General features: G+C 50.7%; 43 protein-coding genes. 29 read left to right on the top strand and 14 right to left on the bottom strand.

The genetic code is table 11. The annotated features are described in order from the left end of the window. Positions 1-308: 308 nt before the first annotated feature. Positions 309-1,973, top strand: coding sequence for a methyl-accepting chemotaxis protein (locus H0248_RS17170; RefSeq protein WP_180786835.1), 1,665 nt, complete (start codon positions 309-311; stop codon positions 1,971-1,973). Between the two features lie 109 nt (positions 1,974-2,082). Here the strand turns inward: H0248_RS17170 and H0248_RS17165 are convergent, their stop codons facing one another. Continuing rightward, positions 2,083-3,603, bottom strand: coding sequence for a PepSY-associated TM helix domain-containing protein (locus H0248_RS17165; RefSeq protein ID WP_180786834.1), 1,521 nt, complete (start codon positions 3,601-3,603; stop codon positions 2,083-2,085). Positions 3,604-3,704: 101 nt separating this feature from the next. Then, on the bottom strand, positions 3,705-4,205 hold the full coding sequence (locus tag H0248_RS17160) for a DUF2946 domain-containing protein (RefSeq protein WP_110164172.1): 501 nt from the start codon (positions 4,203-4,205) through the stop codon (positions 3,705-3,707). A gap of 443 nt (positions 4,206-4,648) precedes the next feature. On the opposite strand from H0248_RS17160, the gene H0248_RS17155 reads away from it, so the two are divergent. Together H0248_RS17155 and mdoH are read left to right on the top strand one after the other, a co-directional pair. Beyond that, the gene (locus tag H0248_RS17155; RefSeq protein ID WP_219609257.1) at positions 4,649-6,151 is read left to right on the top strand and encodes a glucan biosynthesis protein G; all 1,503 of its coding nucleotides are present in this window, start codon (positions 4,649-4,651) and stop codon (positions 6,149-6,151) included. Beyond that, entirely contained in the window at positions 6,144-8,708 is a 2,565-nt protein-coding gene (mdoH, locus tag H0248_RS17150; RefSeq protein ID WP_180786832.1) for a glucans biosynthesis glucosyltransferase MdoH, read from the top strand. Before H0248_RS17155 ends, mdoH begins: the two co-directional genes overlap by 8 nt. 117 nt (positions 8,709-8,825) lie before the next feature. Here mdoH and H0248_RS17145 read toward each other — a convergent pair whose 3' ends face one another. Further along, complete coding sequence (locus H0248_RS17145; protein ID WP_180786831.1) at positions 8,826-9,746, bottom strand: Kdo(2)-lipid IV(A) acyltransferase; 921 nt, start codon at positions 9,744-9,746, stop codon at positions 8,826-8,828. Positions 9,747-10,003: 257 nt separating this feature from the next. Beyond that, entirely contained in the window at positions 10,004-11,098 is a 1,095-nt protein-coding gene (locus tag H0248_RS17140; RefSeq protein ID WP_180786830.1) for an NADH:flavin oxidoreductase/NADH oxidase, read from the bottom strand. Positions 11,099-11,314: 216 nt separating this feature from the next. Here H0248_RS17140 and trhO point away from each other — a divergent pair, with 216 nt between their 5' ends. Then, entirely contained in the window at positions 11,315-12,382 is a 1,068-nt protein-coding gene (gene trhO / locus H0248_RS17135; RefSeq protein ID WP_180786829.1) for an oxygen-dependent tRNA uridine(34) hydroxylase TrhO, read from the top strand. Between the two features lie 73 nt (positions 12,383-12,455). On the opposite strand, the gene H0248_RS17130 is transcribed toward trhO, so the two are convergent. The 6 genes from H0248_RS17130 to pyrC form a co-directional block, all read right to left on the bottom strand. After that, entirely contained in the window at positions 12,456-13,031 is a 576-nt protein-coding gene (locus H0248_RS17130) for a YceI family protein (RefSeq protein WP_180786837.1), read from the bottom strand. Between the two features lie 29 nt (positions 13,032-13,060). Then, entirely contained in the window at positions 13,061-13,615 is a 555-nt protein-coding gene (locus H0248_RS17125) for a cytochrome b (protein ID WP_180786828.1), read from the bottom strand. Between the two features lie 460 nt (positions 13,616-14,075). Further along, the gene (bssS, locus tag H0248_RS17120) at positions 14,076-14,330 is read right to left on the bottom strand and encodes a biofilm formation regulator BssS (RefSeq protein WP_010276127.1); all 255 of its coding nucleotides are present in this window, start codon (positions 14,328-14,330) and stop codon (positions 14,076-14,078) included. Between the two features lie 233 nt (positions 14,331-14,563). Continuing rightward, positions 14,564-14,821, bottom strand: a complete 258-nt coding sequence (locus H0248_RS17115) for a hypothetical protein (RefSeq protein WP_180786827.1) — start codon at positions 14,819-14,821, stop codon at positions 14,564-14,566. 88 nt (positions 14,822-14,909) lie between these two features. Continuing rightward, positions 14,910-15,149, bottom strand: coding sequence for a DNA damage-inducible protein I (gene dinI, locus H0248_RS17110; RefSeq protein ID WP_010276133.1), 240 nt, complete (start codon positions 15,147-15,149; stop codon positions 14,910-14,912). Between the two features lie 106 nt (positions 15,150-15,255). After that, positions 15,256-16,299, bottom strand: coding sequence for a dihydroorotase (gene pyrC / locus H0248_RS17105; protein ID WP_180786826.1), 1,044 nt, complete (start codon positions 16,297-16,299; stop codon positions 15,256-15,258). A gap of 184 nt (positions 16,300-16,483) precedes the next feature. On the opposite strand from pyrC, the gene H0248_RS17100 reads away from it, so the two are divergent. Further along, positions 16,484-16,771 (top strand): putative quinol monooxygenase, encoded by a 288-nt coding sequence (locus tag H0248_RS17100; protein WP_180786825.1) that lies wholly within the window; start codon positions 16,484-16,486, stop codon positions 16,769-16,771. A 59-nt stretch (positions 16,772-16,830) separates the two neighbouring features. Here the strand turns inward: H0248_RS17100 and rne are convergent, their stop codons facing one another. After that, positions 16,831-20,166, bottom strand: coding sequence for a ribonuclease E (gene rne / locus H0248_RS17095; protein WP_180786824.1), 3,336 nt, complete (start codon positions 20,164-20,166; stop codon positions 16,831-16,833). A gap of 594 nt (positions 20,167-20,760) precedes the next feature. Between rne and rluC the strand changes: the two genes are divergently transcribed. Further along, on the top strand, positions 20,761-21,717 hold the full coding sequence (gene rluC, locus H0248_RS17090; protein ID WP_180786823.1) for a 23S rRNA pseudouridine(955/2504/2580) synthase RluC: 957 nt from the start codon (positions 20,761-20,763) through the stop codon (positions 21,715-21,717). Positions 21,718-21,781: 64 nt separating this feature from the next. On the opposite strand, the gene H0248_RS17085 is transcribed toward rluC, so the two are convergent. Beyond that, positions 21,782-22,366 (bottom strand): Maf family protein, encoded by a 585-nt coding sequence (locus H0248_RS17085; RefSeq protein WP_180786822.1) that lies wholly within the window; start codon positions 22,364-22,366, stop codon positions 21,782-21,784. A 140-nt stretch (positions 22,367-22,506) separates the two neighbouring features. On the opposite strand from H0248_RS17085, the gene yceD reads away from it, so the two are divergent. The 14 genes from yceD (at position 22,507) to ptsG (ending at position 34,852) form a co-directional block, all read left to right on the top strand. Beyond that, the gene (yceD, locus tag H0248_RS17080; RefSeq protein ID WP_039275632.1) at positions 22,507-23,028 is read left to right on the top strand and encodes a 23S rRNA accumulation protein YceD; all 522 of its coding nucleotides are present in this window, start codon (positions 22,507-22,509) and stop codon (positions 23,026-23,028) included. A gap of 16 nt (positions 23,029-23,044) precedes the next feature. After that, positions 23,045-23,215 carry a 50S ribosomal protein L32 gene (gene rpmF, locus H0248_RS17075; RefSeq protein ID WP_005970518.1) on the top strand — a complete coding sequence of 57 codons (171 nt, stop codon included), beginning with the start codon at positions 23,045-23,047 and terminating at the stop codon, positions 23,213-23,215. A gap of 29 nt (positions 23,216-23,244) precedes the next feature. Further along, entirely contained in the window at positions 23,245-24,291 is a 1,047-nt protein-coding gene (plsX, locus tag H0248_RS17070) for a phosphate acyltransferase PlsX (RefSeq protein ID WP_110164032.1), read from the top strand. Between the two features lie 6 nt (positions 24,292-24,297). Next, a complete protein-coding gene (locus tag H0248_RS17065) occupies positions 24,298-25,251 on the top strand; it encodes a beta-ketoacyl-ACP synthase III (protein WP_180786821.1) in 954 nt (317 codons plus the stop codon). A 17-nt stretch (positions 25,252-25,268) separates the two neighbouring features. Then, positions 25,269-26,198 (top strand): ACP S-malonyltransferase, encoded by a 930-nt coding sequence (fabD, locus tag H0248_RS17060; RefSeq protein ID WP_180786820.1) that lies wholly within the window; start codon positions 25,269-25,271, stop codon positions 26,196-26,198. A gap of 14 nt (positions 26,199-26,212) precedes the next feature. After that, positions 26,213-26,947 carry a 3-oxoacyl-ACP reductase FabG gene (gene fabG, locus H0248_RS17055; RefSeq protein ID WP_010276180.1) on the top strand — a complete coding sequence of 245 codons (735 nt, stop codon included), beginning with the start codon at positions 26,213-26,215 and terminating at the stop codon, positions 26,945-26,947. 154 nt (positions 26,948-27,101) lie between these two features. After that, positions 27,102-27,338, top strand: a complete 237-nt coding sequence (acpP, locus tag H0248_RS17050; RefSeq protein WP_005970506.1) for an acyl carrier protein — start codon at positions 27,102-27,104, stop codon at positions 27,336-27,338. 84 nt (positions 27,339-27,422) lie between these two features. Continuing rightward, complete coding sequence (gene fabF, locus H0248_RS17045; RefSeq protein WP_110164030.1) at positions 27,423-28,664, top strand: beta-ketoacyl-ACP synthase II; 1,242 nt, start codon at positions 27,423-27,425, stop codon at positions 28,662-28,664. A 133-nt stretch (positions 28,665-28,797) separates the two neighbouring features. Beyond that, complete coding sequence (gene pabC / locus H0248_RS17040) at positions 28,798-29,595, top strand: aminodeoxychorismate lyase (RefSeq protein WP_180786819.1); 798 nt, start codon at positions 28,798-28,800, stop codon at positions 29,593-29,595. Between the two features lie 14 nt (positions 29,596-29,609). Continuing rightward, on the top strand, positions 29,610-30,629 hold the full coding sequence (mltG, locus tag H0248_RS17035) for an endolytic transglycosylase MltG (RefSeq protein WP_180786818.1): 1,020 nt from the start codon (positions 29,610-29,612) through the stop codon (positions 30,627-30,629). Beyond that, a complete protein-coding gene (gene tmk / locus H0248_RS17030; protein WP_180786817.1) occupies positions 30,619-31,278 on the top strand; it encodes a dTMP kinase in 660 nt (219 codons plus the stop codon). Before mltG ends, tmk begins: the two co-directional genes overlap by 11 nt. After that, complete coding sequence (gene holB / locus H0248_RS17025) at positions 31,278-32,288, top strand: DNA polymerase III subunit delta' (protein WP_180786816.1); 1,011 nt, start codon at positions 31,278-31,280, stop codon at positions 32,286-32,288. The genes tmk and holB overlap by 1 nt, the downstream gene beginning before the upstream one ends. Positions 32,289-32,307: 19 nt before the next feature. Continuing rightward, positions 32,308-33,105, top strand: coding sequence for a metal-dependent hydrolase (locus H0248_RS17020; RefSeq protein ID WP_180786815.1), 798 nt, complete (start codon positions 32,308-32,310; stop codon positions 33,103-33,105). Between the two features lie 313 nt (positions 33,106-33,418). After that, positions 33,419-34,852 (top strand): PTS glucose transporter subunit IIBC, encoded by a 1,434-nt coding sequence (gene ptsG / locus H0248_RS17015; RefSeq protein WP_180786814.1) that lies wholly within the window; start codon positions 33,419-33,421, stop codon positions 34,850-34,852. A 49-nt stretch (positions 34,853-34,901) separates the two neighbouring features. On the opposite strand, the gene H0248_RS22510 is transcribed toward ptsG, so the two are convergent. After that, complete coding sequence (locus H0248_RS22510) at positions 34,902-35,006, bottom strand: hypothetical protein (protein ID WP_374705279.1); 105 nt, start codon at positions 35,004-35,006, stop codon at positions 34,902-34,904. Positions 35,007-35,036: 30 nt separating this feature from the next. On the opposite strand from H0248_RS22510, the gene H0248_RS17010 reads away from it, so the two are divergent. The 9 genes from H0248_RS17010 to H0248_RS16970 all read left to right on the top strand — a co-directional run bounded on the left by H0248_RS17010 (position 35,037) and on the right by H0248_RS16970 (position 42,259). After that, entirely contained in the window at positions 35,037-35,267 is a 231-nt protein-coding gene (locus H0248_RS17010) for an MFS transporter (protein WP_180786808.1), read from the top strand. Positions 35,268-35,499: 232 nt separating this feature from the next. Next, positions 35,500-35,850 (top strand): purine nucleoside phosphoramidase, encoded by a 351-nt coding sequence (hinT, locus tag H0248_RS17005; RefSeq protein WP_010276226.1) that lies wholly within the window; start codon positions 35,500-35,502, stop codon positions 35,848-35,850. 84 nt (positions 35,851-35,934) lie between these two features. Continuing rightward, positions 35,935-36,315, top strand: coding sequence for a YcfL family protein (locus tag H0248_RS17000; RefSeq protein WP_180786813.1), 381 nt, complete (start codon positions 35,935-35,937; stop codon positions 36,313-36,315). Positions 36,316-36,336: 21 nt separating this feature from the next. Continuing rightward, entirely contained in the window at positions 36,337-36,909 is a 573-nt protein-coding gene (lpoB, locus tag H0248_RS16995; protein WP_180786812.1) for a penicillin-binding protein activator LpoB, read from the top strand. Continuing rightward, positions 36,890-37,774: a thiamine kinase gene (gene thiK / locus H0248_RS16990; protein WP_180786811.1), complete on the top strand. Its 885-nt coding sequence runs from the start codon at positions 36,890-36,892 to the stop codon at positions 37,772-37,774. The genes lpoB and thiK overlap by 20 nt, the downstream gene beginning before the upstream one ends. Before the next feature lie 90 nt (positions 37,775-37,864). Further along, positions 37,865-38,884: a beta-N-acetylhexosaminidase gene (gene nagZ / locus H0248_RS16985; protein ID WP_180786810.1), complete on the top strand. Its 1,020-nt coding sequence runs from the start codon at positions 37,865-37,867 to the stop codon at positions 38,882-38,884. A 162-nt stretch (positions 38,885-39,046) separates the two neighbouring features. Next, positions 39,047-39,589, top strand: a complete 543-nt coding sequence (gene ycfP, locus H0248_RS16980) for an alpha/beta hydrolase YcfP (RefSeq protein WP_180786809.1) — start codon at positions 39,047-39,049, stop codon at positions 39,587-39,589. A 366-nt stretch (positions 39,590-39,955) separates the two neighbouring features. Further along, complete coding sequence (locus H0248_RS16975) at positions 39,956-41,260, top strand: NAD(P)/FAD-dependent oxidoreductase (protein WP_039499002.1); 1,305 nt, start codon at positions 39,956-39,958, stop codon at positions 41,258-41,260. A gap of 459 nt (positions 41,261-41,719) precedes the next feature. After that, entirely contained in the window at positions 41,720-42,259 is a 540-nt protein-coding gene (locus tag H0248_RS16970) for a glycine zipper 2TM domain-containing protein (protein WP_039505960.1), read from the top strand. A gap of 176 nt (positions 42,260-42,435) precedes the next feature. Here the strand turns inward: H0248_RS16970 and yegD are convergent, their stop codons facing one another. Continuing rightward, the gene (yegD, locus tag H0248_RS16965; RefSeq protein WP_180786836.1) at positions 42,436-43,788 is read right to left on the bottom strand and encodes a molecular chaperone; all 1,353 of its coding nucleotides are present in this window, start codon (positions 43,786-43,788) and stop codon (positions 42,436-42,438) included. Positions 43,789-44,035: the final 247 nt, after the last annotated feature.

Below are 44,035 nucleotides of genomic sequence, written 5' to 3'. Positions count from 1 at the left end.
AGCAAAGTGGAATCCCGCCCTGGGGTAAAGGATGACGTTTTTTCTACTGCCAGTATGTGCAGATGTCTTATACCGACCGCCGTATCTGGCTAGACCCATTCACCACGTTGTGATGGATGTGGTTTGATGAGCATGTCTATCTACATATTGTTTATGTTTCTCAGCAGGGTATATAAATAATCTGTCCAGAGATGTGTATTTTTTGTTACGAATAAAAGTAGTGGAGTTATCTGTATTTATTAAATAAATATTAATTTTTTTAATTATATATTTTATGCAGATAGAGAAAATTAATTAAGGAGATGTTAATGAATTTGTCCAACTGGCGTATAGGATATCGATTAGGGGCGGGATTTTCTTTTCTGGTATTAATGCTTTTGGTAATTGGTAGTGTTGCAATTTCAAAGCTAAGTGACTTTCACGAAAAAATGGATGAGATTGTTTCGCAAAACTACCCACTTACTGTTAAAAGTAACAAGCTCATTGATGAGCTGAATAATTACCTCAATAATCAGCAACTGCTGCTACTTCTTAAATCAGAAAGTGAAATTAACAAACAGTTGGCACTGAACAAAGAGCGTTCAGGAACGATATCTGAACTCATGGAGTACTTGAACCAATCGGTAAGCGACAATAAATCCGTTACGATACTGCGTGATATTGGCGATATTCGCCGCGACTTCCTTGGTTCAGCAAACAAACTCTCTGCACTGGTCTCAGCAGGTAACACCGAGGCGGCTGCTGAAGAGTACTTCAACGTCACGCGCGTTACTCAGGCAAAATATACCAGTAAAGTTAATGAATTCATCGATATACAGGATGATAAAATGGCATCCTCAGCACAAGAAGTAGGGGACAGCTATAAAAATGCGCTGATGGTACTCGCTACGATCATTATCATCAGTGCGCTGACTGGATTAATTATTGCTTCATTGATTACCCGTAGCGTAACTCAGCCGATACAGGAAGCACTGGGCGTTGCCGAAAATGTCGCGAAAGGCGATCTGACCTCTGAAATTTATACCGAGCGTAAAGATGAAACGGGTCAGTTGTTATCCGCCTTGAATAATATGAATGGTAGCTTAAGGCAGATTGTCAGCCAGGTGCGCGATGGGGCAGAAACGATCTCCAGTGCCGCATCGCAAATTGCTGCGGGGAACCAGGATTTATCTGCCCGGACGGAAGAACAGGCGAGCTCGCTGGAAGAAACCGCATCATCAATGGAACAATTGACGTCGACAATAAGAAATACCGCCGATAACACGACGCAGGCGACAGATCTTGCGGCCAGCGCATCGGCAACGGTGAAGAAAAGCGGTGCGATGATGGAAACGGTAACGCAGGAAATGCGCGGTATCCGTGATTCATCACAGCGTATGGCAGAAATTATCGGTGTGATTGATGGCATTGCATTCCAAACGAACATTCTGGCGCTGAATGCGGCCGTTGAAGCGGCACGTGCCGGTGAACAGGGTAGGGGCTTTGCCGTTGTTGCCAGTGAGGTACGCGCGCTGGCTCAGCGAAGCGCTACTGCGGCAAAAGAAATCAAAGAACTTATCGATGACTCGTTTAGGAAAGTGCAGGACGGCATGGGGCTGGTAGAAGAAACCGGCATCACGATGAACTCATTGGTGGCGAATGTGCAGGGTGTCACGGGAATCATCAGCGAAATTGCGCAGGCCAGCCGTGAGCAAAGTGATGGAATCAACCAGATCAACCTGGCCGTTGGGCAGATTGATACGACAACCCAGCAAAATGCCGCACTGGTTGAAGAATCTGCCGCCGCTGCGCTCTCTTTGCAAGATCAAGCCAATAGCCTCGCGCGTACGGTCAGCGTATTCAATCTTGGTGCATCGTACAAAAGTGCGACATTAAATAGAAACGCAGAAACACCCGCGCTGGCTGCCCCTAAAACTGGTCGTACAGAAAAAACCGCAGCCAAAGGTGAGTTAGCGGATTGGACCACGTTCTAACGTTTTTTCGTTAAACGGTATTGCTGATTGACCGCCATTGTGTGCACGAGTTGTGTACCACAATGGCGGTTTTTTATTGCCGTGTCGGGCAATGATGACAGGACGGAAATCAGCTTTTAGCGATAGTTTGCTTAGGATGATTCATATACCACCGAACAACATCAATGAGCAGGAAGATGAGCAGGCTGATCCCCATGACGGGCAAGCTCACTGCCAGTAGCAGCGTAATAAGCGCGATCAACACACGTTGAAAGAGCGGAACCCTTAACAATGCCGCCGTCAGCGTGTTGACCGGATTAGCGTCATGGCGAGATTTTGGCCGACGTATCCACCACATCCGATAACCCCACACAATCATCGTACAGAGCCCAAGACCAAATGCCGCGAGGATAAGTTGGTTTGGTAAACCGAATAACACGCCCATATGTGCATCCACTCCCCAGCGGGTGAGCTTGGCGGCAAGTGGGAAGGTGTTGAAATCAGTTTTGTCGATAATCTCCAGCGTATCTGGGTTAACCGACACGGCATCAACCTGCGTTGGCCAGGAACGATCGATCTCACTGACGGTCCAAGCACGGTGCGGCTTGGTGGCAGGGCGGATTTCGATTTTATTGGCATCAATCCCAGCATTGCGCGCGGCAGCCAGCACTTCATCAAATAACGCGGGTGAAGCGGCTTCGACATTCTCCATTGGCATCGACGCATGGTGCTCTGCATGTTCATCCGTAGTCATCGCCATATCGTGACCGTGCATCATGTCGTGATGAGACATCGGTGTGGGCAACTGTGTGTTCACCGATGGGGTCTGCCACCCTAGTGCGGTACGCGCGACAGAAATATTGCTTCCCGCCCATTGCGACCAGGTTAACCCCGTTACGGAGAAAAAGAGCAAACCAAGCACAAGAGTCAGCCCCATTGTGGCGTGCCAGTGGCGCAGACGCTGCGTCTTGGCTGTTGTCGTCTGGCTATTCTTCAATCTCCGCCGTTTGGTCGCTGAAGACAGATGTCGAGTTGACCACCAGATAACCATGCCGCCCAGTGCTGCGACCCACAGCCAGGATGCTGCCAGCTCGCTGTAATTACGCCCGACATCGCCTAACAGCAGCCCGCGGTGGAGGTAATCAAGCCAGATACGGAATGGCAGAATGCCGCTGGTGCCGTAAACAATCTCACTTCCGCGATTTTCCAGCGAAACCGGATCGATGAAAACGGCGCGGCTTTCTGATGGCCCCAATTCCGGCAAGGTAAACATGACGCGGGTGGTTGCTCCAGCTACCGGTGCAGGACGTACCGCAAGCAGTTTTGCATCCTGACGGTGAGCGAGCCACGCCTGTGCAGCATGGATTTGCTCAGACAGAGAATGTGGCGTGCCCTGACTCTCGGTGAAAAGCTGGTGTGAATACAGCCGATTTTCAATCTGCGGTGTCAGGACATACAGCGTCCCTGTCAGAGCAGCGATAAAAATAAAAGGACCGACAAAAATACCGATATAAAAATGAAGCCGGATGAACAGGGCAACGATCGCAGCACGTGGCGATACGTTATCCATCGCGTGTTTATCCGACGCCGTTTCTCCGGCTGGGCGTGAGCCGGAGGCAGCAGTGGCTGATGCCTGATTAGGGTGTGACATAGACCCCTCTGAAATCACTTAGCAAAAAATCATCAAACGCCACACCTGAAAGGGTATAGCGCGGTGCGTTATAAATGTACATGAGCATGATGATGCGTGATTCAGAAAGGTGGGGCGCGGACTACAGGAGAAGCATAACGCTCAGGAAGGACAATGCGGGAAAGAAAATGAATAACCAATGCTTCCGATAAAGACGCAGCCAGTATGGGATTGGGGGTACCTGTTGCGAACAGCGCTGGCGTATACGAAAAGAGTACGCAGTAACCGCAAGCAGCATGGTCCATCATCATGGATGGCGACGAGGGAGAATGGTGTGATTGTGTTGCGTGATGCCCGGACATCTGATGTCCGGTAGGATTATGGTGCGGTTCGGTTATACTGCTGCTGTGGCTGGCGGACGCTGCTGTATCATCTGCGTCGGCCATATGTGCAGTTGTACGAGTATATGCAGTCGATCTATGCGTGTTTGTACCATATTCATGAGCATGAGCGCCATTAAGCACCCGTGTTTGTGAAATCACTGGCGCAATGAAGATGGTCAAAATAGCGAAGATGCCGACCCAGGCTGGGAAACTTCGCCGTCGTAGTGCGGACAAAAGCATAGCAGTCTTAATTCAACAATACCTAGTTCAGCCAAGGAGCGTACTTTACTTGTCCCTGCATTGTTACACAAATGTTTATACTCGGCATACTGCAAGTGACAGGTGACGTGCTGTTGCTATCCGTTCTGATTTCTATCAATGACTCGTCAGGAAATTGCACGGGCGTAAACGGAATAATCCTACGAACGCGCAGGGCGATATTCGCTATAGTCCGTGGTTGTTTTCCATTTTGACAACCCAGTTTATCATGCTTTAACGTTCTCGTTGTTTAAACGGTGACCTATTATGATGAACAATATCTTTATCAAGTTGTCGGAAAGCTAACTTATCCATTAATATGGATTTTAGTTGATTGAAGCACACCAACAGGGGGAGCTGTGCTGGATAATAAATTTGGGTTTAAACAGCGGGTTGCTAGTCTTCGCTGGCTGTCTGCCGCCGTTATGCTGTCTGTAAGCGCAGTGCCTGCTTGGGCATTTTCTATTGATGATGTTGCGCAGCAGGCTGAAAAGCTGGCTCAAAAGGGTTTTGAAGCACCGAAAAGTAATCTGCCTGCGCAATTCCGTGATATGAAATTTGCGGACTACCAGCAAATTCGTTTCAATAACGACAAATCATACTGGAATAATGTACAGACGCCTTTCAAACTCCAGTTTTACCATCAGGGCATGTATTTCGATACCCCGGTGAAAATTAATGAAGTGACGGCGACAACGGTTGATGAGATTAATTACTCTCCTGAGTATTTTGATTTTGGCTCCGTCAATCACGATCCTGAAACGGTTAAAAATCTCGGCTTTGCCGGTTTTAAAGTTCTCTATCCGATCAATAAAGCCGATAAGAACGATGAAATTGTCAGCATGCTGGGTGCCAGCTATTTCCGTGTGGTCGGTAAAGGCCAGATTTATGGTTTATCCGCGCGCGGTTTGGCGATCGATACGGCGTTGCCTTCTGGTGAAGAATTCCCGCGTTTCCGTGAGTTCTGGATTGAGCGTCCAAAACCAAATGATAAACACTTGGTGATTTATGCGCTCTTGGATTCGCCACGTGCCGCAGGGGCTTACCGTTTTACCGTTTATCCGGGGCGTGACAGCGTCGTAGACGTTCAGGCTAAAGTCTTCCTGCGCGATAAAGTGGGCAAGCTGGGTATCGCTCCGCTGACCAGTATGTATCTGTTTGGGCCGAACCAGCCGTCACCAACGCTGAACTACCGTCCAGCGCTGAACGACTCTAACGGTCTGTCAATTCATGCCGGTAATGGCGAATGGATTTGGCGTCCGCTGAATAATCCTAAGCACCTGTCCGTGAGCACTTATGCGGTGGAAAATCCGAAAGGGTTTGGTCTGCTGCAGCGTGGCCGTGATTTCGCTGCCTACGAAGATCTTGATGACCGTTACGATCTCCGTCCAAGTGGCTGGGTTGAGCCAAAAGGTGAGTGGGGCAAAGGAAAAGTTGAGCTGGTTGAAATCCCTACCGCGGATGAAACCAACGACAATATCGTTGCCTTCTGGACACCGGATGTGTTGCCAGAAACGGGCAAACCGCTGGATATTAAATATCGTCTGCACTTTACGCGCGACGAAGATCAACTGCATTCCCCGAACATTGCCTATGTTCAACAGACTCGCCGTTCTGCCGGTGATGTTAAACAATCTAACCTGATTCGCCAGCCTGACGGCACGATCGCTTACATTGTGGATTTTGTTGGACCGAATTTAAAAGAGTTGGATGAGAACGCCCCAGTAGCCTCTCAGGTCAGCATTGGCGACAACGGCGAGATTGTAGAAAATAATGTTCGCTATAACCCGGTAACTCATGGCTGGCGTCTGACGCTGCGTTTGCGTGTGAAGGATGCGAAACAGCCGACTGAAATGAGAGCTGCGTTGGTTAATGGCGAGACGACATTGACTGAAACCTGGAGCAATCAGCTGCCTGCTAATGAATAAGTCAACTTCTTCTCTCGATTATATTGAGAAACTACCTCTGCCTGCTCCGCAGGCAGAGGTTCTTCGCGAAAAATTACCGCAAGCGGCCTGGAACGATCAGGCCGTTTTGCATCAGGCGTTGTCTGAAGGTAGCCAGTCTGCAGGCAGCCAGGTCAATGTTCAGGCAGAAGACGATGTTGCGCTGCATTCCGTGCAGGCTCGTCTTGAAATGGCCTGGGCTGATGGTCTGGACAACGGTAAGCAGCTCGGCACAGACAGGGAAGGGCGGACGGCGTTAAAAGCGATGCCTGTTATTACCCGCGCCTCTATGTTCCCTGATGTCTGGCGGACGAACCCACTGATTCGCTGGTGGGAAAGTCTGCTGGGCCGTACCGTGCCGCCTCGTCCTCATTACAGCCCGGAAGAGAAAATTTCCGAAAACCGCTGGCGTCTGGTGGGGACAATCCGCCGCTATATTCTGCTGGTGTTGACGTTGTTCCAGACGGCGATCGCCACTTGGTACATGAAAACCATCCTTCCTTATCAGGGGTGGGCGCTGATCGATCCGTTTGAAATGGCGGGTCAGCCGTGGACGCGATCGGTCATGCAACTGCTGCCTTATGTGTTGCAAAGCGGCATACTCGTTCTGTTCGCTGTGCTGTTCTGTTGGGTGTCGGCCGGGTTCTGGACCGCGCTGATGGGGTTCCTGCAACTGCTGATTGGTCGAGATAAATACAGTATCTCTTCCACGACAGTGGGTAACGAGGCGCTGAATCCCGAGCATCGCACGGCGTTAATCATGCCGATTTGTAACGAGGACGTAGAACGCGTGTTTGCGGGATTACGTGCGACGTATGAATCGGTTGAAGCGACGGGCAACCTTGAGCATTTTGATATTTACGTCCTGAGCGACAGTAACGATCCTGATATCTGCGTAGCAGAGCAAAAAGCCTGGATGGAGCTGTGCCGTGATGTTGGTGGAGCAGGGCGTATCTTCTATCGTCGCCGTCGCCGTCGCGTCAAACGTAAGAGCGGTAATATCGATGATTTCTGCCGCCGTTGGGGCAACCAGTACAGCTACATGGTGATTCTGGATGCCGATAGCGTGATGAGCGGTGAATGTCTGACGTCTCTGGTCAGACTGATGGAAGCAAATCCGAATGCCGGTATTATCCAGTCCTCGCCGAAAGCATCGGGCATGGATACGCTATATGCACGTTGCCAGCAGTTTGCAACGCGTGTCTATGGGCCACTGTTCACCGCAGGCTTGCATTTTTGGCAACTGGGTGAGTCACACTACTGGGGACATAACGCGATTATCCGTGTTAAACCGTTCATCGAGCACTGTGCTTTGGCACCGCTGCCGGGTGAAGGTTCGTTCGCTGGTGCGATTCTGTCTCACGACTTCGTTGAAGCTGCATTGATGCGCCGTGCTGGATGGGGCGTATGGATTGCATACGATCTACCGGGAAGCTATGAAGAGCTGCCGCCTAACCTGTTGGATGAACTGAAACGTGACCGCCGCTGGTGCCATGGTAACCTGATGAATTTCCGGTTGTTCTTGGTTAAAGGTATGCATCCGGTTCACCGTGCCGTTTTCCTTACTGGTGTGATGTCTTATCTGTCGGCACCGCTGTGGTTTATGTTCCTGATGCTCTCTACAGCCTTACAGGTTGTGCATACGCTGATGGAGCCCCAGTACTTCTTGCAGCCACGACAATTATTCCCCGTCTGGCCACAGTGGCGGCCGGAACTGGCTATCGCGCTCTTCTCGACGACATTGGTCTTGCTGTTCTTGCCAAAACTGTTGAGCGTGATTCTGGTGTGGGCGAAAGGGGCAAAAGAGTACGGCGGCGCTGTCCGGGTATTCCTTTCTCTGCTGCTGGAAATGCTGTTCTCGGTTCTGCTGGCTCCGGTTCGAATGCTGTTCCATACGGTATTTGTTGTCAGTGCGTTTCTCGGCTGGTCGGTACAGTGGAATTCTCCACAGCGTGATGACGATGCGACTCCGTGGAGTGAGGCGTTTGTGCGCCACGGTTCTCAACTGATTCTGGGGCTGGTCTGGGCGATTGGCATGGCATGGCTGGATCTACGCTTCCTGTGGTGGCTGGCTCCGATTGTCTTCTCGCTGATTTTGTCGCCGTTCGTTTCGGTTTATTCGAGCCGCGCGTCATTGGGGCTGGGTTGTAAGCGTGCTAAGTTGTTGATGATACCGGAAGAGTTTAATCCGCCGCGCGAACTGGTCGCTACGGATGAATATTGCCGGTTGAACCACCAGCGTAGACTCGATAACGGATTTATGCAGGCTGTCTTTGATCCGTCAATTAACGCCCTGGCCAGTGCAATGGCGACGGCGCGGCATCGCTTCAGCCGAGCGATTGAAGACGTACGTGAGCAGAATGTGCGTGATGCCTTGAATCGCAAACCGGAAGAAGTGAGCAATAATCAGCGCCTGGCGTTGCTTAGCGATCCCGTTACGATGTCGCGCCTGCACTACCATGTGTGGCAAAAGCCGGAGACCTATGCTGCGTGGGTTGAGTCTTACCAGAAACTTCCCGCACCTCATATCAAAAGCTAACTGCTTGTCGTGTAGAAAATGAGTAGCGTGAAAGATAAAGCAACGGCAATCCATGCCGTTGCTTTTTTTTCGACGATTATAAGGTGTCGCAGCTCCGAAACTACAGGAGTGCATTCGTTAATAAAGGGACGGTTCGCCTTCTGGGCGCGTTTTAAAACGGCGGTGCAGCCACATGTATTGATCCAGTGCGAGCAGAATATTCCGTTCAACCACGTTGTTCATCCAAACGGCAGTCGCAGTTTCATTATCTATAGGCGCATCCTGTTCCGCTGGCTGTATCAGTAGCTCATAGCCTTTGCCGTCAGGCAGTCGGCGAGGTACAAAAGGGATGACTGCTGGGCGTGCCGTTTTTATCAGCATGTAGCTACCGCGGGTTGTCGCTGCTTTCTCTACGGCAAACAGAGGAGCGAATACGCTGCTGCGTGGGCCATAATCATGATCTGGGGCATACCAGATAATATCGCCCTGCTTGAGAGCGCGAATCATGCCCTTCAGATCTTTTCGGTCCAGCATGGATTTATTGGAACGCATTCTTCCCCACGTCTGTAACCAGTCAATCAGCTTGTTATCATTCGGACGATAGACGCCAATCCCCGGATTGTACATGCCAAAAACTCGTGCACCGAGTTCCAATGTTAAAAAATGGAGCCCGATGAGCAGTACCCCTTGCTCCCGTTCGTTCTCAGGAATGATGTGTTCAACGCCTGTTACCGTAAACCAGCGCTCGATACGCCAATTCGGCCAAAACCAGGCCATGCCTGTTTCAACTACGCCCATGCCGACAGATTCGAAATTCTTCCTGATTAACGCATCACGCTCAGCCTGTGGCATGTCGGGGAAACACAGTTCAAGGTTGCGGGCGGCGATCTTGACGCGCTTTGGCAGCAGACGCATAGCCAGATAGCCGAGCGTGGTACCGATACGATAAATAATGGGGTAGGGAAGCAAAACGATAAGGTACAGGATGCCGATGCCCAACCAAGTGAGCCAGTAACGCGGATGTAGCAATGAACGATTAAAAGAAGGGATTTGTGTCATGGTCTCAGTATCAATATTTTGGTGCTGGTCAGCACGCGAACCGTTAAAAAAGAGTTAATAGATCAACTGCAAGATAGATTATTGCGGTGCTTTGCCAATAAAACAAATTACCGTTGTGTTATTGACTGATTTTTATGCAAAAGCGGACTTGATCGTACCATCTTCAGAGAATGAGTTTTAACCTTTGTTGGCATACTGCGTGGTGAGAGGGGGAAGCGGCGACCCAGATAGGATCGCCTGACACATCGTATTCATCGTTACTGTTTAAAAATACCTCTGGCGTAGCGTGGTTCACTACGCCAGTATTGTGCAGGGGCGGAGACCTGAGCGCCCAGTCTGACGGCTGCATGCCACGGCCAGCGAGGATCGAAGAGTATCGCGCGAGCCAGCCCGATAGCGTCTGCCTCACCGGTTGCAACGATCGCTTCTGCCTGTTCCGGTTCGGTTATCAATCCAACGGCGATGGTCGTAATACCCACCTCTTGCTTAATCCGCTGCGCATAGGGCACCTGATAATTCGGCGCAGGATGAATTTGTTGCAACGGCGATAACCCGCCGCTGGAAACATGGATGAAATCACAGCCCAATTCGTGCAGCGCTTTACTGAGCTGTACGGACTGTTCCAGATCCCAACCGCCTTCCACACCATCTGTTGCGGAAATGCGTATGCCGACGGCTTTATGTTCAGGGAAAATGTCGCGTATCGCACGGTAAATTTCAATGACCAGACGCATCCGATTTTGAAGCGATCCGCCGTAGCCGTCCGTGCGCTGGTTGGTTAACGGTGAGAGGAACTGGTGCAGTAAATAGCCGTGGGCAGCATGAATCTCTATCAGATCAAAGCCCAGACGATCCGCACGTTTAGCGGAATCAACGAACGAATCAATTAGCGCATGGATTTGTGGTTCTGACATGGCCTGCGGTGGCGCATCACTGTCATTATAAGGAACAGCCGATGGTGCAATAGTTTGCCAACCGCCCTGTTCCGGGCGCAGAAATGCTCGTCTGCTCCACGGCACGCCTGTTGATGCTTTGCGACCCGCGTGCCCGAGCTGTATGCCGAGAGGCATGGCTGAATAGGTTTTGACTGCGTGAACCGCACCAGCAAGAGCCTGCTCCGTCGCGTCATCCCACAAACCAAGGTCGTGCGGGGAAATCCGCCCTTCTGGTGAGACTGCGGTTGCCTCAATAATAAGTAGCCCAGCGCCAGAATGTGACAGGTTACCTAAATGCATGGTATGCCAGGCTGTCGCCTTGCCGTCCTCTGCTGAATACTGACACATAGGGGCAATGATGATTCGGTTGGGCAATTCGAGTTTACCCAGTGATACTGGGGAGAAAAGCTGACTCATAATGACAGATCCTTCGATGATGATACTTCATGAAAGCGAAAATGAATCCCAGAGGTCATGGGTTTACGGTAGATCACTCTTTCTCGTTACGCTATTCATTTCATGCCCTGACAGCTTCAGCGCTATCAGGTATGATGCCGGGCGATTCAGTATGTCGAGCTATAGCTTGATGATGAACGCCACACGCTAACCTCAATGAAGACAGGAACGTACACCATGCCAGTGTTACATAACCGAATTTCTAATGAGGAACTGAAGGCGCGTATGCTTGCGGAAACCGAGCCGCGTACCACAGTTTCCTTCTATAAATATTTTGCGATTGACGATCCAAAAGCCTTTCGCGATCGTTTGTATATTCAGCTTGAGCAATATAAGGTCTTCGGACGCATCTATATTGCCACTGAAGGGATTAACGCCCAAATCAGCGTACCTAATAATCAGTTCGATGCCTTTAAAGCTGCATTGTTCAGTGCACATCCGGCACTCGATCAAATTCGCTTAAATATCGCTTTGGAAGATGACGGGAAATCGTTCTGGGTACTGCGTATGAAAGTACGCGAACGGATTGTCGCCGACGGCATTGACGATCCTACTTTTAACCCTGCGAATGTCGGGCAATACCTGAAAGCCGATCAGGTTAATGCGATGGCTGACGATCCTGATACCGTATTTGTCGATATGCGTAATCATTACGAATATGAAGTCGGACATTTCGAGAATGCGCTGGAAGTGCCGTCGGATACCTTTCGTGAGCAGCTACCGATGGCGGTTGAAATGCTGGACGAGGCGCGTGATAAAAATATTGTCATGTACTGCACGGGCGGTATTCGCTGCGAAAAGGCCAGTGCCTACATGCTGCATCACGGCTTTAAGAATGTGTATCACGTCGAGGGCGGTATTATTGAGTATACGCGTCAGGCTAAAGCCCAAGGCTTATCGCTGAAGTTTATCGGTAAGAATTTCGTGTTCGATGAACGGATGGGAGAGCGTATCTCTGATGATGTCATCGCGCATTGCCATCAGTGCGGCGCGTCGTGTGATAGCCACACTAACTGCCGTAATGAAGGGTGCCATCTCCTGTTTATCCAATGTCCGAGCTGCGCCGCAAAATACGAAGGCTGTTGCAGTACGCAGTGTCAGGATGAGATGAAGCTGCCGCTGGAAGAACAAAGGGCGATACGCAGCGGGCGTGAAAATGGAATGAAAATCTTCAATAAATCCAAAGGATTATTACAGGCAACGTTGCACATTCCTGCCCCTGTAGCGAAAGATAAGGCTGAATAGCGAACGGTTCATCCTGCAATAAAAAGCCCTTTCCAACGGAAAGGGCTGTGTACTGTTGATGCGTGTTGCGGCCTTATTTCTGGCGAACGCCTTCAACGGCAATAATCAGTTCTACATCCTGTGAAGCTGGACCCAAATCGGTCGCAATGTTGAAGTCTTTCAGCTTGATAGTGCCTTCGGCTTGGAATCCTGCACGATAGTTACCCCACGGGTCATCACCTTGACCGATGAGTTTGGCATCCAGCTTAACGGGCTTGGTGACGCCATTTAAGGTCAGGTTGCCGGTAATAGCGTAATCTTCACCGTCTTTCTTCACTTCAGTGGAAGTAAACGTTGCCTGCGGATGCTTGGTAACGTTTAAAAATTCTGCACTGCGAAGGTGCTTGTCACGTTCAGCGTGGTTAGTGTCAACGCTGTTGGTATTGATAGTGACATTCACTTTATCCGCTGATGGGTTTTTCTCATCAAAGGTAAAGGCACCATCGAAGTCGTTAAAGCTGCCGTAAAGCCAGCTGTAACCGAGGTGTTTAATGCGGAATTCGATAAACGCGTGCTGGCCTTCCTTATCGAACGTGTATTCTGCCGCCAGTGCAGAACCGGCAGAGGCAAGCATGGATACTGCGGTCAGGCCCAGTAGTGTTTTCTTCAGCATTGGTATTTATCCATAAATCCAGAAAGTTAAGGAACGTTGCGACCCAACATCCGTTTCAACGTGTTATCACCATCGATAAAGTGGTGTTTTAATGCGGCTAAACCGTGCAGCGCTGATAAGGCAACCACCGCCCATGCAAGATAAAGATGCACGTCGCCTGCTATATCGGCCTGATCCGTCAAGCCGCTGACAATGGCCGGAACAGAAAACCAGCCAAAAACTGAGATAGAATGCCCTTCGGCAGTGGAAATGAGATATCCACTAATGAGAATGGCGAAAAGAATGACATAAAGTGCAATATGAGCCAGCGTCGCGCTGATGCGGGTTAATGTGGAGTAGCTTTTCAACGGCGGAGGCGGTGGGGAGATAAAACGCCATACCACGCGAAAGAGTAAGATGGCAAAGAACAGCACGCCAATGGCTTTGTGAATCTCTGGGGCTCGGTGATACCAAATATTGTAGTACCCTAATGTGACCATCCACAGCCCTAAAGCGAACATGCCATAAACGGTTAACGCTGCAATCCAGTGCAAAATAATGCTGATATGGCCATAACGAGAAGAGGTATTACGCCAAAGCATAGTGATAACTCCTTATCAGATCGGTAACGCAGTCAATTCGGCGGAATTTAACAGGAAGAAACATAAAATCAATATAAACTTTCAAATTGTAACATTATCATAAACATGAACAATTTTTTTGAATTTAAATTCATAATTTATTCAGTTTAGTTATGGAAATTCTTTACTGGAAATAGATATTTTTAATGCCTATTTTCAGACGAAATATGGATAAAGACGACAGTGAGATAAATTAATTACACTGGAAAGCGGCTCTATTAGTTGAATAATGATATAGCGGGTGATTATTAGTATCAGGTCGGTGATAGTATAAAAATAGATAGGCACGAATTAATGTATTGACGGATATAAAAAGAAATGAGAATAGCCCTAAAATAACAACACCGCGCTATTGGCGGTGTTGTTATTTTTTAAGAAACTTAATGGGTACTGAATATAATATTGATAACGTTATCAATTACTAATGTTTTCGATAATCACTGGCGTCACAGTCTGTTGATTCGATCTTTGCAATACCGGCTTCGAGTATGTGTATCAGTTGCCTTGCAACATCAGTCGTTAGCCAAAGCGTCCGGTCGACATGTGCTTCATCTGGTGCCTGGTCCGAGGTGGATAAATAGTGCAAACGGATCATCATGGCGTCATAACTGTCAACGGTGCTGATGTCCCAACCTACAAGAGGATGTGTCTGAATAACTTCATTTTTTCTATCCATAAATACCCCTTATTGACTAGTTACTAACATGAGTGACTAATGAGGCTTCGGGTAGTTCATTTTTTTAGATGAACATTATCAGTATACTGCTGCTTATTTAATTTATGGGAAATATTTTCAATTTTTCGTAAAAAATATTACACAGGCAGCTATGGCTAAGGATGGCGTCAGATGACATTTCGGGACGAATAGACTTTCATCCCGAACATGTTGTTAGCAGGGACGGCAGAGCATTATTCCGCACCCAATCCTGCATTTCTCTCCAATGCGGCAGCAAGTCGGGCAAGGTATTTCTTCATCGCTGGATCCCGATTCTCATTTTGAGATTCGAGTGCCAGATTGTGAATCATCAGCTTGTTTGCTTTCTCATCAAGGCAGAATGCCAGGGACGAAAAGGCAAGTTCCAGAGCGTCGATCTTGCGTTGTTGCTCGCCAATCAGCTCCAGCAATTCCCCAAATGTCATTGCCTCTTCTGGTTTTTCTACCGTCATAACAGATACCCTCGGTCATAGCACATGGCGAAATGCCGCTTTAAGCTGCCATTACAGCCTATATCTTCGTTATTTTTCAAGCTTTGGATTACTCTGCGGTAAACCAGTCGTCGGCGCTTTCCCACGTTTCCTGCAAGATTTCAGAGATACGATCTTTGTCCTCTTTGCCTGCTCCCATGACTGTCAGGTTATTTGCAGATGCATAACGCACCTGAATGGGGGTGTCGGGATAAATTTTGTGAATACGCTTTTCCAGCTCATGCCTGAGTGCTTCGACTGCACCGGCGGGTAAAGGCGTTGTCTTTGCAAGAGTGATTTCTACGCGCATGCTGACCTCCAAATTTTAAACTGTTTATTTATACAGTTATTACAAGTGGAGAACAAGACGCACAATAAAATTTAGCCCATCGGCACAATGCGGATGGGCTTGTCGGTTAACGGACTGACCAGTTGAGGCTTTGTCCGGCCAGGAAGGGGATGAGCGACTCGTCGTCGAGAGCGATTTCTTCAGGGAACGTGACGGTTTCACGATGAAGCTCAATCCAGCTGTCGTTCACCGGCAGGCCATAAAAACGCGGGCCATTCAGGGAGCAGAATGCTTCGAGTTTATCCAGCGCGTTCATTTCTTCAAAAACGGTGGCGTAGGTACTTAATGCGGCCTGAGCATTGAACACACCGGCACAGCCGCAGTTGGACTCTTTTCTGTGTTTTGCATGCGGCGCGGAGTCAGTGCCGAGGAAAAGCCGGCCACAGCCGCTAGCGACGGCTTCACGTAGCGCCTGCTGATGCGTATTGCGTTTTAAGATAGGCAGGCAATATAGGTGAGGGCGAACGCCACCAACCAGCATATGATTGCGGTTAAACATCAGATGCTGTGGTGTAATGGTTGCGGCGAGATAATCATTACCTTCAACAACATACTGCGCGGCTTCTTTCGTCGTAATGTGCTCGAGGACGACTTTCAGCTCAGGGAACTGTTGGCGTAATGGTTCCAGCACCGTTTCGATGAAGCGTGCTTCTCGATCGAAAATATCAACGGCAGAGTCGGTCACTTCGCCGTGGATGAGTAACGGCATGCCAATCTTCTGCATTTGTTCCAGAATGCCGGAGATATTGGCGATGCTGGTGACTCCATGGCTGGAGTTTGTTGTGGCATTGGCTGGATAGAGCTTGGCTGCGGTAAAGACGCCTTGCTCAAAGCCACTCACGACTTCGTTGGCATCAAGTGCATCGGTCAGGTAGCACGTCATCAGCGGATGAAAATTATCACCCTGCGGGACCGCAGCTAAAATGCGCTGACGGTATGCTATCGCGCTGGCTACGCTGGTAATCGGTGGCGTCAGGTTAGGCATAACAATCGCACGGCCAAAGAAACGACTGGTATAGGGGAGAACGGTTTCCAGCATCCGATCGTCACGCAGGTGAATGTGCCAATCGTCAGGGCGACGGATTTTAAGAATAGTGGGCTGTGCGGTCATGGAATTGCGCTCCGGCGGTCAGTAGAAAAACAGCATCTTTCGGTTGGTTTTGGGACTGATACGGCGGGGGATAAGGATAAGCGCAAAGCCATTTTAATGCATCCGTTTGTTGATGAATGCTTGAAATTAACCGTAGATTGGCATCTGATAGCATTATCTTTTCATTGATAAATAAGGGATGTATATGGAAATTCGTATTGTTGCTACCATTCAGGCAAAAGCAGAGTTCATTGCAGACGTTACCGCAACGCTGAAACGCGTGGTGGCACCTAGCCGACAGGAAGCGGGTAATGTGCAGTATGATCTACATGAAGTCGTGGATAAAACCGGTTCGTTTGTGTTTTTAGAACGCTGGAAAGATAGAGATGCGCTGGTATCACATGAGCAGAGTGATCACTTCAAAAATCTGCTGGCGGAGTTGGATGGAAAAACGGACAGTATAGATATCAAGCTATTGAATCTTTTAGGCTAACAAAACGTTATTCATAAAAAACCCGCCAATTGGCGGGTTTTTTGTCGATAGAACCAGAATTACTCGCTGGCCGGTGTAGGCTTGGTTGCTGGCGCAGTTGACTGGTTAACTGCGGCATGACCACCTGCTGAACCTTTTCCTGAGAACGGATAGGCAGGACGAACCCAATCACTGTGTCGAGCAGGCTCCGCATGGTATGCCGGCGCTGGCGCTTTAGTCATTGGTGCTGTCGCATGGAGCTTATAACGAGGTTGCTCAGCAACGCTTGATGATTTTACTGCGCTCGGTACAGACGCTTCCACAAACGGTTGTGCGTTGATAGCAGATACTGGCTCATCCTGAATATGTTGTGGCGGGATGACTTCCTGAACTGTGGAAACTGCAGGAGTAGAAACCGCTTCTGTCAGATCTGCTTTCTCAGTTGCATCAGCAATGCTATCTGCTTGCTTGTCTTCTGCGACCGCTGCGGTAGCTACGTTTTCAGCCACTGTATTTTCAGAAGTAACCGCGTCAACGGTTTCTTCAGCAACCTGAGTTGCCATAGTATCAGCAACTTGTGCCTCCTCAACGGCATTCACAGTAACTGCAGCGATAGCAGTGTTCTCGGTCACTGGCTCGATGACGGTTTCTTCGCCTGCGGTACTCACCTCGACATCCACTACATTGCTATCCTGGATAACGTCGGCAGATTGTGCTGTAGCGGTTACAGCGGCGTCTTCCTGACCCACGGCTTCAGTGATGGCAACGTTTTCAACCGTGTTGGATTTCGCGGTGTCAGCTTGTGCAGTCACTGCGGCTTCGACAACGGCAGGTAACAGCGGTGTTTCAATTGCTGTAACGTTCTCGTCCTGCTGTTGACTTTCAGGCTGCTGTGGCTGTGCAAGCGGATAGCTAACCCAAACTTTTCCTGATGACATTTCCGGTGATGCAGCGGCAAACTCCAACTGCATTGGCGACTGAGACGGATAACGCTCGTCACGATAGCGACGACGGCGCTGACCGCTAACACGCAGGTGACGCGGAGAACGACGTGAACGACGCGGCATACCGCCATTCTCGCTATTGGCACGATTGGCATCGTTCTGCTCGTTATCGACCTCGTTAGTGTCTACCGCAGCATCGCTTGGCTTGACGTAAGCTTGAGCCTGCTCAGATGGTGCAGCGACAGGTGCGGTGCTATCAGAGAGGGGATCGTGTTGAGCATCGGACTGAACGCGTACTTTCTGCGTCAACTGACGGCGTTGGCGACGCGGCATAACCTGAGTCGGTTTATCCTGCTCGACTGCACTGTCATCCACATCATCAATAACTGGCTGTGTTTTTGCCTCAGCCGGAGCCTGACGGCGATCATCTTGACGGCGACGCTGACGTTCAGCACGTGGTTCACGACGCGGTTGCTCTTCCGAATTGGACTTCTCCGCATTTTCCGCAGAGTGGGTGTCAGTAACCGCTTCCTCGTTTTGTCGCTTATTACGGCGCTGCTCATCACGCTGTTCACGATTGTCACGATTGTCACGATTGTCACGATTGTCACGAGAGCCACGATCGCGGCGATTATTGCCCTGACGGCGTGAGTTCCGGCGTTCAGGGCGCTGATCTTCAGTGGATTTCTCTTCTTCGTCTTTCTTATCGTCAACGCTATCCGCTGCTTTTACCGTGGGCTCGGAAGCAAAGACGCTTTTTAAGGCACTGAACAAGCGGCTAACGAGGCCAGGTTGAGCGATTTCCGCCGGTTTCGCCGCTGCAGGTGCTGCTTTGGCAATCGATGGTGCCGTTTCCTCTGGCATTTCAACCATGCTAAACGTTGCTAACGCAGGTTGTTCAGGCTGTTTACGCTCGATAGTCTGTTCGTCTTGCAACTGCTGCGTTTCCGTTTCCAAACGCTGAGGCAGCAAATAGCTGAGCGTCGGTTTTTCTTCGCCTTTACGGACGCGAACAACGGAGTAGTGCGGTGTCTGCATTCCGTCATGTGGCACGATGATCGCGCGCACGCCGCCTTGACGTTTCTCAATGGCGTTAACGGCATCACGCTTCTCGTTCAGCAGATAAGACGCAATCTGGACGGGAACAATCGCGTGGACTTCTTTGGTGTTTTCTTTCAGCGCTTCTTCTTCGATCAGACGAAGAATAGACAGTGAAAGTGATTCATTGTCACGAATCGTACCGGTACCGCTACAGCGTGGGCAGACGTGGTGGCTTGATTCACCCAGTGAAGGGCTCAGACGCTGACGCGACATTTCCAGCAGACCAAAGCGGGAAATTCGGCCGATCTGAATACGTGCACGATCCTGACGTACGGAGTCACGCAGACGGTTTTCAACTTCACGTTGGTGACGAACCGGAGTCATATCGATGAAGTCGATAACGATCAGGCCACCGAGGTCACGCAGGCGCAACTGGCGGGCAATTTCGTCTGCGGCTTCAAGGTTGGTATTGAATGCGGTTTCTTCAATATCACCACCGCGCGTCGCACGGGCGGAGTTGATATCGATTGCTGTCAGGGCTTCGGTCGTATCGATAACGATAGAACCACCGGACGGCAGGCGAACTTCACGCTGGAAAGCCGATTCGATCTGCGATTCAATCTGATAGTGACTGAAAAGTGGAATTTCACCACTGTACAATTTGATTTTGCTGCTGAAATCAGGGCGGCCCAGCGCAGAAATATGTTCTTTCGCCAGATCGAGAATTTTTGGGTTGTCGATCAGGATTTCGCCAATGTCTGGGCGCAGATAGTCGCGGAATGCGCGGACGATCACGTTACTTTCCTGATGGATCAGGAACGGTGCAGGGCGGCCTTCGGCGGCTTTTTTGATCGCGTCCCAGTGTTTCAGACGGAAAGCCAGATCCCATTGCAGCGCTTCAGCGGATTTGCCCACACCAGCGGTACGAACAATGAGCCCCATGCCATCGGGCAATTGCAACGATCCCAACGCTTCTTTGAGCTCGGTACGATCGTCACCTTCGATACGGCGTGAAATACCGCCCGCACGAGGGTTGTTTGGCATTAAGACTAGATAGCTGCCTGCCAGACTGATAAAGGTGGTCAGTGCAGCGCCTTTGTTGCCACGCTCTTCTTTGTCTACCTGAACAATGACTTCCTGACCTTCACGTAATACGTCTTTAATGTTAGGACGACCGTGGGAAGAATAGTTGCTAGGGAAGTATTCGCGGGCGATTTCTTTAAGAGGGAGGAAACCGTGTCTTTCAGCGCCATAATCAACAAAAGCGGCTTCAAGACTAGGTTCGATACGAGTGATTTTACCTTTGTAGATATTTGCTTTCTTCTGCTCATGACCCGGACTTTCGATATCCAAGTCATACAGCCGTTGACCATCAACCAAGGCAACACGCAACTCTTCTTGCTGAGTTGCGTTAATTAACATTCTTTTCATCTTCAACTTACTCGTTATTTTTACTTGCATTATTGATAGAGCTGCGGACAAAAGAACCGCATGACCGGAGTGAACCGATGGCCTCGTGGCTTATCGCAGGGACGTCAACCTCCCGGTTGTCGCCTGCATAGAGACGCATGTTTCGGTAGCCTGTGTTTCCTGGTGGAAAACAGCGCATTTACTGAGGGAACAGCTTCTGAATTATGTCGCCAGATCTGATTCCATTTGCCGGCCAAGCTGCAATCCGCAGCCCGCTAACTGCTTGATTTCACATTACGTCTTACGCCATTGCTGCGTGTGTGCGTCATCAGGCAAATTTAATAATTTCGCAATTTCCCCTTGTTTTATCGGAAATCCGCGTGGGAAACGCAAAAGCATTATTCCACTGCTGATACCGTTATAGCAAGGTGACTTTGCCTGTCTGTATAAAGATAGTTCTGTTGTTATCACCAAAACGGACAGGGTTTGATGCTACAGCCCAATTCACCCGCCCACTTACTTGACAATGCAACAATATCTTCATAAGTCAGACACACAGTTAAGCACAGAAAAAGAAGTGGCGCTATCGGGTTGCTCTATTTAGAATCGCGCATCATGAAAACAGATAATCCTTCAGTACAATTTGTGACGATCTCCGCAGATGAAGCGGGGCAGCGCATCGATAATTTTTTGCATACCCACTTAAAGGGTGTGCCTAAAAGCATGGTTTACCGTATCTTGCGAAAAGGTGAGGTAAGGATAAATAAGAAACGGGTAAAACCTGAGTATAAATTGCTCGATGGTGATGTCATCCGTATTCCGCCTGTTCGACAGGCAGAACGCGATGAAACCCCTGTTTCTGCCAGTCTTGGTAAAGTGGCGGCGTTGGCCGAGTGCATTATTTATGAAGATGACTACCTGTTGGTGCTAAATAAGCCCTCGGGTACGGCCGTGCATGGCGGCAGTGGTCTAAGTTTCGGCGTGATTGAAGGGCTGCGTGCTTTACGCCCGGAAGCGCGTTTTCTGGAGTTAGTACACCGCCTCGATCGCGATACCTCTGGTGTTTTGCTGGTCGCAAAGAAACGCTCGGCCTTACGTTCTCTGCACGAACAGTTGCGGCTGAAAGGCATGCAAAAAGACTATCTGGCGCTGGTTCGCGGCCAGTGGCAGTCTCATTGCAAGGTTGTTCAGGCACCGCTGTTGAAAAATGTCCTGCAAAGCGGTGAACGCATCGTACGGGTAAACAGCGACGGTAAACCGTCAGAAACGCGCTTTAAAATAGAAGAACGTTTTGAACACGCGACGCTGGTGCGGGCGAGTCCTGTTACCGGACGAACGCATCAAATTCGTGTACACGCCCAACATGCTGGGCATCCGATAGCGTTCGATGACCGTTACGGCGATCGCGAATTCGATCAGCAACTGGCGGACACGGGCTTAAAACGTCTCTTCCTGCATGCGCAGGCGCTACGTTTTGAACACCCGAATACGGGCGAGACACTGAGAGTTGAAGCCCCATTGGATAGCGGACTGCGTCGCTGTCTACAGCTGTTGCGCAAGACAAAAGCATAACTACATATATCTACATACTTTTATCTGTCGGGATAGCCGCTTCATCGGGCTATCCCGATTTACTTTACATCGTCAGCGGGTTCACGCCTTCCTTTTGTAGCATCTGCGTTAGCGCGATCAATGGCAATCCAATGAGCGTATTAGGATCGCGCCCGGATAGTCGTTCAAAAAGGGTAATGCCCAATCCTTCGCTTTTAAAGCTGCCCGCGCAGTTCCACGGCTGTTCTTTCTCCAGATAACCGTCAATTTCTGCTTCTGTTAGCGTACGGAAATGCACGTCAAATGGCTCAGCAATGCTCTGCATTTCCTGAGTTGCACTATTGAAGAGCGCTAAACCCGTAAAGAAGGAAACACACTTTCCACTGGCCTGCTGTAACTGGCGTGTTGCGTTACCTTTATTATGTGGTTTTCCTGTTATGGCGTTCTCCAGAACGCAAACCTGATCGGAACCGATAATCAGGTGATTAGGGTAGTGGGTGGCCAGTGTTTGCGCTTTGTTTTCAGCAAGACGGATCACAAGATCGATGGCGTTTTCACCGGGGTAAGGGGTTTCATCGATGTCTGGCGCTGCGCAAACGAAGGGTATCGCCAGCTTTTCCAACAAGGTTCGGCGATAAGGTGAGGTTGAGGCGAGAATAATCTGCTGCATAATTTTTTCATAAACCGTAGCGTAATGATGAAAGGCATTTTAAACTGTGCGCCGCTCTGGAAGCGAATATTGGTGAAAGGTGGTGCATCACTGCCTTTTTCTTTGACTCTATGTCGTTACGACGTTAATATGCGCGCCCTATGCAAAAGGTAAAATTACCCTTAACCCTTGATGCGGTCCGCACTGCTCAGAAGCGTTTAGATTACGTTGGTATCTATTCAGCTGAACAAGTAGAGCGTGTTGCCGAATCAGTGGTGAGTGTGGATAGTGATGTTCAGGCCTCTTTATCTTTCAATATTGATAATCAGCGTCTGGCAGTGATTGACGGTAACGCTGACGTTACGGTCACACTGATGTGTCAGCGTTGCAGCAAGCCGTTTGAACATCAAGTCCATGCGACATTCTGTTTTAGCCCGGTCGTCAACGATGAGCAGGCCGAAGCGTTACCGGAAGCGTATGAGCCGATCGGCGTTGATGAATTTGGCGAAGTCGATCTGCTGGCAATGATTGAAGATGAAATTATTCTGATGTTGCCTATCGCCCCGGTGCATGATTCTGAACACTGTGAAGTGTCCGAAGCGGATATGGTATTTGGTCAACTGCCTGCAGAGGCGGAAAAACCAAATCCGTTTGCCGTATTAGCCAGTTTAAAGCGTAAGTAATTAAGGAGTAAGGTCCATGGCCGTACAACAAAACAAACCTAGCCGTTCCAAACGTGGTATGCGTCGTTCACATGATGCGCTGACTACCGCTTCTGTATCCGTAGATAAAGTTTCTGGCGAAACTCACCTGCGTCACCACATCACTGCGGATGGTTACTACCGCGGTCGCAAGGTCATTGCTAAGTAATTCTTGCGAATTATTTGCAAGGCAATACCTTGACACGCCTAACTCTGGCGTTAGATGCGATGGGTGGGGATTTTGGTCCCTGCGTAACAGTGCCTGCTGCATTGCAGGCACTGGCTTCTAATCCAGCTCTCAATTTGTTATTAGTCGGCGATCCTGCTGCAATAACGCCATTACTTGCCAAAGTCGATTCTGATTTACTTTCCCGCTTAGAGATTGTTCCGGCGGAGTCGGTTATTGCTAGTGATGCGAGGCCATCGCAGGCTATTCGTGCGAGCCGTGGTACCTCAATGCGTATAGCGCTTGAGTTGATTAAAGACGGTAGGGCACAGGCCTGTGTGAGCGCTGGCAATACGGGGGCGCTTATGGGGCTAGCCAAGCTCCTGATTAAGCCACTGGAAGGCATTGAGCGACCCGCGTTAGTGTCAGTATTACCTCACCAGCAACACGGAAAAACAGTTGTGTTGGATCTGGGGGCGAATGTTAACTGTGACAGCACGATGCTGGTTCAGTTTGCCGTGATGGGCTCAGTGATGGCGGAAGAAGTGCTGGAACTGACAAATCCTCGGGTCGCGTTGTTGAATATCGGTGAAGAAGAAAGCAAAGGGCTGAGCACTATCCGTGAAGCAGCGGCACAGCTAAAAGAGGCACCATCAATAAATTACATCGGTTATCTGGAAGGCAACGATCTGCTGACTGGGAAAACGGATGTGATGGTCTGTGACGGCTTTGTGGGGAATGTCACACTGAAAACGGTGGAAGGCGTGGTAAGGATGTTCCTGTCACTGCTGAAATCTCCGGCTTCAGGCCCTGGGCAAAAACAAAAGCGATCCTGGTGGTTGAAATGGCTAGGGCGTTTGTTACAAAAACGCTTATCAAAGCGTTTCGGTCATTTGAATCCCGATCAATATAATGGCGCATGCCTGCTAGGATTGCGGGGAACTGTAATCAAAAGCCATGGTGCAGCAAACCAGAGAGCGTTTGCGGTTGCTATTGAACAGGCAATGCAGACGGTACGGCGGCAGCTTCCCGAGCGGATTGCCGCTCGTCTAGAAGCGGTATTACCCAAGAGTGACTAAGCGTACATGTATACAAAAATAATCGGAACAGGCAGCTACCTGCCTGAAGAAATCAGGACGAACGCTGATTTAGAAAAGATGGTGGAAACGACGGACGAATGGATCGTCACACGTACTGGAATCCGTGAGCGCCGTATTGCTGGGCCGGATGAAAACGTGGCGACCATGGGATACCGTGCCGCGCAGAAAGCGCTGGAAATGGCGGATGTCAATCCTTCTGAAGTCGGTCTTCTGATTGTTGCTACAACATCATCAAGCCATGCTTTCCCTAGCTCCGCCTGTCAGGTTCAGCAACTGCTAGGGATCAAAGATACGATTGCCTTCGATCTGGCCGCTGCGTGTGCAGGTTTTACCTACGCGCTGAGCGTTGCCGATCAATATGTTAAAAGTGGTGCGGTGAAATATGCACTGGTGATCGGTTCTGATACGTTGTCACGTACATTGGATCCTGAAGATCGCGGCACGCTGATTCTGTTCGGTGATGGTGCGGGTGCCGTGCTGTTAACGCCGTCAGAGCAACCGGGGATTCTTTCTACCCATCTGCATGCCGATGGCCGTTATGGCGAACTGCTGGCGCTGCCGCATCAGGATCGTAACCATGCGGATACGCCTGCTTACCTGACGATGGCGGGTAATGAAGTCTTTAAAGTGGCAGTGACTGAACTGGCACATATTGTTGAAGAAACGCTGCAAGCGGCTCAACTGGATAAAAGTGAATTAGATTGGCTGGTGCCTCATCAGGCTAACCTGCGTATCATTAGCGCCACAGCGAAAAAGTTGGGTATGGGGATGGACAAGGTGGTTGTGACGCTAGATCGTCATGGTAATACCTCCGCAGCCTCTGTGCCTTCAGCGCTTGATGAAGCGGTGCGTGATGGGCGTATTAAACCAGGGCAACTGGTGCTGCTTGAAGCCTTCGGTGGCGGTTTTACCTGGGGTTCCGCGCTGGTTCGTTTTTAATTAAACAGGATTGTGATATGACGCAATTTGCAATGGTGTTTCCCGGTCAGGGATCGCAGACGGTAGGGATGTTAGCTGAACTTGCAGTAGAATACCCGATCGTCACCGAAACGTTTGCTCAGGCTTCTGAAGCGTTAGGTTATGACTTGTGGCAGCTTACCCAGCAAGGGCCGGCTGAAGAGTTGAATAAAACCTGGCAGACGCAGCCTGCATTACTGACCGCTTCTGTTGCTATCTGGCGTGTCTGGCAGCAGCAGGGAGGAAAAACACCTGCTCTGATGTCTGGTCATAGCCTCGGTGAATATTCCGCACTGGTTTGTGCGGGTGTGCTGGATTTCCAACAGGCCGTCCGTCTGGTTGAACTGCGTGGCAAACTGATGCAGGAAGCCGTGCCAGAAGGCACGGGTGCGATGTATGCCATTATCGGGCTTGATAACGAGGCCATTGCCAAGGCGTGTGAAGAATCCGCGCAGGGGCAGGTGGTGTCTCCGGTAAACTTCAATTCACCGGGTCAGGTGGTGATTGCGGGCAATAAAGAGGCCGTTGAGCGTGCTGGTGCTGCGTGTAAAGCGTCGGGGGCGAAGCGAGCGCTGCCGCTGCCTGTTAGCGTACCGTCACACTGTGCGCTGATGGAGCCAGCAGCGAAGAAACTCGCTGTTGCGCTGGAATCCGTGACGTTTAATTCTCCGGCCATTCCCGTTGTCAATAATGTTGATGCACGCATCGAAACCACGCCGGAAGCCATTCGCGATGCGCTGGTGCGCCAGCTTCATTGCCCAGTACGCTGGACTGACTGTGTTGAATTTATGGCTTCTCAGGGCATTGAGTCGCTGTTAGAAGTCGGGCCGGGTAAAGTATTGACTGGCTTAACCAAACGAATCGTCGATACCCTGACAGCAGCTGCGGTGAACGATCCTGCTTCTCTATCAGCGGCGATTGAGAAATAAGAACGGAGAAGACAATGAGTTTTGAGGGGAAAATTGCACTGGTTACCGGTGCAAGCCGTGGTATTGGGCGCGCCATCGCCGAGACGTTGGTTGCCCGCGGGGCAAAAGTCATTGGTACCGCAACCAGCGAAAAAGGTGCTGAAGCTATTAGCGGCTGGCTGGGTGAGAACGGTAAAGGTTATATGCTGAATGTTGCTGATGCAGCATCAGTAGAAAGCGTATTAGCAGAAATTCGCGCAGAATTCGGGGAAATTGATATTCTTATCAATAATGCGGGCATCACCCGTGATAACCTGCTGATGCGTATGAAAGATGATGAGTGGCACGATATTCTGGATACCAATTTAACGTCGGTATTCCGTATGTCTAAAGCAGTGATGCGTGCCATGATGAAGAAACGTTTTGGCCGGATCATTACCATCGGTTCTGTTGTGGGAACGATGGGCAATGCAGGACAAGCTAACTACGCGGCAGCGAAGGCGGGACTGATCGGATTCAGTAAATCCCTCGCGCGTGAAGTGGCTTCTCGTGGTATTACGGTCAACGTTGTCGCACCTGGTTTTATCGAAACAGATATGACTCAGGCATTGACAGAAGAACAGCGAGCAGGCATTTTGACGTCGGTTCCAGCTAACCGACTCGGTGATGCTAAAGAAATCGCCAGTGCTGTTGTATTTTTAGCCTCTGATGAAGCTGCTTACATTACTGGCGAAACGTTGCATGTCAATGGCGGCATGTATATGATCTAAAAAGCTCGAAAACTATTTGCATTATTTGCGGTGATAACCGCAAAATAGCACAAAATCGTGGTTCGACCAGCCGAGATTTTGTTGCATCTTTTCAAACATTTTATACACTACGAAAACCATCGCGAAAGCGAGTTTTGATAGGAAATTTAAGAGTATGAGCACTATCGAAGAACGCGTTAAGAAAATCATCGTTGAACAGCTTGGTGTTAAGCAGGAAGAAGTCGTAAACAATGCTTCTTTCGTTGATGACCTCGGCGCTGATTCTCTTGACACTGTTGAGCTGGTAATGGCTCTGGAAGAAGAATTTGATACTGAGATTCCAGACGAAGAAGCTGAAAAAATCACGACTGTTCAAGCAGCCATCGATTTCATTCAGGCTAACCAGCAGTAAGCGAACATATCTAGGCGGTCATTCGACCGCCTAAGTTTTTTTGTCCCGCAGTGTCTTTTTTCTTTCCCTCCCTGGAGGATAAGCGTGTCTAAGCGTCGAGTAGTTGTGACCGGACTGGGCATGTTATCTCCTGTCGGCAATACAGTTGAGTCTACCTGGAGTGCTCTTCTTGCCGGTCAGAGTGGTATCAGCCTGATCGACCATTTCGATACTAGTGCCTACGCAACACGTTTTGCTGGCTTAGTAAAGGATTTTAATTCTGAAGAATTCATTTCGCGTAAAGAAGCTCGCAAAATGGATGCCTTTATTCAATACGGTGTTGCTGCTGGCGTTCAGGCTATGCAGGACTCCGGTTTGGAAGTAACGGAAGAGAACGCCCCGCGTATCGGTGCGGCGATTGGTTCCGGCATCGGCGGTCTGGGTCTTATTGAAGAGAACCATACTGCGCTGGTGAACGGTGGCCCGCGTAAAATCAGTCCGTTCTTCGTGCCGTCAACCATCGTCAATATGGTGGCTGGGCATCTTACTATTATGTACGGACTGCGTGGCCCGAGCATCTCTATCGCTACGGCCTGTACGTCTGGCGTGCACAATATTGGTCAGGCTGCTCGCATTATTGCTTACAACGATGCGGATGTGATGTTGGCCGGTGGTGCAGAAAAAGCCAGTACGCCATTGGGCGTCGGTGGATTCGGTGCCGCCCGTGCGTTGTCTACGCGCAATGACAATCCTCAGGCGGCAAGCCGTCCGTGGGATAAAGATCGTGACGGTTTTGTACTGGGTGACGGTGCTGGCCTCATGGTGCTGGAAGAGTATGAACACGCGAAAAAGCGCGGTGCGAAAATCTATGCAGAAATTGTTGGATTTGGCATGAGCAGCGATGCGTATCATATGACGTCTCCGCCGGAGAACGGTTCTGGTGCTGCGCTGGCGATGGAAAATGCGCTCCGTGACGCGGATCTGTCAACGAGCCAGATCGGTTATATCAACGCGCATGGCACCTCTACGCCTGCGGGTGATAAAGCTGAAACGCAGGCCGTGAAATCCGTATTTGGTGCAGACGCCAGCCGTGTGCTGGTGAGCTCGACAAAATCAATGACGGGTCACTTGCTTGGTGCGGCAGGCGCGGTAGAGTCTATTTTCAGTATTCTTGCTCTGCGCGATCAGGCTGTTCCGCCAACGCTCAATCTGGACAATCCAGATGAAGGCTGCGATCTGGATTTCGTGCCGCATGAGGCGCGTCAGGTCAGCAATCTAGAATACGTACTCTGCAACTCTTTCGGCTTCGGTGGAACCAACGGTTCTCTGATCTTCCGTAAAGTTTGATTGCGATAGCGTTTTAAAAAACCCGGTCTCCGGGTTTTTTTTTGCCTGCGTAAAATCAGACACGCCAGCTTNNGCTTGCCTGCAACGCTGCTTTGCTGGCAAGCTGGCGACGATGAATGATGCGGAGCTTATTATGCTGTGGATTAATGGTCAGTTACAGGAACAGCTTTCGGTACTCGATCGGGGTACACAGTACGGCGACGGCTGTTTTACGACAGCCAGAGTATGCGATGGCGAGATTGTCTGGCTTGATCGACACGTCGCGCGTCTGCAACAGGCCGCGACGCGCTTATTATTTCCGACGCTGGATTGGGAAAGTCTGATCGCTGAAATGAAACAGGCAGCACTGGGACGAGCGGACGGCGTAGTGAAAGTGATGCTAACGCGGGGTGCCGGTGGGCGTGGCTATAGTGCCCAAGGCTGCACGCAGCCGACCCGAGTCGTCATGCAGGTTAGCTATCCTGCGCACTATGCCGACTGGCGTGAGCAGGGCATTAGCCTGAATCTCAGCCCTGTGGCGCTAGCTAAAAATCCGCTGCTGGCGGGCATAAAGCATCTGAATCGGCTCGAACAAGTGCTGATCCGCGCGCATCTTGACCAGACCTCAGCCGATGAGACCCTCGTGCTTGACACCTCTGGTACGCTAGTGGAATGCTGTGCCGCGAATTTATTCTGGCGTAAAGGGCACTGGGTCTATACGCCGGATTTATCCGAGTCAGGAGTGGATGGTGTTGCTCGACAGCATATTATTGCCTCGCTGGCAGAGTCTGATTTCGAGCTACAGATCGTCAGCGAACCCTTAATTGCACTGTCCGATGCGGACGAAGTGCTGGTTTGCAATGCATTAATGCCGATCGTCCCTGTAAATCAGGCGCACCTCTGGCGTTATCACTCCCGAGAGCTTTATCAATTTCTAAGTCCTGACTGCTAGTAGATGGTTGATTTATGAAGAAAAAGAAAATTGGTTTGCTGATTATCACTGCCGTTGTCCTGATATTACTGGTCGCGTGGCAGAAAATGCAGCGTTTTGCTGATTCTCCATTGGCTATCGAAAAGGAAACTATCTTTACGCTTCCGGCGGGTACGGGAAGAGAAGGGCTGGAAACGCTGCTTCTCGATCAGAAAATTATTACTGATGACACATTTTTTCCGTGGCTGCTGCGTTTTGAACCTGAATTGGCAAAATTCAAAGCGGGTACATATCGCTTGACTTCGGGCATGACCGTGCGCGAGATGCTGGCGCTGCTGTCCAGCGGAAAAGAAGCGCAATTTTCCATCCGTTTTGTCGAAGGCTCACGCTTGAAAGAGTGGCTGGCCACGCTGCAACAAGCACCTTATATCAAGTATTCATTGGCCGATAAAACCGAACAGGATGTTGCCACCCAGTTGGAAATCAAAGATAAGCCGAACCCGGAAGGCTGGTTTTATCCTGATACCTATTCATACACGGCAGGTACGAGCGATATCGCCCTGTTGCAGCGTGCGCATCAGCGCATGAAAAAAACGGTGGATGAGGTCTGGAAAGGGCGCGAAGAAGGATTGCCGTATAAGACACCGGACGAATTACTGACGATGGCGTCAATCATTGAAAAAGAAACGGCGATCAATGAAGAACGTACTCAGGTCGCCTCCGTTTTTGTCAATCGCTTACGGCTTGGTATGCGCTTGCAGACTGACCCCACAGTGATTTATGGCATGGGGGATGACTATAAAGGCGTGATAACCCGTAAAGCATTAGATACGCCGACGCCTTACAATACGTATGTCATATCCGGCTTGCCGCCGACGCCAATTGCGATGCCGGGGAAAGCCTCATTGGATGCGGCTGCGCATCCTGCCAAAACGTCATACCTGTATTTTGTGGCAGATGGAAAAGGCGGACACAGTTTTACCACTAACCTTGCAGACCATAATCGTGCTGTGAGGGTATACCGCTCAGCGTTAAAGGAACGGGATGAACAGTAAATTTATCGTCATTGAAGGATTGGAAGGCGCAGGGAAGACCTCCGCACGCAATATCGTCGTGGAAACGCTGCGGTCACATGGTGTGAAAGACGTGGTGTTCACGCGAGAGCCAGGTGGTACGCCGCTGGCAGAGAAACTGCGTGAGCTTATCAAGCAAGGTATAGCCGATGAGAAGGTCACTGACAAAGCAGAAGTCCTGATGTTATACGCGGCCAGAGTACAGTTGGTGGACAACGTTATCAAACCGGCGTTGGCGAATGGAAACTGGGTCATCGGCGATCGTCACGATCTCTCTTCACAAGCTTATCAGGGCGGTGGACGTGGGATCGATCAGCAACTGCTGCGCTCACTGCGCGATACCGTGCTGGGTGATTTTCGGCCTGACCTGACGCTCTATCTTGATCTGCCGCCAGCTATTGGCTTACAGCGTGCGCGCCAGCGCGGCGAGCTGGATCGGATTGAGCAGGAGTCGCTGGCTTTCTTTGATCGTACCCGTTCCCGCTATCAGGAATTGGCAGCGGAGGATGGCAGCATCCTGACGATCGATGCCTCACAGCCTATTGATGCTGTTAGTGCGGATATTCAGGCGACGTTACAGCAGTGGTTGCAGCAACAAGGGTTGCAGCCTGTTGCGCAGGGGCAGGGCTGATGGATTGGTATCCGTGGCTGAATGCATCCTATCGGCAGCTTATCGGGCAATATCAGGCGGGCCGGGGGCATCATGCGCTGTTGCTGCATGCGCTGCCGGGCATGGGTGATGAGTCGCTGATTTATGCGCTGAGCCGTTGGCTGATCTGCCAGCGGCCTGATGGGATGAAAAGCTGCGGCCAGTGTCACTCTTGTAACCTGATGACCGCAGGAACGCATCCAGACTGGCATGTGCTGAGCCCAGAGAAAGGCAAGCAAAGCTTGGGCGTCGATCCCGTGCGTGACGTCGTGGAAAAAGTGTATCAACACTCCCGACAAGGTGGAGCAAAAGTGATCTGGCTGGCTGTCGCTGAGCAACTGACAGAGGCCGCAGCCAATGCACTGCTGAAAACGCTGGAAGAACCGCCGCAGAATACCTTCTTTTTATTTGGCTGCCGTGAACCAGCCCGGTTATTGGCTACTTTGCGCAGCCGTTGTTTGTATCATTATCTGGATGTTCCAAATGAGACGCAGAGCGTGCTGTGGCTGAATGCTCGCCATCGCCATGACAGCAAGGCATTGCGCACGGCATTGAGATTGCAATCGGGCGCGCCGCTAGCCGCCGAGGCGTTATTGCAGCCAGAGCGTTGGAAACAGCGTAGCTCGCTGTGTCAGGCGTTTTCTGCTGCGCTGACTTCGCGAGATCAGCTCTCATTGATATCACAGCTAAATCATGACGATGCGGATGTTCGTATTCACTGGTTGGCTGCGCTACTGCTGGATGCCATGAAATGGCAGCAGGGCGCGAATGAGCATTTAGTGAATCAGGATCAGATTGAACTGGTTGAGCGTCTGGCGCGCGAACCTTCCGCACATTTGCAGTATGAGCTGCAACAGTGGCTGGCGTGTCGGCAAAAATTGCTGACCGTCACGGGGGTAAACCGTGAACTGCTGCTGACGGAACGCCTGCTTGATGGAGAGCGCACGCTTGCTTCATCGGTTAAGCGCGACATCCCCCCTTTTTCTGTTTAATTACTATCGAGTAAATATCATGTTGTTAGTGGATTCCCACTGTCATCTTGACGGTTTGGATTATGAGTCATTGCATAAAGACGTCTCCGACGTGCTGGATAAAGCGAAAAGCCGTGATGTCGGTTTCCTTCTGGCGGTGGCGACAACGCTGCCCGGCTATCGTGCCATGGTGGAGTTAATCGGCGAGCGCGATAACGTGGCCTTTTCCTGCGGCGTTCATCCGCTCAATCAGGAAGCCCCTTATGATTATGCCGAGCTGCGTGAGCTAGCCAGCGCCAGCCGTGTGGTGGCAATGGGGGAAACGGGTCTGGACTATTTCTATCAGCAGGAGACGAAAGCCCAGCAGCAAGCGTCGTTTCGCGAACACATTCGTATAGGTAATGACCTGAACAAACCGGTCATCGTGCATACGCGTGCGGCCCGTGAAGATACGTTGGCCATTCTACGTGACGAGCAGGCGGAGAAATGCAGTGGCGTTCTGCACTGCTTTACGGAAGATTTGCTCACGGCAAAAGCGCTGCTTGACATGGGGTTCTATATCTCGTTTTCTGGGATCGTCACGTTTCGCAATGCAGAAGAACTGCGTGACGTCGCGCGTTACGTGCCGCTGGATCGGATGTTGATTGAGACGGATTCCCCTTGGCTCGCACCGGTTCCGTTTCGAGGTCAGGAAAACCAGCCCGCATACGTACGCGATGTAGCAGAATATCTTGCTGTACTGAAAGGCACATCGTTGGAAACCCTCGCTGCCGTCACGACAGAAAATTTCTCCCATCTGTTTCACATCGACCCAGTTCGGTTGACCGCCGCGCAATAGTGGCTGAAAATAGCCGAGTTTTTTTTATCCGTGTAATTAATAGCGCTTCACCATCCCCTTGATTAGGTTTTTCCTCTTCAGGGGGACGTGTTTTTTAGCGACATATCACAAGAAAGTGCAATATCTGTTCGATCTCAGCCTTTTGGCTTGTGGAAACGTGATAGTAATCAAACATTGTGAACGCTATTTATTTTACTCTGCGTAAAAATTAAAGGGGGCTAAGACACCCCAACTCGCAAAGGTCATCCTCCCTGCCTTTGCTTATATGAAGTATCAGAAGTAAAAGCACTATTACTCAGGAGCACACTCAATTATGTTCAAGAATGCATTCGCAAACCTGCAAAAAGTAGGTAAGTCGCTAATGCTGCCCGTATCCGTACTCCCTATCGCAGGTATCCTGCTGGGTGTCGGTTCGGCCAATTTTAGCTGGTTGCCTGAAATTGTCTCCAGCGTCATGGCACAGGCCGGTGACTCGGTGTTTGCCAATATGCCGTTGATTTTTGCTATTGGTGTTGCCCTGGGCTTCACTAATAACGACGGTGTTTCCGCACTGGCGGCGGTGGTGGCTTATGGCATCATGGTCAAAACCATGGCTGCGATTGCGCCGCTGGTTCTTAATCTACCTGCTGCCGAAATCGCGGCGAAGCACCTAGCGGATACCGGTGTTCTGGGCGGGATCATTGCCGGTGCGATTGCCGCGTATATGTTTAACCGTTTCTACCGCATTCAGTTGCCTGAGTATCTGGGCTTCTTTGCTGGTAAACGTTTTGTGCCGATTATTTCCGGCCTGACGGCGATCATTACCGGTGCTGTGTTGTCTTTCATCTGGCCACCGGTCGGTAGCGCTATCCAAACGTTTTCACATTGGGCTGCAAATGAGAACCCGATGTTGGCATTCGGTATCTATGGGATCGTTGAACGTTCTCTGGTCCCGTTTGGTCTGCACCATATCTGGAACGTCCCTTTCCAAATGCAGGTGGGTGAGTTCACCAATGCGGCGGGTCAGGTTTTCCACGGCGATATCCCTCGTTACATTGCAGGTGACCCGACTGCGGGTAAACTGTCCGGCGGTTTCCTGTTTAAAATGTACGGCTTGCCAGCTGCAGCTATTGCTATTTGGCACTCTGCTAAACCAGAAAACCGCGCGAAAGTGGGCGGTATCATGATCTCTGCGGCGCTGACCTCATTCCTGACGGGTATCACCGAGCCAATTGAGTTCTCCTTCATGTTTGTTGCGCCGATTCTGTATGTGATCCATGCGATTCTGGCGGGTCTGGCATTCCCAATCTGTATCCTGTTGGGCATGCGTGATGGCACAAGCTTCTCTCACGGTCTGATCGACTTTGTGGTACTGAGCGGCAACGGTAGCAACCTGTGGCTGTTCCCGATTGTGGGTTTGTGCTATGCGCTGATTTACTACACCATTTTCCGCGTTCTGATTGCCAAACTGAATCTGAAAACGCCGGGCCGTGAAGATAGCGCCTCTGAGCAAACCTCACAGGACAGCACTGAAATGGCTGCCGCACTGGTTAGCGCGTTTGGTGGTAAAGAAAACATCACTAACTTGGATGCGTGCATCACCCGTCTGCGTGTTAGCGTAGGCGATGTGGCTAAAGTTGATCAGGCTGGCCTGAAAAAACTGGGCGCAGCAGGTGTGGTTGTGGCCGGTTCCGGTGTTCAGGCTATTTTCGGTACCAAATCCGATAACCTGAAAACCGACATGGACGACTACATCCGTAACCACTGATGTGTTGTTGGGGAGTGGTAAAAAGGGGCGAAAGCCCCTTTTTTTATGGTCAGAACCGTCTTATTCCTCTTTCACGGCGAAAACTTGACAGCATCTGTGGAGCCTGTTTCTCCCTGCCGATGAATCGCTTATGCAGTAACGGGTTGGTGAACAAGAGCCAGAGCAGATTACGTCTTTCGGAAGGATGGGCGTCGAAGCTGAATTCGACCTGTTCGTGATCAATGTCGCTATTCCCAGCATTCAGGCTGATCTGGGCGCTAGTTTCGCACAAATTGGTTTCATCGTAGCGGGTTATGAACGGGCTTCTGGCGCACAGCTGATTACGGGCGGACGGCTGGGGGATGTATTTGGTCGACTCTGGGTGTGGCTGTGGTCTGCATCCTGTTATGCTGGTGAGAACGCAGCGGTCTCTTAGTTGGTGGGAAGGCGCACACACGAATTTTCGATGGATGATGCGAAATCCTTATCGTAGCGGCGGGAGCGCCGCTGTTTTCGGGAGAAGGAGGGCGTATTTCTGGTTTTTACTGGGAGTCGTATTTTGACCACCCGCACCAGAAATAGACGAAGAAGGTTGAAAGAAATGGAATATGTCACTCATACTGCCTACATGACGTCGTTCAACGCCAGCTTTAACAAGGAAATCAATCATGGCTGAAGAAACCATTTTTAGTAAAATCATCCGCCGGGAAATTCCTGCCGATATCGTGTATCAGGATGAACTGGTCACCGCCTTCCGTGACATCGCGCCTCGCACGCCAACCCATATTTTGATCATCCCGAACGTCTTGATCCCTACCGTTAACGACACGGCCCCCGAGCATGAAGCGGCGCTGGGACGTATGGTGACGGTCGCGGGTAAAATTGCGCAACAGGAAGGCATTGCAGAAGACGGCTATCGCCTGATCATTAACTGCAACCGACACGGCGGGCAGGAGGTTTATCACATCCATATGCATCTGCTGGGTGGCCGCGCATTAGGGCCTTTGCTGGCGAACTAGATCTTATAGCACTAGATCTTATAGAACCAGGTTCGATAGTCATGGGTAGACTGTCGTGCGAGAAAATCATCATGCGAGAACATCATGCGTAACCCGATGCTTTTTCTGTCCGCGTTTTTGATGGTTGGGCTGCTAGCGGGTTGTAGCGCGCCAAAGGTACTGACCATCAATGAACGGCAAACGCTGGTACTCGATGCGCCTGTGTTATCGGCCGGTATTACCGCGGGGAACCCGTCGCTGGATTCAGAAAACGGCCGGCTGCGCGCATCTTCTGCCGTCAGCAACGACGCTTCACACGCGGTGACCGTGCATTACCGTTTCTATTGGTATGATGAAAACGGGCTGGATGTGCTGCCGTTCGAAGACGTGCAGTCCATTGAACTCCCGCCACAGACGGAAATGACGGTTTTTTCCACTCGCAGCAGTCCCAATGCGCGTCAGGTCCGTCTTCATCTGTTTTTGTAATGGTGTGCAGAGAGAGAATATATGAAAAAGTATCTAGGGGTGATGCTGGCGACATTGGTACTGACAGGGTGCCCCAGCCATCCGCCGGAACCGACTGCGACGATTGAGCCCGTTGAGCCGCAAGTGCCGACTACGCCAACGCCGCCGCCGGGTGAATCGGTACCGCAACCACCAAAAATCCAGACATTGAACTGGGAAGCCAGCATTAACCCGCTGGTGGCACAAATGCTGAAAGCCGATGGCGTCACGCCGGGCAGCATCCTGCTGGTGGATAGCGTGAAAAACAACACCAACGGCTCACTGCCGATAGCGAAAGCGACAGGGACGTTGTACAGCGCGTTATCCTCCGGTAAAGCGTTTACGCTGGTGCCGCGTGAGCAGTTGGCTGCCGCGAAACAAACGCTGGGTCTGTCGGTTGATGACAGCTTAGGATCGCGTAGCAAGGCGATTGGTCTGGCGCGTTATGTCAGCGCGCAGTATGTGCTGTACAGCGACGTCAGTGGTGATGTGAAATCGCCGCAGCTCGACATGCAACTGATGCTGGTGCAGACCGGTGAAATTGTGTGGTCAGGTAATGGCGCCGTTCAGCATTAAGCAGGCAGGCATCCAGCAGCAGCTGACTGCGACGATCCAGAAACATTTCCCGGCTGTGGATGTGGCGGATATTCGCTTTGAGCTGGTGGGTGGGCTGAGTAGTAAAAGCTGGCGTATCCTTGGGCCGGACATCGAATGGCTTGCACGTCGGCAGTCGCCAACCGAGCGGAAAATGGGCGTCGATCGCCAGCGCGAATTCGCCTTGCTGCGGCAGATGTCGGCGAGAGGTCTTGCGCCACGGCCGCGGCTGTGGCGTGACGGCTGGCTGATTGTCGAGTGGGTACCGGGTCGCATTGCCACCTCTGATGAGTTCCTGATGATGCTGGCTAATGGCGAAGTGGCTCGCCTGTTGTCTCAGCTTCATCGTCAGCCGCGTAGTGGTTATCCTCTCGATCTCAAAGTGCTCTTCGCGCAGCACTGGCAGTTGATGGATCCGCGCCGCCGTTCGCCTGCGTTATTGCGTGCCCACCATTATTTTCAGCGTGCGGCGCGACCCACGCCTTTGGCGCTCGCTCCTCTCCATCTTGATGTGCATGCTGAAAACCTGCTGATTACCCCACAAGAAACGATGTTGATTGACTGGGAATATGCCTCAGATGGCGATATTGCCTTTGAACTGGCGTTCATTGTGCGAGCCAGTCAGATGGAAAGCATGGCGCAAACGCATTTTCTACAGAGCTACCAGCGACATCGGCGAGGGTTTTCCGTGAGCCGCCTCCAGCAACAGATGATGCAGTGGTTCCCCTGGGTCGATTATCTGGTATTGATGTGGTTTGAGGTTCGCTGGCAGCAAACGAAGAATCCTGAATTTTTAGCGGAAATTCCCGCGCTCTATCATCGGTTACAACAATATCATTGGCTATAGTCATGCCATCGGCTATAGCCAGGCTGATGATATAGCTTGTGTGGTAAAGATCATTTCATTAAGCAGTAAACTCTAAAGAATGAGGTTTTTGTGGGTCCGGTAATGTTAGACGTTGCCAGCTATGAGCTGGATGCAGAAGATCGTGAAGTGCTGGAACATCCGCTGGTTGGCGGCGTGATTCTGTTTACCCGTAATTTTCATGATGCGGCGCAGTTACGTGAATTGGTACGCCAAATCCGCGCGGCGTCGCGCGAGCGCCTTGTGGTGTCCGTGGATCAGGAAGGTGGACGGGTTCAGCGTTTTCGTGACGGGTTTACTCGTCTGCCTGCCGCGCAGGCGTTCGCGGCATTAAACAGCGAGTCAGAAGCCCTGCGTTTGGCGGAAGAGGGCGGCTGGCTGATGGCGGCAGAAATGATCGCCATGGATATCGATATTAGTTTTGCGCCAGTGCTGGATATCGGCCACCAGAGCGCGGCGATTGGTGAGCGTTCATTCCATGCCAATCCAGAGACGGCACTGGCCGTAGCGCAAAGCTTTATTCGCGGCATGCATAGCGCGGGTATGAAGGTCACGGGTAAGCATTTCCCCGGCCACGGTACGGTCAGCGCTGATTCACATAAAGAAACGCCGCACGATCCGCGTCCGCTTGCAGAAATTCGCGCACACGACATGCTAATTTTTAAAGAACTGATCCAGCGTCAGCAGTTGGATGCCATCATGCCTGCCCACGTGATTTATACGGAGGCCGATCCGCATCCAGCCAGTGGTTCACCCTATTGGCTCAAAACGGTGCTGCGTGAAGAGCTGGGCTTTGATGGCATCATTTTCTCCGACGATCTCTCGATGGAAGGTGCCGCTGTGATGGGCAGTTATCCCGAGCGGGCGCAGGCGGCGTTGCAGGCAGGATGTGACATGATTCTGGTTTGCAATCATCGTGAAGGTGCGGTCAGCGTGCTGGATAACCTGTCCTCGGTCAAAGCGGATCAACTGACGCGATTATATCATCAGGGTTCGTTTTCTCGTCGGGAACTGCTGGATTCGCCACGCTGGAAGCAGGCGAATCAGGCGCTCACATTGCTCAGCGAGCGCTGGCAGGCGCATATACACTAAATAATTCGAGTTGCGTGAAGGCGGCAACTGCGCGAATCCCCAGGAGCTTACTTAGGTAAGTGACTGGGGTGAGTAAGGGAAGCCAACGCACAAGCAGCTTGAAGTATGACGGGTATAAAAATGGCGAGAAATAGGCAACTTAGTCTGCGGTGAGGATGAAAGATGATTATCTATTTACACGGTTTTGACTCGACCAGCCCCGGCAACCATGAAAAGGTCCTACAGCTTCAGTTTATTGATGAAGATGTACGATTGATTAGCTACAGCACGTTGCATCCGCGTCATGATATGCAACATCTGCTAAAGCAGGTAGATAAGACGATTCAGCAGTCTGATGACGATCGTCCGCTGATCTGTGGCGTGGGGTTGGGGGGCTTCTGGGCTGAACGCGTCGGTTTCCTGTGTGATATACGACAAGTCATCGTTAATCCTAACCTTTTCCCGCAGGAAAACATGAGCGGGAAAATCGATCGCCCAGAAGAGTATCTGGATATCGCCACGAAGTGCGTGGCGAACTTTCGCGAAAAGAACCGCGATCGCTGCATGGTGATGCTTTCCCGTCAGGATGAAATGCTCGACAGCCTGCGTAGCGCGCAGACGTTGGGAGCGTATTACGAGATCGTCTGGGATGATATTCAGACGCATAAATTCAAAAGCATCTCCCCCCATTTGCAGCGAATAAAAGCCTTCAAAACGCTCGGTTAACCCTGCGTTAGCGATGACCTGTTCATCGCGGCTGTCGTTCCTTCTGATACCCTTGTTTGAGGGGGAACAGGAGGAATGGCGCAATTTATTTACTTTCCTTAGTTCATCCAGTTGCGCAGATGCGCACGATTCAGCATTTTCTCTTCGCGCGGATTTCTGCTAATTCACTGAAATAAAGATGGAATTTTCTCGCTAAAAATCTGCCTGACAAAATAAATTGATATATATCAATTTTGGTATGACCAAATAACCTAGCGTGCTATTCTTGCAGCAGATATCAGGCTTAACTTACGCGAACCCTATGTTATATAAGGATATTATTTTTTACTCTTTATTAACGATTGGTTCACATTTTAGGGGGTCATTTTGACATCACCAACCAAAAAAATTGTCATTGTCGGCGGGGGAGCTGGCGGGCTTGAACTCGCAACGAGTTTGGGCCACAAGTTAGGACGCAAGAAAAAAGCGGAGATTACGCTGGTGGATCGTAACCATAGCCACCTGTGGAAACCGCTGCTGCATGAAGTGGCGACAGGCTCGCTGGACGACGATATGGATGCGCTGAGCTATCTGGCGCACGCCCGCAATCACTATTTCCAGTTCCAACTGGGCATGCTGACGGATATCGATCGTGAAGCGCAGCAGATTCAACTGGCTGAAGTGTGTGACGAGCAAGGCGATGTGCTGGTTGCCGCGCGTCGTATCCCGTATGACATTTTGGTGGTGGCATTAGGCAGTACCTCAAATGACTTCGGTACGCCGGGCGTGAAAGATCACTGTATTTTTCTGGATAACCCGAAACAAGCCCGCCGTTTCCATAATGAAATGCTGAATTTGTTCCTGAAATTCACAGCAAATCAGGAAGAAAAAGAGCGCGTGAACATCGCGATTGTGGGCGGCGGCGCGACAGGGGTCGAACTGTCTGCGGAATTGCATAACGCGGTGAAACAGCTGCACAGCTACGGCTTTGACGGGTTGGATAACCAAACGCTGAATGTGACACTGGTGGAAGCGGGCGAACGTATTTTGCCTGCGTTGCCGCCGCGTATTTCAGCGGCTGCACATCAGGAATTGAACAATATTGGCGTCCGTGTGCTGACGAAAACCATGGTGACCAGCGCAGAAAGTGGCGGTCTGAATACCAAGGACGGTGAATTTATCGAAGCCGATCTGATGGTTTGGGCGGCGGGCATCAAGGCGCCGGATGCGATGAAAGAGATTGCGGGTCTGGAAACGAACCGGATTAACCAGTTAGTGGTTGAGCCGACATTGCAGACGACGCGCGATCCCAACATTTTCGCCATTGGCGACTGTGCCTCCTGCCCGCAGGAAGGCGGCGGTTTTGTACCACCGCGCGCGCAGGCCGCTCACCAGATGGCATCACGTTGCCACAGCAATATCATCGCATTGCTGAACGGGCAAACGCTGAAGCCTTACGTCTATAAAGATCACGGTTCTCTGGTTTCGCTGTCTAAATTCAGTACGGTTGGCAGCCTGATGGGGAACCTGATGCGGGGCTCCGTCATGGTAGAAGGACGAATTGCACGTTTCGTGTATATCTCCCTGTACCGCATGCACCAGGTTGCTCTGCATGGCTATGTTAAAACAGGCCTGATGATGCTGGTCGGTGGGATCAACCGGGTGATTCGCCCGCGTCTGAAGCTGCATTAATTCATCTTTGCTGACCGCTTTCTGATACGGGTATGAACGCAATGTCATGCCCGTATTCTTTTCTGCCAGCGGTCATCTTATTCTTCCTCAGTAGCCCTTTCTTTTCGTCGATCTACTCATAATCTCCTGTTTCTGAGCCGTAGCACGATAGGCTACTTCGCTGATATGGCAGTATAAAATATCGTCCTATTACCAATTCCAGTTAAGATAATTCCCAAATGACGCTTTTATGTTACGAATCTGACACTTTTGGTCAGTTAGTCTTATTGCGAGAGTGCGAAACATTGTGCAGACTTTCCACTGTTTACAGATGGCGTAGCACGCACGCCAAAAATTCTGAATGCTGATATTCAGAAGGAACCACCGGATTCATCGCGTTAAACGCGAGCTGGCGTAAAACAAGATTTACGCCAGGATTGCAGGTGGGGAATGCGTGAGAATAGATTCGGGAGGTATCCTGTGAACAAATCAATGTTAGCGGGTGTAGGTATTGGTGTGGCTGCTGCATTGGGTGTGGCGGCGGTGGCGAGTATGGATGTATTTTCCTCTAAACCTCAGTTTGCACAGGTGCTAACAGCAACACCAATTAAAGAAACGGTCAAAACGCCTCGTCAGGAGTGCCGTAACGTGAACGTGACGCATCGTCGTCCGGTACAGGATGAAAACCAGATTGCTGGCTCGGTGCTGGGTGCTGTCGCGGGTGGTGTGCTGGGGCACCAGATTGGTGGCGGACGCGGTAAAGATATCGCGACGGTAGCGGGCGCGTTGGCAGGTGGTTATGCCGGTAACCGTGTACAAAGTGGCATGCAGGAAAATGATACGTACACGACGCAGCAACAGCGCTGTCAGACGGTGTACGACAAATCACAAAAAGTTCTGGGTTATGATGTCACTTATAAAATCGGCGACCAGCAGGGTAAAATCCGCATGGATCGCGATCCTGGCACACAAATTCCAGTAGACAGAAACGGGCAGTTAATTCTGAATCAGCAGAGTTAACTGACCTCTAACGTCTACGGTTTGCGCTGACACCTCTCTAAAAACCGCGAGACACCTGAAGAAGGTGCTCGCGGTTTTTTCATTCTCTGTTCTTTCTGCTTATAGGCTCTTTCTGCTTTCGGTTAGCTTCATGCTAACGGATAGCAGCAAGGCAGCCGCAGCGAATTACGGGTTAATTAACGGCGGAAAATAATCTCTGCCCAGCGCGCCAGTCCGGCGGTAACGGAACCAAAATCGTTGCCGCTGGCGATAGGAATATCAGGAAGCAGTTGCTGAATAGCCTGACGCAGCAGGGGAGAACGTGCGCTACCGCCAGTCAGGTAGATCACTTCCGGCCGGGTTTGACTGGTTTCTAGCGCCAGTGTCACCTGCTGTTGAATACGCATGAGCGGATTATCGATGGCGGCATTGAGTTCATCAGCATGAATGCGCGTTGCCAGACCCGATTCGATAAAGTGCAAATCAGCTGCCGTTTCCGATTGATTGGACAGCGCAATTTTGCTCTCTTCCGCCAGTTGAATCAGACGGTAGCTCAGGCGCTGTTGCCAGACGGTCAGCAGTCTTTTCACCAGCTCGGGCTGACGGGCATCGCGGATCATTTCGTTGATTAACGCGCGGCTGGCGGTGCTATAAAACTCTTTTTGCGCCGGAATATCGTTAATCGCGACCGCATTCCACCAGGTCATGATCGGCAGAGCGATGCCTTTTTCTGTCTCGCTATTCATACCAAGCAGCGGCATCAGCTGTTTGAATGCGAGCATGATGTCCAGATCGTTACCGCCAACGCGGCAGCCGCTATGCCCTAACAGGCTTTGCGAACGTTCTTGCTGCTTATGCCATTCTGGGCCCATCAGTAGCATGGAGCAGTCGGTGGTGCCGCCGCCGATATCCACGACCAGCACGCGCGTTTCTTTCGTCAGCGTGGATTCGAAATCCAGCCCGGCGGCGACAGGTTCAAACTGGAAGACGACATCTTCAAACCCGGCACGATGTGCCGCACGGTCTAAAATGCCTTGCGCCTGCTGGTTGGCTTCTTCGCCGCCGATGCTTTGAAAGTTAATCGGGCGGCCGATGACGGCCTGACGAATAGACTGGTCAAGCTGACTTTCCGCCTGCGTGCGGATATGCAGCATCATGGAGCAGACCAGATCTTCAAACATCGCAATTTGCTGCGCTTTCAGCCCGACGGCACCGAGGAAGGACTTTGGTGATTTAACGAACCACGTCTCTTCTGGGTCATCCATATAGTGGCGCAACGCATCACGTCCGAATTTCACGCTATCCGCCTGCACGCGAATATCTTCCTCGCGGTTGTAGCTGATGGCGCGCTTTAGCAGCAGCGCATTCTCACCCTCGGCATTGACCTGATGGTGTCGCCATAACCACTCGCTAACCGCTTCGCGCACGGGCGCGCACAGCAGGGAAGAAAGATAAGGCGAGCCATTTTCCAGCGACAGGAGCCGTGGCGTACCTTCATCCATAACCGCCACTGAACAGTTGGCTGTACCGTAGTCAAAACCGATAAACATCGTCGTGCCCCATGCCATAAAAAATTTTCGGGAGAAATTTTTAACGTCGCACCCGCGACGGCCCGGAAGGGTGGCCGCCAAGGATGGCAGGCCATAAAAAAGGTGGCGACTTTACTGCGTTACGATGGTGCTTGTAAAGGCGGAGAGGGATTTACTAATAATATTAATGACAAAGTATGTCGAGCGGTGATAATGGGTAGATCGTAAAGACGCTGCAAGTACGTCCCTTGTATCTTGAACCATGTAG

The sequence above is a fragment of the Pectobacterium brasiliense genome, from assembly GCF_013449685.1.
In the GTDB taxonomy this organism is placed as follows: domain Bacteria; phylum Pseudomonadota; class Gammaproteobacteria; order Enterobacterales; family Enterobacteriaceae; genus Pectobacterium; species Pectobacterium brasiliense_A.
This window is presented reverse-complemented; position numbering and strand designations above follow the sequence as displayed.

Excerpts from the sequence above, each read along its gene's own strand:
- H0248_RS17170 (WP_180786835.1), top strand. The coding sequence starts at position 309 with ATGAATTTGTCCAACTGGCGTATAGGATATCGATTAGGGGCGGGATTT.
- H0248_RS17165 (WP_180786834.1), bottom strand. The coding sequence starts at position 3,603 with ATGTCACACCCTAATCAGGCATCAGCCACTGCTGCCTCCGGCTCACGC.
- H0248_RS17160 (WP_110164172.1), bottom strand. The coding sequence starts at position 4,205 with ATGCTTTTGTCCGCACTACGACGGCGAAGTTTCCCAGCCTGGGTCGGC.
- H0248_RS17155 (WP_219609257.1), top strand. The coding sequence starts at position 4,649 with ATGCTGTCTGTAAGCGCAGTGCCTGCTTGGGCATTTTCTATTGATGAT.
- mdoH (WP_180786832.1), top strand. The coding sequence starts at position 6,144 with ATGAATAAGTCAACTTCTTCTCTCGATTATATTGAGAAACTACCTCTG.
- H0248_RS17145 (WP_180786831.1), bottom strand. The coding sequence starts at position 9,746 with ATGACACAAATCCCTTCTTTTAATCGTTCATTGCTACATCCGCGTTAC.
- H0248_RS17140 (WP_180786830.1), bottom strand. The coding sequence starts at position 11,098 with ATGAGTCAGCTTTTCTCCCCAGTATCACTGGGTAAACTCGAATTGCCC.
- trhO (WP_180786829.1), top strand. The coding sequence starts at position 11,315 with ATGCCAGTGTTACATAACCGAATTTCTAATGAGGAACTGAAGGCGCGT.
- H0248_RS17125 (WP_180786828.1), bottom strand. The coding sequence starts at position 13,615 with ATGCTTTGGCGTAATACCTCTTCTCGTTATGGCCATATCAGCATTATT.
- bssS (WP_010276127.1), bottom strand. The coding sequence starts at position 14,330 with ATGGATAGAAAAAATGAAGTTATTCAGACACATCCTCTTGTAGGTTGG.
- H0248_RS17115 (WP_180786827.1), bottom strand. The coding sequence starts at position 14,821 with ATGACGGTAGAAAAACCAGAAGAGGCAATGACATTTGGGGAATTGCTG.
- dinI (WP_010276133.1), bottom strand. The coding sequence starts at position 15,149 with ATGCGCGTAGAAATCACTCTTGCAAAGACAACGCCTTTACCCGCCGGT.
- pyrC (WP_180786826.1), bottom strand. The coding sequence starts at position 16,299 with ATGACCGCACAGCCCACTATTCTTAAAATCCGTCGCCCTGACGATTGG.
- H0248_RS17100 (WP_180786825.1), top strand. The coding sequence starts at position 16,484 with ATGGAAATTCGTATTGTTGCTACCATTCAGGCAAAAGCAGAGTTCATT.
- rne (WP_180786824.1), bottom strand. The coding sequence starts at position 20,166 with ATGAAAAGAATGTTAATTAACGCAACTCAGCAAGAAGAGTTGCGTGTT.
- rluC (WP_180786823.1), top strand. The coding sequence starts at position 20,761 with ATGAAAACAGATAATCCTTCAGTACAATTTGTGACGATCTCCGCAGAT.
- H0248_RS17085 (WP_180786822.1), bottom strand. The coding sequence starts at position 22,366 with ATGCAGCAGATTATTCTCGCCTCAACCTCACCTTATCGCCGAACCTTG.
- yceD (WP_039275632.1), top strand. The coding sequence starts at position 22,507 with ATGCAAAAGGTAAAATTACCCTTAACCCTTGATGCGGTCCGCACTGCT.
- rpmF (WP_005970518.1), top strand. The coding sequence starts at position 23,045 with ATGGCCGTACAACAAAACAAACCTAGCCGTTCCAAACGTGGTATGCGT.
- H0248_RS17065 (WP_180786821.1), top strand. The coding sequence starts at position 24,298 with ATGTATACAAAAATAATCGGAACAGGCAGCTACCTGCCTGAAGAAATC.
- fabD (WP_180786820.1), top strand. The coding sequence starts at position 25,269 with ATGACGCAATTTGCAATGGTGTTTCCCGGTCAGGGATCGCAGACGGTA.
- fabG (WP_010276180.1), top strand. The coding sequence starts at position 26,213 with ATGAGTTTTGAGGGGAAAATTGCACTGGTTACCGGTGCAAGCCGTGGT.
- acpP (WP_005970506.1), top strand. The coding sequence starts at position 27,102 with ATGAGCACTATCGAAGAACGCGTTAAGAAAATCATCGTTGAACAGCTT.
- pabC (WP_180786819.1), top strand. The coding sequence starts at position 28,798 with ATGCTGTGGATTAATGGTCAGTTACAGGAACAGCTTTCGGTACTCGAT.
- mltG (WP_180786818.1), top strand. The coding sequence starts at position 29,610 with ATGAAGAAAAAGAAAATTGGTTTGCTGATTATCACTGCCGTTGTCCTG.
- tmk (WP_180786817.1), top strand. The coding sequence starts at position 30,619 with ATGAACAGTAAATTTATCGTCATTGAAGGATTGGAAGGCGCAGGGAAG.
- holB (WP_180786816.1), top strand. The coding sequence starts at position 31,278 with ATGGATTGGTATCCGTGGCTGAATGCATCCTATCGGCAGCTTATCGGG.
- H0248_RS17020 (WP_180786815.1), top strand. The coding sequence starts at position 32,308 with ATGTTGTTAGTGGATTCCCACTGTCATCTTGACGGTTTGGATTATGAG.
- ptsG (WP_180786814.1), top strand. The coding sequence starts at position 33,419 with ATGTTCAAGAATGCATTCGCAAACCTGCAAAAAGTAGGTAAGTCGCTA.
- H0248_RS17010 (WP_180786808.1), top strand. The coding sequence starts at position 35,037 with ATGGGCGTCGAAGCTGAATTCGACCTGTTCGTGATCAATGTCGCTATT.
- hinT (WP_010276226.1), top strand. The coding sequence starts at position 35,500 with ATGGCTGAAGAAACCATTTTTAGTAAAATCATCCGCCGGGAAATTCCT.
- H0248_RS17000 (WP_180786813.1), top strand. The coding sequence starts at position 35,935 with ATGCGTAACCCGATGCTTTTTCTGTCCGCGTTTTTGATGGTTGGGCTG.
- lpoB (WP_180786812.1), top strand. The coding sequence starts at position 36,337 with ATGAAAAAGTATCTAGGGGTGATGCTGGCGACATTGGTACTGACAGGG.
- thiK (WP_180786811.1), top strand. The coding sequence starts at position 36,890 with ATGGCGCCGTTCAGCATTAAGCAGGCAGGCATCCAGCAGCAGCTGACT.
- ycfP (WP_180786809.1), top strand. The coding sequence starts at position 39,047 with ATGATTATCTATTTACACGGTTTTGACTCGACCAGCCCCGGCAACCAT.
- yegD (WP_180786836.1), bottom strand. The coding sequence starts at position 43,788 with ATGTTTATCGGTTTTGACTACGGTACAGCCAACTGTTCAGTGGCGGTT.